The organism is Bacteroides hominis (assembly GCF_033042785.2).
GTDB classification, from domain to species: Bacteria; Bacteroidota; Bacteroidia; order Bacteroidales; family Bacteroidaceae; genus Bacteroides; species Bacteroides hominis.
This window is the reverse complement of sequence record NZ_CP178829.1, coordinates 4204755-4262425: the sequence shown is the minus strand read 5'-3', so window position 1 is coordinate 4262425 and position 57671 is coordinate 4204755. Positions and strand designations below refer to the sequence as shown.

The window sequence follows — 57671 nt, the reverse complement described above, 5'->3', positions numbered from 1 at the left end:
TGGCGAATGGAATCTCTTCACCGATCTTCGGATAGCGGTGTTCTACGATGGTACCATCAAAATCAACAGCAATCGTCATGTAATTAGTGTGTGTGAATGGTTATTATTATTTAGTTTCGGGAATGTATACAATCATGGCATTGCATCCCGTTTTGTTTTCATATCCCATTGCTTCCGGAGTCGATTCGGTGATTCGTTCGGGCGCGATATGATGTTTTTCTATCAATATCTTTCGGATGGCTTCCGAACGGCGGCTGCGCAATTCCCGGTCTGCTTTCTTATCTGTAAGATTATCGCTGAAAGCAATGATTTGGATGCTTGAGTTATTATCCTTCATCCATTCACCTATACCATCTATCTTCTGTCCCTGTTCTTCACTGACGAATGAACTGAATTCATCGAACATGATGTCGATGGAGAGTGCATCTTTTTGCGGAACAATCATTAAGTTCTGGCCATCCATTATCTTCCGGCGTTCCTTTAATTCCTGTTTCATTTGCATTACCTCTTCACAAAGTATCCCTACTTTCTGCTTTATTTCCAGTAGATCCGTTTCCGGCATATAGAGTGATTGGGTACTGTTATTTATACTCTTCCGATATTTATCTCTGAAAGTATATGCAAGTCCGATTGTCAGGTTGCTTTGCATATAAATTTTGTTGTTCAGTTCCTTGTTGTAGTATTTGGGTAAAATCTTCAATCCCGGTTCTATAAATACACTGAACTTTCTGTTTACATTGTACGAAGCCTGAATTGAGAAGTTCCCCGAAATAGTGTTTACTCTTGTGTATTTCGGGTCATTGTCTCCAAAGTCATAATAGTTGAAACCGGCACCTAAAATAGCCGTCAGGTTGAATCTTTTGAATCCATTATTTCCTATCAGAGTCAGCATATAATCCAGGTTTGCGCTGAGTTGTGTGGCCTCTGCATTATTTTCTATCCGGTTCTTACCAATCTCCGCAGTGGCCCTGAAGCCCGAGAAAGGTGTCAGATATACTCCTCCGGAGACTTTGCCGCCTGCATACACGTTACCGATAGTCTTGGTCATCCATTCTCCATTCAGAGCACCCGATACAAACCAATTACCTTTTTCAAACTTTTCCTTGACGTTTGGCTGTTCCTGTGCCTGTAAGTTACAAGTTGTCAGTAGCAGTGCTGCCCCAACGATCCATTTATTTTGTTTCAATCCCAATATACCTGTCATGGTTGTGCTATATTAATACGACATTTATTGATGCAATCTGTTTCTTTTTGTTTCCCGGACCGGTCACGACAATTGAAGTGATATAGAGTTTATCTCCTTTTTCCAACTGTCTGATCAATTCCATTTGCCTGGCCGAAAATTTGTTTCCGGTGTTGGTTATTGAAGTTACCGCTTTACTGTTTCCTTTAATCAATACCATTTCAAAACTGTTAATCTCGTAGTTGGCTTTCGGACCATCACTGATTGAAGCCCCCAATTGTGTCATGTTGGATACCAGCCGTTTGTTAATGGGTACATTTCCTCGGTATTGCACTGTATTTCCATTGTCATCCGTACAGAGGATATAGGGTGTCGGATCGGGCAATGCCTTTACGGTATATCGATACTCGGCCAGTTGTCTTGCCACTCCGTTTTTTATCTGTGTGGCGGTTATGGTTGCTGTCTGTGCTTTTTCATTGGGAACGGCGATGCATTGATTTCCTCTTTTAAGTATCTTTCCATTAGTCATATTGAATGTCACCTCGTTGAATGGGATTCCCGCAGTCAGTATATTTAACGGGTTTTCATAGTCGGTATACAAGATACTTGTTAAGGTGGGTGTAATCTGTACTACAGGCAAATCCACCGTTCCGTCTCTATTTACTATCATCTGGTCTTCATTGATAAATACAAAGGTCCCGTTTTTTCCGTCTTCCGCTTCTTCATATAGCAATGACCGATATACTTCGTTTACACACAGCAGCACCTCTTCCTGTATTTTGTTGATGAATGTCACTCCACCGATGGCAGGGAGGTAGGAGAACGTCTCTTTTTCCCAGGAAATGCCTGTGCCCGGTCCTTCCGTATCCAGATAAGTGCCGATCAGTTTCCGGTGTGATTCATTTTTAATCAGTGATAGCGTCTCCGCTTTGAATGCTTCCAGTGAGAGCCTGAGCATTTTGCCTTTGCCTCCGGTCACCGACAGGAATACTTCCGGCACAGCATTCAGGTCGTCTTTAGCCTTCAGCTTTCCCGTTTCATATTTTTCTTTGTCCGCTTTCCGGGCAATATCTTCTTTCAGTTCTTCCAGTGTGCCCATCAGCTTCCCTGCTGTTGCGTCTATGCTCTGTGCTGATAAGGTTGCCTGGTCATTCCGGCTGTTGTTGATTCGTTCCAGTAAAGTCCGGTTATATTCTTCCAACTGCTCTATTTGTGGAAGATAATCATTATTCATCAGTCCATATCCTTCCAAGACATCCGATGATATATTGATAGCCAGCATGGCAATCAGCACCACATACAGCAGGTTTATCATTTTTTGTCTTGGCGGTAATGTATATTTAGCCATGTGTTTCTGTTATTTCCCTGTTTTTACGTTCATGGCATTCAGCATCTGACTGTATTGTTTGTTAAGCAATTCGATGTATGCTGCCATTTTTTCCATTTCTTTTTTCAACTCTTCCAAATTCATATCGTTCAACGACCTGGCATGTTCGGTCATGCCTTTAATCTGTGCTTCGTATGTTTCATTGAGTTTTCCGATGTTGCTTTCCAATCTTTTCAGTTGCTGCAGGTACTTTTCCGTCACCAGCGTGTCTGCTACTCCCGTGTTCGGATTTATGTTTGCGTTTTTGTCATTCAATAACGGAAACACTCTTTCCCATTTGTACTCTCTTGCCGGTTCATCAAATCCGGAAATGAAGAAAATGAATACTTCCGTAAATAATCCGATCATCAATAACAGATTATCATAAGGCATGTGAGCTATTTTAAATACAGCTCCCAGAATTACAAGACAGGCTCCCCAACAATAACAGAGGTTATAGAAACGTTTTCCTGTTCTGCTCGATAAGAATTTACTTAATTTCATTAGTCAATCCGTTTTTGAATTCTCCACAGAGTGTACCGATTTTTACCTGGTTGATCATTTCTTTTATCGGTATAAAAATGACCGCTGCCAATCAGTGTATTCTGTGGAGAATCTCTGAGTTATTAGAATTTGTATATTACGCCTACGGTCATCATGCCGGCGGCAAACACATCATCCTTATTTTCCACATCATAGAACTTGGTGCTGATTTTAATTCCCGGTTCTGCAAAGACACTTAGTTTCGAGTTCAGTTTGAAGGCAGCCTGCAGAGAGAAATTACCGCTTATCGTATTCGTTTTTGATAAATTCGGAAAGTCGTTATCAAATGAATAGTAGTTGTATCCCAGTCCGAAAATCGCATTCAGCCGGAACTTGCTGTCTTCATTTGTATAGTTCTTCATCAAGCTCACCATGATGTCTGCTCCGGCACCTGCCGTTACAGCGTTGTATCGGCCTTTCAGCCACACATTACCGGCCTCTGCGTTGACACGCAGACCGATAATCTTGTTTAACCACACTCCACCGGATACTTTACCTCCCAGCATGTTGCTTGCCGAACCGTTTAAAGCCGATAGTCCATTTATACCTCCCGACACAAACCACTCCGGTTTGAACGGATTGTCCTGTGCTTTCATATTTCCGAATGCCATCAGCAATCCTACCAAGAGCAATACTGTTTTTATATTATTCAGCTTCATAATTTAGTTATTTAGTAAAAGAATAGTGTTTACAGGATCGATTTTAAACTTTACCTCCCGAGTGCTGGCTTGCTTCCACATTCGTGTAAGTTATCTTCATTCCCGTATAAAATTTCAGAGTAATCGTTACAGTTCTTCCGCCACTGATTTTGAACGTGTATTTCTTTTCGCAATATTTGGCCTGGTTCAGGTAATACAGAATATGGTTACCGCTGATACCGGCTACCAGTTCCTGATTCACTTTGTATATGCCTGTCGTGCCTTCTTGCGCTTCGATGGCACTGTTGATCATAGATGCCATTCCTTTTGCATCCGTAGCGTTTACACCGGCATTGGCTAATGCTGTTTCCGGAGTCACTGTATATTCCCATCCGGCTGTTGCCTCAAAGTTGATTTTATATTCAGGGATGGCTGTCATATTTCCTTCGTTACTCTTTTTCTCCTCTTTGTTTGTCTCGCCTATTTGTTCAGAACCGGTAGTCTTGCTACTTTTGATACGCATTGAATACTTGCCGGACAGTGTTGCTCCGGCGGGTAATGTAAATGTATAGCTGTTCGATGCCACGTCATAGGCAGCATCAGCCACTTTGTCCCAGCTTTCTCCGGCTCTTGTTGCCGCTTTCTGGTTGTACACTTCCACGTCCTCAAATGTGGCATTTTCCGAGGCTTTGTTCACCACTGCCAGCGTGACCGGTTTGGCAAGTGTCACGGCCTCTGTTGTTGCCACTTCGATATTGGCAATAGCCACCGGAGTTTCCACCGTTCCTGTTGTCACGGTAGTTGTGGCGGCTGCAGGCTCTTCATAAGGAGTGATGCTTACGTTGGTTGTTGTTTCAATCGCTCCAGGGGGGACAATTACGGCTGCTTCCGCCTTTGTCATGTCACTGTGCCCTTTGTCTGTTACAATTATTTCTTCTGTCGCTTCGGCATCTATTTCCTTGGCGGGACTCTGCTTGCTTAGTTTTACGCTTAAGCTCACCATGCTGCGGTTCTCCGCATTGTCTGCAATGGTGGCCTGTGCATTATCTATACTCAGGTATCCCTCCTTTGTAAAAGTAACGGTATATGCTTTCTTACTGTCTACCGTCAGTTTGTATGCTCCTTCTGCATCTGTGGTAGCTGTAGCCTCGCCTGCCTTTACTTCCACACCGGGCAGAGCAGTGCTTCCTTCCGTAACTTTACCTGCGATGTAGTACTCTATCGTTTTCTCGGCAGGGTCCACTACTATTTCCGGCTTCTTCTCGTCTTCGCCGAAAGAGCATCCGGTTGTTCCCAAGGTGGTTGCCACCAGCAACACACCTATCTTAAATAAGTCACTTTTTTTCATAATCATTTTTGTCATTAAGAAAATATTAAAATTACTTTTTATTTCTCTCTTTTTCGATACTTCTGATCAGGAAGTATCGCATATATTCCGGTTGGAAGTATCCGCTGCTCCGGTTCTCTGCCGGACGTGTCTGATAGGTATATCCCATTTTCTTATCGGCATACTCACCCCATGACACCATGCTGTATTCGGCTGCAAAGAATTCGGCCGGCTTGATTCTTATGGCATGGTTCCGGTTCCATTTCTTTCCGGGCAACGGGATGGCAAAATGAAAGCCCCCGTTGACCTCTCCTTCTACGTACATGGCGTATACTCCCACGGCATATTCTCCGAAGTGGCGTGTGCAGTCACCTCTTATTCCGTAGTCGCCGTATAGATACCTTCCGGCCTGTAAATCCAATTGAACATTGAATTGCGGACATAGAGCGAACCTTTCACAGCCGCATTGATGCGTTGCCTTGTCCCGATATACCATCCTTCGTCCGTGATGGCCGAATATCCGGTTGTTCCTATCTGTGCGCCCAGTTCCACTCGTCCGTTCCCGGTGCGGTATTTCACTTCCGCCTGTGCGCCGATCCGGTGATTGGTAAAGTTACCTATCACGATACGTCCCAGAAAGTTGTTACGGAACCTTATCTCCTGTGAGAGTGTCATCACACCCGGCCGTATCTTCCGGTATTCCCCTTTCATATTGGTTGCGATGGGGAAAACCACCTGTGCTGTTGCTTCTGCTCCTTTCCATAAAGCCATTTCCACGGCAGGAGACAGATTCACCGTATATGAATATAATTTCTCAAAAGTCGAGTTTTCTAAAGATACTTCCGGATACAGGACGATGTCCGCTTTCCATGCCGAGCGGTTGATCACTTCTGTGCTTTCCTTCAATAACCGCATGGGACGGTCGGTGCTGTAACTCAGGCTCATTCGTTCGTATACCTCTTTCAGCGTTATCTTACCGGCCTTGTAACCGGTTATCAATGTATCCGGCAGACAGATACTCAGTTGGGGAATCCCGTTTCCGTCCAGCGCCACCAGTTCCAGATTTCCGTTACTTATGCCTTCCATTCCGGCGACAATCGCTTTTCCTATTCCGCGATAAGTTCCCCGATATACATTGTCCTCAAAAGCAGCGATGGTTGTTCCCCCGGCTTCGGCTGTCCGGATATTCTCCAGACCCAGCTCCCTGAGTTTACGGGCCACTTGCGCATCAATCATGACAGGGCAGGAGAGGAGCAGGCCGATTATAATTATCAATTTCTTCTTCATACGGATTAATGGATTAAAACGCATTCATATCGTATTCCGGCAGAAATACATTTAAACTCCCGGGTAAATACATTCAGTGAGAGATGTTTCCATAATTTGGCTGCTGCTCCTACGTTAAATCCGTCGGAGTCATACTCGGCCATGACGGACAGTGGTTTGCAAAAGGAGGGAGTATAGCTGAGGCCGCCGAATATACCGTCCTGTAAGATATACTTGTCTTTACTCAATGGGTGATAGTAACCTGCGGTCGCTGCCAGTCGATGTTCGCCTATCCTAAAGTTCTTTGTAACCACTCCGTATACGGACGCGAAATAATTTGTACCCTTGTCTTTGAACGGGTCGTTACTTCCAATGACTACTGCCGGCCAATATTTACCTTCTTTCAGCGGACGTATCCTGACCGATAAAGACCTGTCCTGCTGATTAAATTTGGGCTTTGTAGCCATATAGTCACTTTTCAGCAAGATGCAACGGTAATTCAATTCTAAGAATGAAAAGAAAGTGATGTTCACGAAATAGTTTCCAGAATTATATTTAAACGGATTCAGTTCTTTGGGCAAGTAGTTGCCACCGATCATAAACGTTCCCGTCTGCTGCATCTCGGCGGTCGGAATGTTCATCATCCCCGTTGTCCCCATGGTGTACTGTGCCTTGATTCCCGATGCCATCACCATTACACAGACCGTTAATACTGCTTTTTTTAATCTCATTGATTTATGTTATATGGAGAATTTTTCTTTGGTGATGTTCCATAGGAACAAGGCATTTCCGATGATATACCGGCGCCACATCCGTTTAGGCTCTTTGATCAGGCGATACAGCCATTCCAACCCGTGCTCCTGCCACCAGACCGGAGCACGTTCCACCGTACCCGCAAAGAAGTCGAATACCGCTCCAATGGTCCCTATGTGTCCGTTCACCTCCAGTTCATCCAGATGCGCATACGCCCATTTCTCTTGTTTGGGAGCCGTCATGCCTATCCATAATAAGTCCGGCTTCGCCTCGTTTATGGCATCTATCATCATTCGGTTTTCTTCTTGTGTAAACTCCGGTTTGTAGGGAGGAGAGTAAGCTTTGATCTGAATATTCGGATATATGGTTTTAGCTTTTTCTTTAATCAGCTTAAGTGTATTTCCGTTGCTTCCCAGAAAGTAGCAGATGCCTCCTTTCCGGTTCAACCGTCCCATTTCATATTCAAAAAGATCCCATCCGGCGGTACGTTCTATGCTCTCTTTCCGGAGCCACCTGAAAGCCAGCACCATGCTTGCCCCGTCCGGAATCAGTGCTCCGCCTTTAAGCAAGGCTTCTGCAAATTCAGCATCTTTCAGCGCCGTATTATATGAATGGGCATTAATCGTGTTTATCAATAATTTACCCTCAGGCAATACCGATAAGTCACTCCTGTGCTTCAGGAGTGAAACTGTTTTAAGCTTCAACATGTTTTGTGAAAAAGGAATGGGTGATTATAAGTACGCTACGCTGTTACCTGTCACGAAGAACAGGCTTTCGAATATGTGGTAAGAATTTCTTTGCAAAGGTATGCTTTTTCGGATAAAGAGAAAAATTTTATTGAAAAAAGATATCTGTGCATATTGTTTTCATGTGGTGTGCCTTTCCTTCTGTTATTGTGACAATACTTTTTCATATAGACTAATCATCTGCTTGGCTTTATTATCCCACGATAGTTCCTCTTGACGGGCTTTGCAATTTTCAGACATTTGCTTAAGTACATCTCTATGGTTAAATAGATATGTTATCTTCTCCGCAAAATCGTTGATGGACTGTTGCGGAGTAGATAAGGGTATCCTATACCCAATAGAAGAGTCTATAAGAGGGCCAAATCCGCATCTATTGAAGCAAAGTATTGGTAGGCTATTTTCAATAGCTTCTAATATAACAGTGGAAGTCGCTTCAAATATACTGGTAAAGAAAAATAGATCAGCTCTTTTCATCATATCGAGGACTTTATCATGAGGTATAAGGCCATGCCAAGTACACATATGATCTATCCCTAATAGGGTTGCATGTTTTTTGTAGAATATACTTTCTTGAGAATTGAATGATTGCCCTATAATGTGAAATTCGATATTTCCCAAATGTTTGATTTTTGCAATTGTATCTAGTGCTAATTGTAATTGTTTTGTATAAATAAATCGTCCAACCCATAAAATCGTAAAATTCTTGTTTTTATTGGGTGCTTTTTCTAAGCATGGAGATATACATCCTGTCTCATTGATTTGGAATGTTTTTATTTTGTGATATTTATATATTGTTTCTTTAGCTTCAGGAGAAACTGTAAATATATAGTTGGCTTTTTTTAGAGCGGCTATGACTCTTTTAGAATATTGTAATTGTAGCTGTGTTATTCGGTTCTTTAACAGGAAAAATATTTTAAATTTCAATTTGGCATCTTTTAAAAATGAATATGGTATATTACCTATACCTGCAATGGGCCCCCATATAAATGGCTTTTCTATTTTCCATAAATATCCAGGCTCTCTAAAACCTACCATGTTTAGTTGGTGAATGATATCTATAGGATACTTTTCCACGATCTCTTTAGCTATTTCTAATGTCTTTTTTTGCCATTTTTTGTAGTAATAATAGAAACGCCAATCTCCTTGATTCCAACACATTTTTCTTACTTTTTCCGATACTGGATTGTAATAAAAATGCATATTCTTCCCTTGAGGTAGACTGGGGACTGTCGCTTCTATCTTGTCTTTGAATTCGCCTTCAGTGATGATGTGTAGTTCACAATATTTGGCAAGATTTGTACACCAATTCCAAGCCATTCCGGGCTCACTACCCATATTGGGTGAACAAGCGTAGGCATTAATTAATATAGATAACATTTTTTGTAACGAACTAAATTTAGTATGAATTTCTGTTTAGGAATTGAAGATGATATTCTTTTTCTGAGATATTAGAGAATCTATCTCTGATTTTTTTCGCTGGAACTCCTCCCCATATTTCGCATGGTGGAACGTTTTTATTGACGATCGATCCTGAAGCTATTATGGATCCTTTTCCAATGGTGATACCTGCTATTATGGTAGAGTTGTGTCCTATCCAAACGTCATCTTCAACTATTGTAAGTCCGTCTTTTCCTCTTTCACCATTCCAAATATATTCTCCTGGAGAAGTGAATATATGATCATTTCGTCCAATAAAACAGACTCTTCCTGCTATAAGTATATAATTCCCAAATTTAACATTAGAAGCCACATTACAATAATTTCCAAATTGTACATTGTTACCAATTGATATATCCATTTTGGCGAAAGATGTATGTGGCATTATTCTTACGAAACCATTATATTTTACCCATGGATATTTAAAGTGGAAAAGATACCAAGTGCGTATTATGTTCATTATATACCTTAGCAAGAAATTGAATTTACTTCTTCCTACTGGTATGTTGTGATAATTTATTTTCATGATTTGTGAAAAACTTTTATATATTCATTAAAAGTACAAGGCATTAGGTTCTCTGCCGGTCTTTTCCTTTTTGGGTATTTTTGAAAAGCTATATTGAGAGTCCTAATAAATTCATCTTTTTTAAGTGGGTTAAAGACTATGCCATTTGAAGAATTAATAAAGTCTAATGCTCCAATATATTGGCTGGCTATTACTGGGCATCCATAAATTAATGCTTCATTTACAACGGCACCGAAGGGTTCATAAAGACTAGGAAGAATTAAGAAATTTGCGACATCATACCAAGCATATAGTTCTATACCATTACTATATCCAGTAAATACAACTTTTTCTTCAATTTTAAGTATTTTGGCTTGTTCTTCTAAACCTTTTTTTTCTTTTCCGGTTCCAACAATAATAAGTTTGAAATTTTTGTTTTGAACTTTAGATAAAGCATTGAGCAACAGATCTAACCCTTTAATTTTTACTAATCTTCCTATATACAAAATTATTATTTCATCTTGTATGTTATATTTTTCTTTATTTTGCTTGATTATTATTTCAAATTGTGGTCGATAGGATAATAAAGATTGTGGATTTTGTATATTGGGACAAACTTCTACTTGTAATAAAGGAAATTTCTTTTGATACCATTGCTTTACGTTTTGACTATATACAATAATTCCATTTGAATTATTTAAAATAAATTTTCTTGCTATGGATTTGGCGCCATTTACCGCTTTTGCTATCTCTAAATTATCAGAAGTTGTTATATAGTATTTGTATGAACACATTTTCAACTTTTTGTATAATGCTACCAATACACTTGTTGGCGAATATTCATGAGAGAATACGATATCTGGTTTATGCTTTCTTATAAGTTTTAATATTCCCAGGCGTACAGGTCTATTTCCTATTTTAAAGCCATTATTTAAAAATACAGTATTTATATTCTGTAGTTTATTTAGTAAATCTTGTCTATTGTATGTGAACCCTTCGCATTCTGCATCTGTAAATACGATAGTTAAATCATAGAGTTTACCCATCTCATTGAATATATCTACTCTCCATGGGGGTAGATATTGATAGAAGACTAATGCTTTGCTTTTTTTCATCGTCCGATACAACTGTATTCAAATCCTAAATTCTTCATTTCTTGCGCATCATATATGTTACGTCCGTCAATGATTAGTGTTTTGTTCATTGATTTCTGCAATACACCCCAGCTTGGCAGACGGAACTGTTTCCATTCTGTTATTAGCAGCAATGCGTCTGCGTTTAGAATCGCATCATACATATCTGCGGCATACTCTACTGCCTCTCCTATACGGCGATGGCATTCATCCATTGCTATAGGATCGTATACACGTACCTTGCATCCTGCTTTGAGTAATTCGTCAATTGTGACCAAAGCCGTAGCTTCACGCATATCATCTGTTTCCGGTTTAAAAGCCAATCCCCAGATGGCAATGGTTTTTCCTTTTAAAGCTCCTCCATAATAGGCTGAAAGTTTTTTAAATAGAATGCTTTTCTGACTTTCGTTTACTTCTTCCACAGCTTTCAACACTTTCATTTCGTAGCCATTTTTTTCGGCCGTTTTTATCAATGCTTTTACATCCTTGGGGAAACAACTACCTCCATATCCACATCCCGGATAGAGAAATTTACTTCCGATACGGCTGTCTGCTCCGATGCCTTTACGCACCATGTTCACATCCGCACCCATCACTTCGCATAGGTTTGCGATATCATTCATGAAACTGATACGTGTGGCCAGCATTGAGTTTGCCGCGTATTTTATCATTTCTGCCGAAGGAATATCAGTAAAGATAATCCGATAATTGTTCATCATAAATGGCTTGTAGAGTTTACTCATAAGCTCTCTGGCCCTTTCTGATTCTACGCCCACCACTACCCGGTCGGGACTCATAAAGTCTTTGATAGCAGCACCTTCTTTCAGGAATTCCGGATTCGAAGCCACATCAAATTCTATTTCTACTCCTCTCTTATCCAGTTCTTCCTGAATGGCTGCCTTGACTTTCTTTGCAGTACCGACGGGTACGGTCGATTTGGTAACAAGTATCAGGTACTTCTTCATACTCCGGCCCACTGTACGGGCAACTTCAAGTACATAGGTCAGGTCAGCACTGCCATCTTCGTCCGGGGGAGTACCTACCGCACTAAAAACAACATCCACATTGTCCAGGCATGTTGTAATATCTGTGGTGAAATTCAATCTGCCCTCCCGATGATTACGGAGTACCATCTCCTCTAACCCCGGCTCATAAATAGGGATTTGTCCTTGTAATAATCTTGTTATTTTTTCTTCGTTCACGTCTACACAAGTCACGTTGACTCCCATTTCCGCAAAGCAAGTGCCGGATACTAATCCGACATAGCCTGTACCTACTACTGCTATATTCATATTGATAATGGTTTAATGTCTTTTTTGATATGCTTTATAAATCTGTGTTATGATTCCTAAGATTGTTTTCCGGATTCCTACCATCTTAATGGTAAAAAGAATAGGATGTTGAACATGATTCTGCATCTTTTTTAATCGCTCATCTTTTAAGTTTAAAACAACTGGTAGTGCGACTTTTAGGAATGGTATACCGTGATGCGCTGACTTAAATGGTAGTTGGTAAATCCCTTTTAGATCTGCTATATGTTGATGCTGTTCAATATCCCATTGTGAACAATTCGAATAGAAATAATAAATATCGGTATGCGGATTAAGAAATGGGATGATATCGAAATATTTGTTTTTGCCACTCTTTTCTAGTCTGAAAACAAGAGGATTAATCTTTTCAGAACTTCGGCTCAATAACGATTTCAATTCGTATTGCGGATTAAATGCGATCACCTTCTTTGTTTGAAGTATGGAGCCATATAAGATGGCGGCGTATGCTCCGGCAGAGCTTCCTAACATCACGGTATGATATCCTTCGGTTTCTTTTCTTAGAAATTCGATTAGCTTTTCCGGAGTGTTTATGTTTGAATTGATTCCTGCCAAATACCATTGTTTGAATACATCTCGTATGAAGATATGTTTGTACGCTCTTTTTATGCGTGAACCGTACCATTCGAAGAAGTTCTTCTCAATAATTCTTTTCTTGAAAATCTCTTCTGTATTCGGATAATAGATATCATTGCTGCAAAAATAGACAGCGCAATAATCCCTATCCCTATACAGTGTATTGTATTCTATTAAATAGTTTGGCTGGTTGCGGTATACGTCTTGTACGATCTTAGAATCTGTTTGAAAAACAAAACAAGATTGATTGGCTATTTCCATAGTTGTGGGAATAAAACTCGGATATGAATAGATATAAAATGCTTCAGTGCTGTAGATAAACCGAAATTTCTTTTCTCAAAATGGAAGAAAGGGATCGGTTCGGCATATCCCAATGGGGAATATAAATTTTTGATACGTTGTACCAATGGGACTTCTTTTCGTGCCCATGCCGGCAAGTGGGGATTCAGGTCACATATACCTAAATACTCGGTTGACACATATATTTTAAACCCTGCTTTTCGCGCTCTGTATCCGTAATCTAAGTCACCTATGGCATGGCGGAAGGTCCAATCCAGATTTCCTATCTTATTGAAAATCATTGCAGGAATAAGAACACAGTTTCCATTGAATGTTTCGCATTCCTGTAGGTTACCATTAGGAGTTATTTTCCCTTTTGAGGTGTGGCCGCTATAGGTCGTTTCATTCCTTTGTGAGGAGCATATTGAAGCTACAATTATTGCTTGTTGATTGGTTTGCTTACTATGGAGCAATAGCTTATTTAATGTGTTGTCGAATAAGAATGTATCATCATTAAGCCATAAATAATAGTCATACTTTTTTCTTTTAGCTGCTTCTTCCCAAGCTGTGTACATTCCCCGGTTCCAAAACAAATTTCCTTTCGAATGGATTATGTTTACTTCAGGGAATTCTTGTGCGACAGCTTCCGGTGTACCGTCTGTACATCCGTCATTGGTTAGATAGATGTCAACGCTATATCCTTGGATAGGGAGTTGTTTGTAAAGATTGCCAAGGCATTGGAGTGTTTTCTCTTTCCGGTTAAAGACGGTGAGTAGGACCGCTATTGATTTCATTTCCCTTTTGTGTAAAGTTTGAATATTTCTGTAGCGTTGGTTTGCATATCATATTTTCGGTGTACTAATTTTACTCCGTTATCCGTTATGTTTTGCCGCTTCGCTGGATCGTTAAACAGAGACAATACTGTTTGCGCCAATAAATGGTAATCTTCTTTTATTAATATGGAACATTCTTGCTCTTGGTTAAAGTCGTGTAATCCTGGCACATCATAGAGGATAGTCGGTATACGACATGCCATTGCTTCTATTGTAGTTAAAGAGATGCCTTCAAATTTACTGGTCATTAAATAGATATCAGATGCTATTAAATATTTCCTAATATCACTCTGGTTTCCACAAAAGCGAATATGGGATGAAACATCCAGTTGCTGTGCTAACTCTTTTTCTTCTTTCAGTGTTTTGCCATCTCCTAAATGTAAATAAACCGCATCAGGATACTTTTGGGTTATTTCGGGTAATGCCTTAATGATATCTGTATGTCGTTTTATGGTACTGCATCCACCTACGGATATCAAGACCAGAGCCTTTGAGGCAATATCCAATTGTTTTCTGAATTTTTCTTTTTCTCCTTCTCTGGCTGAAAAAAAGCGATTGCTACCGTACCAGTTATATATCTTGATAGTTTTATTATGATAATAGCTTTTCTCATTATTATATACGGAATCACTGATAGTTTGGAATGTACATTTAAAGATGTTTTTAGCACTCCATCTGAGCCACCAATGTAATGGGTAGGAATACCAGTGTGACTTGAAAACACTATGAAATGTATATATAGCTTTACACCCTGCCTTTTGAGCGCAATATGACATTGTCCATTTCATGTCTGATCTATGGATATGTACTATATCATAGTTCTCTTTTTTAAGGAAAGATACGAATTCTGCATAATACTTTATTTTTTGTATAACACCCTTAGGACATGGTTTATGAAATACTTTGTAACCTATATTTTTAAAATAGGAGGCATATTCTCCAAGACTTGCAGCGGTATTCACTACTGATAGTTCGCAGTCTAAATATTGAAAAACCGGGGCTGCATCTACATACATAATTTCAGCACCCGAGAATTTTAATTCGTTTAATATATGAATAACTTTCATAAGATCTATTTAATAAATTAATGTATTGTTTCTTTGTGAAGATTTGATGATTTTATCTGATTTTCTGAAAAGAAGTCTTGGGGTTTTGTTTACCCCAAAAGGTAAACTACTTAATATCCATAAACGAAATTGTTTATTACTCATTATCCGATAATTTTTAGAAAAACACATTGCGATCAACATCCAGAGTGTAGTGTAGTTTATGTCAAAGATATTGAAATCTTCAACCCAGCTATAACTCCATCTAAAAGCAATAAATATGCCTATCAATTTTATGAAAATGTTGTTAGATCTATAAATCGCTATAAAACTTGCATAGAAAAAAATAGAAAAATAAAGTATTATGCCAATCAAACCCGATTGATGATAAATGTTCAATATAGATACCTCACATCCATATCTTTCTATACTTCTAATTCCAATTTGTTTGAATTTAATATCATCTAAACTGAAGAGGTTTGATTCATAGCCTTTAGCAGGAGTTCTGCCTAATATAATATACTTGTTTTTTATGGAAGACTGTATAACCTCGTCGTATAGTCCAGTCCGAGTATCTGCTGTTAGGTTATTTCCCTTGCTTTCGATATTGCCGATGTAATCCGATATTTTAAAGATATTGAAAGTATTGGCCGCTGCTAAATAAAAAAGAATAATAGGTAATATCATTAAAGATGGCTGTAGTATTTTTAATATTATATTCCTTTTATATTTCCAAAAGATCATAAGTGAGATTCCGAGGCAAGCTATTACTCTAATGCCATTACTACGTGCATCTATATCATAAAATATTGAAAAAGTACTAATGACTATTATTATCAATTTCCATTTTTTAGGTAATGTAGAGATGCATATTATGTATAGATAAAAAAATGATAAATATCGTCCGGGAGTATCTGTGTTTAACGATAATATCAAAAAGACAGGGAATATATATAATGAATATTTCATCCATTTATTTAGTAATCTAGATAAAATTTTCGGGTTAGAAAATGTAAAGCAAAAAATAGGTATAAGCATTTGAAATCCATTATTCAATAACATTTTCCAATCCCAATAATTTTCAGCTATGAACATTCCTCTAGTAAATGTAAAGATATTCCATAAGAAATAAAAGTAAATCAGGATAAAAGCTTTGTCTGTTTGGGGAAATAATGACTTGGCTTTTATGTAAATAATGCAAATTAATAAATTGCATATCCATACTGTAGCTAGTGGGATTGGAATTGGCAATGAGAATGCTAATCCTGTTATTGTAATTATAATGAGACTATAGGGGAGAATCTTTCTTACTAAATAAATCATAGTTCTTATATTGTGATAAAACAACGATCCCAATTTACATTCTTTCTTATGCAGTGTGCGGGTATTCCCACATTTAATGTATTGGGGGCTATATCTTTAGTTACTAATGTATCCATTCCGATGATCGCATTATCTCCAATATTGACTCCTTTTAGTATTTTACAACCTTTTCCTCCCCATACATGATTACCTATTTTAATAGGTATTGATGGATTGATTATCTGATGTTCAGTATCGAATATCGGATGGGAATCAGAATTCCAAATTTCTATATTTTCGCCAAACATACAATGTTCTCCAATATCAATGGAATTCTGTTTTCCCATGCATATCATATATGAACTGCCAAAAGAACTTCCTTGACCTATTTTGACAATACAATTGTCTCCCCTTATTATAATTTTTGAGAAGTTTAATATCACATTGGGGGATATTTCTATACAATTGTTATTACCTGTAATCATTATGCAGCTTCTCCACAATTGTCCTTTTATATCGATAATATTATATTTACCAGTTATTGATATATTACTGTTTTTTATAGATGAGTTTTTTATTTTAATGTGGTTTTCTGAGGAACCTGCTATCTTTGTTAGAAATAAAATGCTTTTGTATGTCTGCATATATCTCTTAAAGAATCGAATGTAAAGACAAGTATAATAAGATATGATTTTTATTATTATATTTTTCATTTTTTAGAATCTCATATTACAATTTTATTGTCGGTATTACCAATAGCATGCTCCTTCAACTTGATCTGCATTGCGGGGCTTGTTTGCTTCTCCAGGACGTACCCAAAAATCATTTATTAATGAAGTGTAACTTCCATAAGGTATACCCCATGCTTTTACTCCGTAATTGGGGTCCTCCCATCTTTTACCCCGTATGCCGAATAGTAGCTGTAATGCCCCTCCTAAGTGTACTGCCTTTTTCCCCATACGTTTTACATGAGCAGCTAACGGGAAACCATAGGCTCCACAGCCAATCAGGCAAATATCATAATTCCGTTTATTTATTTCATCTTTCATCCACTCTAATGCTTCAAACCAGTTCTGGAATTTATTGTGTTCACCTCCCAAGCTTTGTACTGCAGGAATTGTCTGTAATTCGAATTCGGGGAGTATTTGGCTGTTGTCAAAAATGTAAGTTCTTTTATTTTTGTATTGTTCTTCTATTAATTTCGCGAAGGGATGGATTACTAGAACTTTCTTGTTTTTTAGAGTTTGTGTCCAAGGTGAAGAGGACCAAAAAGGTTCTAAGAAACGTAAATGGATGAACTGTGCGTTTGCTAATTTATTGTTTAAGATAGATTCTCCTTTTATCCAACAACCCAATAAATCAACATCTTGTGTGTCATTTATTATCATTTGACAGAATCGTTCTATATTCTGTTGTGTAGGAGGAAAGAAACCGCTCCATTTTTGCATTTGCTCCATTATATTAGGGTTCCACCACCATTCAGGTTCTATTCCTTGAATATATTTCAATATATTTTTTCTTTTATTGATCACTCCTATATAGTTTGTGATTGTCGCTAACTCCGTACTTCCGAAGCGGGCGATCATGCATGGCTTGTCATTCAATAAAAGTTCTGAAATCATCCTTGAGGCTTTTTCTGGATTCTTTTCATAAGTGAGGACTGGCTTTTCTGGAATCCGAAATGCTTTTCCGTATAATTTTCGAAGAGCTTTCAGGAGATAGATTGAAATTGTATTCATAATGCTTGTTTGAGTAATGCAGTATTAAATGTTCCGTCATTTTCAACCAGTATCCAATCCGATGAATCAGGATACCCATGCCAAAAATTGCGTGGACAGACTTTTATTCCTTGATTTAATAAAGCTGGTTTATAGGAGAATGAACTTTTGCTTGTTATTAATAAGTCGGCATATACCATGTGAAGAAATGAATCTTGTGCATTCATGTCCATGCACCAATGAAGATTGGGATAATGCGCAAATTCGGGATAGTCTTCAGGCTTTCCTTGTGAAAAGAAATAAATATCGACGGACTTGTTGACATTTAAATTCTCTGTTACTTGCTTCAGTACTTTTTCAAAATAATCATTGCTTAAGAAGCGCATGATTAAGTTGGGATTCTGAGGGTCATTCATTATATCCCCCCTACGAACGTGAATGGCTATATTAAAGGACTGTTTATCATAGATCAATTGTTCATGTTCTCTTGCAGGAGCATGATGAAATTTTTGTTTTAGATCTTCCATCACTTCATATTGTGCAGTATAAGAATGGTCTTGCGGAGGCCAAAATATAACTTTCTGTCCATTGTAAGATGCTATTATCTTTTTAATAAAAGATATGGACGCTTTATCGTTCTCAAAGAAATGGGGGAGGCGTCTGAGTTTAAAACCTCTTCTTTGAAGCTCTTTCACACTGATTTCGTTGTGCCCGAAGCCTAAGAAATCATCCCATTGCGAAGTGGAAAATGGCATGTGGGCAAAATTTAAGTTTAATTGTTTGCTCCACCAATAACCGGCTATCCAGTTGGCCATTTGATGTCCGATGCCTGCTCCCGGGTTGGGTCGTGCAGCAAAGTACATATCGTGAGTGGGAGCATAGCTTTGTTTGCTATGTAGCAAATAATGCCAATAAGAACGATGGATGAATGGATATATGGGGGTGCTATGGGTTAGCTTTACCAAGTCATTCCACAGGCGGTATTTTGCTTTGAATATGAATGTTTTAATGGTCATTTTACTTTAAGTCTCATTAAATCGATAGAACTTCTTAGTTCTATGGGGAGTCGTACGATTTTTTTGTATAGCTTTTCTTTCAATGATAAGGGCTTTCGTTCGAAAAAACCTCTATGGGTATAGTCCATTTCAATATTGTGCTTCTTAAATAGTTCGACGACCGGTTTATACCATTTCCCTCCGACTACTCCAGTGAAAATATATGGTATTATTTCAAACTTGTCTAGTATTACTTGATTGGGGTCGACTACATAATATTTATGCTGTAATATTCTGGCTCTTTTCGATCCCCACCATTCGAAGTTCCAAGCGCTTTCGTAATCACGTATTAATTCTAGTAATTTCGTTCTTTTCCATAGAGAAGCTTGGCAAGAGATTACACTCCAATGATGCATGTCTACGGAATACAGATGTTTGTATGGGGTAGATGAAACAGCTTTTACGGCTTGATCGGTTAATTGTATGCAATCAATGTCCTTTGCTTTTTCCATTAATGAGATATATTCTTCAATAATTTCATTTTTAACTGTATCTTTCAAGAAGTAGTCTTCCTGCATATAGAGTATAATGTCGGTATCCATTGTTTCCAATGCCCACTTTAGGCATTGACTCCAGGTTGCGCGTTTCTCTTTAGGTATATGATGTCTTTCGCAACCTTTTACAGCTGTTATATCTAGCTCGGGATAGGAGTAGTCTTTGTACTCTGTATTTAAGTAGATTCTTCCGGAACAGTCGGTCCAGTACAAAGACCATAATTTGAAGAATGGATCCCAGCAATCATCGAATTTATCGCAGGTATTTATGAGAATGGAGTAGTTTATGTTTTGCATAATTGAATCTTTTATATAATATTATACTCAGGTTTATTGTACGTTGAATAAGTTTTTGCTCTATCTTACCCAAAAAATAGAGGCGTATTTTATCTATGAATATACTTGCTGTAAAAGTTATAAAGACTTCCATCGCAAGATATACTATCATATAGTAACTGTTTGCATGATTCGCTAACTTGAAAACGTAATAGTCCCAAAGCAATCGAGTGCTATCAAGTAGGTAAACTGCTATAATGCTGGAAGATATGTAATTGATGATATTGGACTTGAAGGTAAATGATTTGAATAAATAAAATATGGATATGGCAGATATTAGAATAAAAGGGCTGCAATCCATAGAATAAATGGTACATCGTTTATGAAAAATGTATCCTATAATGAAGTTTAGTAGATTAATAAGAAGTGTCATTGATATGAAACATCCAACAGTTTGTTTTCGAGAGAAAATTTTGTCATGGTGAAGTTTTATATATCGTCCTATTAGATATATAAATAAAAAATAGATAAAACATTTACCTCCACTTGTTACAATTGTATAATATGGATTATTAAATATTGTGGGGATGATGGATAGGACTATAAAAGAGGTGAGTAATAGCTTTTTGAAGTTTGTATGTGAACATTTTATTGTATAATTATTAATATAGGGAGATAATAACATTAGTATTAGATAGCAAGTGATGAACCAGTTTTTATATAATGGAATTACTAAAATTGAGGTTAAGAGTCCTTGAATTCCGCTTTCATATCCTATATGCTCTCGTAATACATAGGATAAAGTTTCATAACCGGTAGTGAGTATAATTAATTGCAATAATTTATTCCATTTTAATTTAATTCCAAAATATCCTGAAATCAATATAAAGCAAGTTACTCCAATGTTTCCAATGCTTCCTATTATGCTTATTATATAAGCATTAAAGGGGATTACATCTCCTTTCCAGACAATGGATGCTGTATGCATTGTGAGGATTAATAATATGGATAAGATTCGCAAGGATTCGAAACCGGAGTCTCTTGAGTTTTTTGTAAGCGTCCCAAACATAGTTTTATTACACATTCTTGTCAGTGCTAGAAATTTTTTATTTTGAGGCCTGATTTGAAAGTATGCTGTATTATCAGTACTTTCGAGGGGTAATCTTCTTGATCATAGTTACTAGTTTCTCTTGTTCGTCTTTAGATAAAACTATAAAGTAGAAACATAATGTAAAAGTGCTGAAAGAACAAGCGGTAGAGCACACTAATGCGCTCCAGTCTGTTAATAGTATTGACGGTATGTATCCTGCCATGAATGCTATTAGGGCGCATATTACAGATGGAAATAACACAATATTCCAATATGTTTTGATTTTGAGATTACAATATTTTTTGCAGTAATAGAGCTTTGCTATGCTGGGTAATACAACCATTGAAAGAATAGCTACTATGTATAGCCAATAAGGTGGAAAACCTATACTAAAAAGAAACCATAAAATAATTAGAGGCAATAAATTTGTGAAAAACGAAATAATGTTCATTTCTTTGATATGTCCTTCTGCTGATAATGTGGTTCCTAAACTTATGGTTAATTGTTCTAAGAGTGTGCGTAGAAGTTGTAAACGAAAAAAAAGTATAGTCCATTCTGGTACATTTTTAAGCCAAATTTTAAGGATAAAAGGAGTCTCAATTACACATGGTATGGCGAAAAAAGCCAGTAACGCAAAAGATAGTTTACATCCAATGAAAGAGTATTGTAACATGCCTTGCCTATCTCTTGCACCTTCTTTTTTCACAATTATTGGGGTTAAAGCCTTTAGCATGTTGTTGGAGAATATTGATAGTTGTCCGTTTAATTGGTTGCCAATTCCCATAGCTGCATTTAATGCGACTCCAAAAAAGTGATTGATCAATATACCATTTCCGTAATTACCTATTAAACTTGCTATTGTTCCTGAAAAGTTCCACCCTGCAAAGCTTGTCATTTCTTTCATCATCGTCTTGTCCCAGTATTTCTTGGGTGCAATCGTGCATTCCGTATAATGTTTGTGGCAATATATTCGCATTATGGTCAGCGTGATCAGTGGTATGCATGCCATCAAAACGCCATAAACAATCAGTTTGTCTGAGAAAGTATAAACAACGATAAGTGCTACTGACAACTTCAGTAATGATTCGATGATTCCTACGATCGCATAGTATTTCATGTTTTCGTGGGCATTGAGCACTGCGTCATAAGGAACGGACATCACCGTAAACATGGTGCTGACTATTAGACAGCCATATACTACCTTTGCGGCAAAAATCCGGTCCGCTGGAATATTCAGAATGCCGTTGAAGAAAAAATATCCGGCGATCAGCAGCGCAATTCCCGCAGCCAATGCTATAAAAAAATGCAGTAGGATGCTGATGTTGAATATACTTTTCTGTTTTTTCTTGTTTCCTTCCCCTTCCGAATAGGACATAAACCTCTGCGTGGCTCCGGCCATCGCTGCGTTCAGGAATCCCAGCATGGCTATGGCTCCACCTACGATATTGAATATACCGAAATCGGCTGCTCCCAGTGAATTCAGAATCAGTCGGGTGGTATATAGTGAGATGAACATCGTGATGCCCATCTTGGCATAAAGGAATCCTGTGTTTTTTACGACACGGTTGGCGGTAGAACTCATAGATCGTTTTATAGCGTGGCTTATTGTATCTTATCGTTTTTTATTTATTGATATCCTTCATCTCACCGCCTCCATCTTTCCCACTCTCTCCACGAACCCCACCGGCATATCCACATGGGCGCAGCCCAGCATATCCAGCCTTACCGCCACCTTGCTTTTGCCGTCGATGGTCACCAGCTCGCCTTCCAGTCCGGCGAGCGGACCTTTGATCACTCGCACCTGTTCGCCGGGGGCGAGGGGGGAGGAGCACACTTCGATAGCTTCTTCGGAGTAGTCGAGCATGAAGCGGAAACGTTCCATCTGCTCGTCGGGGATGACGGCGGGAGTACTTTCGCCGCGCAGCACCATGTAGCGGCTGACGGACGAAAGGGTCAACACTTCGGCACGTTCTGCCGGATCGACGTGTACGAAGATCATCATCGGGATGACCACGCGCTCTATCTTTTTGCGGCGGTCGCTCCATTGATGGATTTCTTCCTGCACGGGCAGGAAACTTTCGATGCCCATTGCCGTCAGGCGGTCACGGGTTTTCTTTTCGTGATAGAGACGGACGTAGGCGGCAAGCCAGGATTTCATGTCGGTTGGGGAGTATGGTTTGAGAAAGTGGGAGGGGCGCTCCCGGATACGCTACGCGGTTACCTGTCACAGTTGTCTGCTTGGGTAAACCGAATCTTACGTTTGATTTTGCTGCAAAGATAGATATAAATTTACTAAATGCAATAAATTGTTCATTAAAATAGAAAAAATAATGAATTTTTAATCTTTGGATTGTACTTTTGTGAGTTTTAATAATTAACATATGTTTTAAATTTAATGATTATGGAAAAAAAACTACAAGTTAAAGAACTCGAATGGATTGCTTAGAGAACTGTCCGGACAGGTGTTTGCCTTGGTGCGTGAGCTTCCCAAACCGCTCTCGAGGGAGGAGATGCGGGAGATGAAACGGTTGTGTCGTTTCCTGAGTAACACGGTGAAGGATCAGGAGCGGAAGCGGGAGGTGAGAAAATAAATTCGGGCGTTAAAAAGAGCCGGGAGGCGGACGGTGAAAGTGGCGTGTGGGTAGGTGTGGAGGCTTTCCGAAGAGACTTTTACGGCGGTTTTAACATTCGGAAGTGTAAAAAGTTTGTTGTTCTTTTGCATCATGGTTCATTGCAGAGGATGCGGAGTGGAAAGGGTTTTGCTTTGTGCGCTTGGCGGCGGATCGGGATTAAAAACATTAAAATTTAATACTCAATGAAAAAGAGAGAGTTTACAATTTCCTTTTTCCTCCATGTGTGGGAAAAGAAGGCGGAAGAGATTTCGTTGGAAGAGTTTCATAATGACCTCAGGGGAGCACGCTGGAAGGTGCTTGCCGAGTCGTATCGGCGGTGGATGCAGACGGGGATGGCCGAGGAAGCCAAGAAGCTGAAGGGTGCCCTGAATGCAGTGGTGGTAGCCGGCAGGTGCCGGGGCGGACATGCGGCGAACCAGGTGAGCCGGCTGAGCGGACTGGCACTGTTCGACTTTGACCACTGTCCGGAGAAACTGTCCGGGATGAAGGAGAAGGCCAAGGCGCTGCCTTATGTGGTGGAGGCCTTTGTCAGTATCTCGGGTGAGGGGTTGAAGCTGATTGTGCGCATCGATGCGGAGAATGCCGGGCAATACGCGGCGGCTTATCCTGTCGTCGCCCGTGAGTTGGAGCGCGTGTTGGGGCATCCTTGCGATATGTCGTGCCGTGATTTAGGACGGGCATGTTACGCTTCGTATGATCCGGAGGCGTATTATAATCCCGCTGCAGAGGTGTTTCCGTGGAGGGAGCAGGCGGACGGACTGCCGCAGGCGGAAGGGGAGTATCCTGCGCAGGCGGTGGACGGAGCTCGTCCGGCAGGCGTCGCTCCCGAAGCGGGGAATGGCTTTATGCAGGCTTTCCTGAATGATTTTGATGTCCGGAATCCGTTTGCGACGGGAGGGCGTCATGCGTTTATGTTGAAGTTGGGACGTTATGCCCGGTATAAAGGTTTTTCGCCGGAGGAAATGCGGCTGTTGCAAAAAACAGTGGTTGAGAAATACGCGCAGGCTGATTTCGGAAGCGGAGAGATTGAGAAAACGTTATTCTCTGGTTATCAGTATGCTTCTGTCAGAAAGGCGGACGCTGTCGGGGAAGAAAAGGGCTCAAAGGCTCAAGGCTCACTTTATACCCCTCACGGGGAAGAGGAGGGGGATGATTTGGAAGATCTCTTGTTCGGAAAAAGTGAAGCTTACAGACGACAGGCGCCTTACTTTCCCGAAGAGGTGTTCGAGCATCTGCCCGAGGTGCTTGCGGAGGGAGTAAAGGTGGCGGGCAGCTATCGGGAGCGTGACATGTTGCTGACGGCGATGGTTGCCAACATCAGCGCTTGTCTGCCCGAGGTGCGTGTTTTGTATGATCAGGTGTACTACTCGCCGCACCTGTATTACATGGTGATTGCCCATGCCGGAGGCGGAAAGGGGGTGGTGTCGCTTGCCGGCATATTGCCCGGAGAGATTCACCGGTATTATGAGAAGCAGAACGAGGATATGCGTCTGGTGTATGATAAGGCTTTCTTCGAGTGGGAGCTGGAGCTGAAAAAGGCGCAGGCGGAGAAGCGTTCGCCGGACTTTTCGCTGCGTCCCAAAGAGCCTGCCCGTAAATTGCTGACACTTTCGCCCAATGTGTCGAAGAGTTTGCTGATCAGTGCATTGGAGGAGAGTGGCAAGTTAGGGTGCTGCATCAACGCTACGGAGCTGGACATGGTGTCGGGAGCTATCCGCAATGAGTACGGAAAGCATGATGACGTGTTTCGGGCGGCTTTTCAGCACGAGGTGGTTTCGGCCGATTTTAAGGTGAACGGGCGCCAGGTGGTAGCCCACCATCCACGCTTGGCATTGTGTTTCGCCGGTACTCCGAATCAGTTGGCGCGTTTCATACCTTCGTTGGAGAGTGGATTGTACAGCCGTTTTCTGATCTATACCGGACAGAGTGATTGGTGTTGGCGTTCGGCCGCTCCCCGGGCAGGGGGTGAAGATCATCAATCGGTGTTTGCCCGTCTGAGTCACAGGCTGTTGGAGTTACACCTGTTCTTGCTTCAGTCTCCCACGGAGGTCACGTTTACGGCTGTGCAATGGGAGGAGCATACGTCTCGTTTCTCCTCTCACCTGTCTGAGGTGGTGAACGAGCGGGATGATTCGCCCGGGGCGATCGTGCTGCGTCACGGATTGATGGCAAGTCGGATAGCGGGTGTGCTCACTGCTCTCCGCAAGGGGGAGTGTGCCTGGGCGATGCCGCAGTATGTGTGTTCGGACGAAGATTTCCATACTGCCATGCTGATGACGGATGTGCTCCTGGAGCATAGCTTGCTGCTGTCTACCAGTGTGCAGAAGAGTGAAACGAACTCCAAACCTCTGAAGCCTTATTTCAGGTTACGGCCGGTATTACAATCTTTTTCAGGAACTTTTACCTTCGCCGAGATGGTAGAAAAGGCGGTGAAAATGGGAATTCCCCAGTCCACTGCCAAGAGGCTTTTTAAGAAGACTGTAGACTTGGAACTCGTTGTGAAAGAGGATGGAAAATATCGTAAGACTCACCGCAAGTGGGCGTAATGATGCTTGTAGAGTGAGCCTTGAGCCTTTGAACCTTCTCAAAAAGGATAGGGGGGAGGCGAATGTATGAAAAAACTCTTAAGCCTTTTCTGAAAAGACTTAAGAGTTTCTACTAAAAGACTTGGATGTTTCGAGGGAAACGTCTAAGTCTTTTTCACGTTTTTCACCACAGAGGACACAGAGTTCATAGAGGAAAAATTTATTTTCCCCGGAACAGGTGTTTAAATTAAAACTCTGTGTCCTCTGCGTTCTCTGTGGTGAGTTCAAGGCTCTCCCAGGTAATGCACTATCAGCCCGACTTCGCGCTTGAGGAAGCTGTGGCGGTATTTGTTGTAATTGACTTCGGACAGTGCCCGGGTCAGGGCAGTGTTTTTACGCATCCAGCGGTAGAGTTTCTGCAGGGCGAGCACCGGATCGAGGCCCGGGCAGTAAAGTTGTGCAAGTTCGGCTTTGGTGTACGAGCGGATAATGAAATCGGCTTCGGTTGTGTCTTCTTCTTTTCTTTGGTTCATGGTTTTGATTATCTGATTGTTATCTACCGTAAATATACGAAAAAATACCCGGAATGCAGCGTGTTTTTATACTCTTTTTTCGTCAAACTTTGTCATCGGCGCTCTTTCCTTGTCATTGGCGCATCGAGGTTGTCGTATCTTTGAAATGTGATTGAAAAACAGATGTTTAACTCTAAAAAAAAGTACGATTATGAGTAAAGAAGTTACGTATTCGGTAGTAGCGCGCAAGAACATGCAGAAGAAGGATGATCCCGCCAAGTATTATGCCCAGGCGCAGGCGAGTGGCGATGTGGGTCTGGACGAGATCTCGACCCGGGTGGAAAAGGCCTGTACGGTGCACTCGGCGGATGTAGTGGCGGTGCTGAAGGCGCTGGAGGATGAAATGGTAGACGGGCTGTCGAGGGGAGAGATTGTACGGCTGGGCAATATCGGCACGTTTCAGGTGGGCCTGAGAAGCAAGGGAGCTGAAAAGCCGGAGGATTTCAAAGCGGCGAATATCAGCAAGGCGAGGGTGAACTTCCGTCCGGGGCCTGTGCTGGCGGATGCGATGAAGACGCTCAGCTTCAGCAAGGTGAGCACCCGGGCGGCGCAAAAGGGCGACGGCGACGGGGGGATTGTGGATGACCCGACGGCATGATTTTCACCACAGATTTCACAGATTATCACAGATGAAGAATTTATTTTTTCTGCAATTGATTTTCATATTTAAATCTGTGATAATCTGTGAAATCTGTGGTGAAAACGTAAAACAACTTAATATAGCAAAACAACGATGAAGAAGTTACAAAGAATCTTGGAATGGGTGATCGCGTTCCTGATGTTTCTCAGCGGGAGGAATGTCGAAAAGTGAAGGAGGGGGTATGAGGAAAATCGACTTAATCGTGATTCATTGCTCCGCAACGAGGGAAGACCGGTGCTTTACGGAGTTCGATCTGGATGTCTGCCATCGCAGGCGTGGCTTCAACGGGCCGGGGTATCACTTCTATATCCGCAAGGACGGGCGGATTGTGTCCACTCGTCCGGTAGAGAAAATAGGGGCGCATGCCAAAGGGCACAATGCGACGAGTATCGGTATCTGTTATGAAGGAGGGCTGGATGCGAGGGGACGTCCCAAGGATACCCGGACGGAGTGGCAGGTGCATTCGATGCGGGTGTTGGTGAAGACTCTGCTAAAACAGTACCCCGGCAGCCGTGTGTGTGGCCACCGGGATCTGAGTCCGGACTTGAACGCCAATGGGGAGATCGAGCCCGAGGAATGGATAAAGCAGTGTCCGTGTTTTAATGTGATTGATGATAAAAAATTACATTGATGTTTTAAAATGGAAATTGAACCGCTATAAAAGTTAATTTAATTAACTCTTATAGCGGTTTGGCTTTCATGGCATAAGTGTAACAAATAATTAATTCTTCATATTTTATAAAATCATAGAGATGTCTAAGTGTGTTTTTGGCCGTAACCATATCCATAGCCGTACTTTTTGCCGTACCCGTAGTAGCGTCCGTATTTTCCGTATCCATAGTAATAACCGTATTTCCGTTTTTTCATGTCGAGCCCGTTGATGACGGTACACAGGTTCGGAAGTTTGTTGCCCAGACGAAGATCCTCGAGCAGGGTATAGTCGGCTTTATGCGTATAGTCGGCACGGCATACATAAACGGAGAGGTCGGCTACCCGTGCGATGATCTGTGTGTCGGTGACCAGCCCGATGGGGGCGGTGTCGAGTATCACGTAGTCGAAGTGCCTTTTCAGAATATCGATGGCCTGCACCAAAGCCTGGCGTGCCAGCAGCTCGGTGGGGTTGGGCGGGACTGTTCCACCGGGGAGGATACTCAGGTTGGGTGATATCTCCGAGGGCTGCACCATAGACAGCAGGTCGGTATGCTGCGGATTGGCCAGGTATTGAGTGATTCCTTTCTCTTTGTGCGAAAGGGAGAATACTTTGTTCAGTCCCGGCTTGCGGATGTCGAGTCCCACGATGACTACTTTCTTGCCGAGCAGCGAGAGGCTGATGGCAAGGTTGGTGGCTACGAATGTTTTTCCTTCGCCGCTGATGGTGGAGGTGACCAGGACCACTTTGTTCTCTTCGCCCAGCATGAATTGCAGGTTGGTGCGGATGCCCCGGAAGGTTTCCGCCATCAGGTCGTTTTCGTTTTCGCGGACGGCGATGCTTCCCTGCTTCCCTTCTCCCTCTTCCGCCAGGGGGATGTCCCCGATGATAGGGACGGAAGTCAGTTTCTCCACGTCCGCCCGTCCTTCTATGCGGAACTGGAGCAGGCCCATGACGTAGATGACGGCTACGGGGATGCCTATCCCAATCAGGAGCGCGATCATGTAGACCGTCTTTGTCTTGGGTGAGACGGGACCGTTGTCGGCCATGGCTTCGTCTACGATTTTGGCATTATTGGCAGTGGCAGCCAGCGCGATGGAGTTTTCTTCCCGTTTCTGGAGCAGCATCAGGTAGAGTCCGGCTTTGATTTCCTGCTGGCGCGAGATACTGACAAGCTGGCGTTCCTGGGCGGGAGCATTGCTGATGCGGCGGTTGAACTTGTTGGCCTGCCGGTCGAGGTCGGCTTTGGTGATCAGCAAACCTTTCTGAACGCTGTGGATGGTGGTCAGGATGTTTTCGCGCATGGCACGGATGCTGGTATCCAGATTCACGATCACCGGGTTGGTTTCCGAAGAATTGAGCAGCAGGCGGTTGCGTTGGAGCACCATTTCGTTATACTGGCTGATAAGGGTGGACAGGGACTGGTCGGTCAGGCCGACGTTGACGGGCAACACGGTGTTGAGCTTGTCCGGAGCGGAGATATATTCGGCTAAGTAGCGTACCAGGTTGAGCTGGGTGCCGTTCTCCACCCGCTGTTTCTCGTAGGCGGAGTTTTCGCTGACGGCCAGTTGGGCATCGCTTGCCAGGTCGGTCAGTCCGGCATCCCGTTTGAAGTTTTCCAATTCCTTTTCGGTACTGAACAGCTCGTCGTTGATGATGCGGATGCGTCCGGCGATGAACTCTTCCGTTTTCTCCGCCACCTCGTTCTTGTCGTTGTTGGTGTTCCGGTTGTAGACTTCGATCAGCCGGTTGATGAAGTCCTCGCCACGGCGCTTGTTGGTGTTCTTTAAAGAGACGATGACGATAGAGGTGGTTTTGGACGTCGGTTCTACACTGAGTGCTCCCGCATAGCCTTTGGCTGTCCACAGGGGATTGCTTACGACGGCGGTGAGCGTCTGCGGTTCTTTGACGGTGACGGAGTCGTGGGCAAGCGTAAACGTGAACGTGCCTGCGGGAGTAGTGAGCAGGGCCGGCAGCTTGGAGAACTTTTTACTGTAGGAGCTCTCTCCGATGGTAGCTTTCACGTCGAGCCGGTTGCCGGGCGACAGGGTGAGTTCGAACACGGCCGGCGCTGCTAACTTGTCCGCTTCTTGCGGAGTGAGTCCCACCAGTACCGGCGAATTTTTATAAAGTTCCGTTTCGTTGAAACTGCCTTTGGCTGTATAGGTGGTGTAGAGGTTCAGTTCGCTGACCACATGCTTGACCAGCGTTTTGGAACGTAGTATTTCAATCTCGTTGTCGATGTTCGATACCGAGCTGACCAGACCCAGGCCTTCGAGCGCGGTGAGGTTTCCTCCACTGTTGCCCCCTTTCTTATCGTCCTTGATGACTACGGAGGCCGAGATGTTGTAGACCGGAGTGGTCTGCCGGAGGTATAACCATGCTCCCGCCAGGCAGAGGATGATCGAAGCCACGAACCAGGGCCACCGGATGATGTAGCGGAACAGCATGGCGTGGAAGTCTATTTTCTCTTCTTTTTCTTCGTATAGATCGTCGTATAAGTCTTCTTTCATTTTCGGGGTTTCTTTATTTGGCGATTGTAATGATTAAACTGGCAAGCGACACAAGCGTGCCTACCACGGAGAACCAGATGGTGGTGCTGGTGCTGATGTCGGCTGTTTTTGCCTTGGTCTTATTGGGTGTGACATACAGGATGTCGTTCTGTTGCAGGTAGTAGTAGGGCGATTGGACGATATCTGCCCGGTTCATGTCCAGCGTGATGATGTGCTGGTGTCCGTCGGCGTCCTCGCGGATCAGGCGGACGTTGTCGCGCAATCCGTACACGGTCATGTCGCCTGCCATGGCAAGGGCTTCGAAGAGGTTGACCTTTTCGTTGCTGATGGTGAAAGTTCCGGGAGCGTTTACTTCGCCGATGACAGAGATCTTATAATTGGCCATACGGACGGTGACGATGGGCGATTCTTTGATATAGTCGCTTAACTTCCCTTTGATCAGTGTTTCCGCCTCGCTTTTGGTCAGCCCGCCGATGTGCAGGGTGCCCAGTATCGGAAATTCGATATTGCCCCGGTTGTCTACCAGGTATTGCTGGAGTGCCGGCTGGCTGGTCAGGCTGCTCTGCGCGGCGCTGATGGGAGTCGCTACGGTGAGGTTGAACGGTTCAGCCAGTTCGGGGTCGGTGCAGGACACGACGATGGTGAGCAGGTCCTTCGGCATGATGCGTGCATCATAAAGCTTGGCTTCCGCAACGGCACGCTGCACCTCTCCCGAGTCTTGCAAATAAGGCACTTTCTTGTAGGACTGGCAGGAAGCCAGCAGGATACAGGTTAACGTAAAAAAAAGTAGTCTTTTTGTCATTTATCTTAATTTTAGAATATTACTATATGGGGTGGCTCACCACAGATTACGCGGATTAACACAGATTAACAGATTATCCCCTTGATATTTAAGGTTTAAGATTCTGTGTTAATCTGTGTAATCCGTGGTGAACTCTTTGTTTTAATAAGCTTCTTTTTCTCCTTCTAACGCATTTCTTACAGTTTTATATATTATATATAAATCGAGCATGAAGGTCCAGTGCTCTATATACCAGATGTCCCGTTGCACGCGGCCTTCCATTTGCCACAGCTCGTGGGTTTCTCCACGAAAGCCGGTGACTTGCGCCCAGCCGGTGACACCCGGCTTCACAAAATGGCGGACCATGTATTTGTTGATCAGTTGTGAGTATTGCTCCGTATGTTTCAGCATGTGAGGGCGGGGGCCCACTACCGACATGTCGCCCAACAGTACGTTGATGAACTGCGGCAGTTCGTCGATGCTGCTTTTACGCAGGAAGTTGCCGAATCGGGTTTTACGCGGATCGTGCAAGGTGGCTTGCAGGGTGTCGCTCTGTGCGTTTACTTTCATGGAGCGGAACTTGTAGCACCAGAACTCGCGTCCGTCTTCTCCGCTTCGCTTCTGCTTGAAGAAGATGGGGCCCGGTGAGGTGATTTTGATGGTCAGTCCGACGATGATATAGATAACGGGGAAGAGCGTGCACAGGAACAGCAGGGAGAAAACGATATCGAACGTACGCTTCCTGAAGCGGTTTTCGGTGAAACTGAGAGGCTCCTGACGGATGCAGAGTACGGGCACGTTGCCCAGAAGCTCGAAGTACATCCGGCGTTTAAGATAACTGCGTACGTTGGGGACGCTGAAGAAGCGTATCAGGTGATTCTCACAATAATCGATGATGGGGAGTATCTCTTCGCTGCGGGCGGATGGCAGGCAGCAATAGACTTGTTCGATTCCTCCCCGTTTCAGATAATCCACAATCTTGCCGGGTTGTCCCAGGTATTTCACTTTTTCGGGAAAGCGGCTGCCGGGCTGGTCGTCGAAGTATCCGATGACACGAAATCCGGAAGTGACATCGTCCATCATTTGATGATACAGTTCGATGATATTGCTGTTGCTGCCCACGAGAATGATGCTGCGGGAGTTTCCTCCATGCTTGCGGTAGCATTTCAGGAGTCTGCGAAACAGCAGACGGTAGCAGACTAACAGCGTGGTGAACGTGAGATAGAATATCAGGAAGAAACGTGCGGAGAGGATACCGAAGTTTCCAAAGGTGAGGGCGCAGGAGAAGAATAGGGCGTGTCCGGCGCTGTTGCGTATGGCGCGCCATACAATTTGTTCGGGACGTACTACGCGGCGATGCAGTATGACGCCCGATGACATGTTGCTAACCAGATAGCATAAGTTGAGTAATACTAAAACCTGTGGAAGTGAGTGGGTAAATGGATCTGCAAAGAATTTACTTCCTAAGAGTGCGTACAGAGATAGAAAGATACCATTCAAGAGAATTAAATCTCCGGCGAATACTATCCTTTTTATAACTTTATTAAACCGCAATACCTGTTTCATAATGTATCTATAGGAGTGTATGTAATAGTTGTCAGTGCTTGATCCACTATCATCTTGCTGTGTGCATTACAATTTGTTCCCTTACTTATTAGGTAATAGAACAAAGCGATCCCTTACTTATTAGGTAATAGAATGCAGAATAACGAAAAGATATAAAATATGGCTTGGAGAGGTTAACTAAACATAAAAGAGGGGGTAGCTTATATAACTACGATGTAAAATTATCGCAATTTGGTAACTCCTGTTTGAGTAATTACATCAAACAGGAATTATGACTAATCTTTCTATTAAATGAATAAATTATTTCAAACTGATATTTAAACTGATTATTATCCACTTTATTAGAAAAGAAATTATCATTTTGTTTGTGATATTTCAATTTTTATCTCTACTTTTGCAGCGATAAAACAAACAAATCTGTTCTATTACCTAATAAGTAAGAGAACCATTTATATCACTCTTCTTCTTCCTTCTTTAGTTTCACGGCAGCAATTACTTTTTTATTCGCATTACTCAGTGTTTTATTATCAAAAGAAGCCAGATAAATATATGTCACCTTTTCCGAAGCATGCCCCATGCCGGCACTGATTACTGAAACCGGAACCCCCTTTTGCAGGGCTGTGGTGGCCCAGCTATGGCGTGCTACATAAGAAGTGAGCGGAGTCTTCAGCTTAAGCATTTCAGATATCCGGTTGAGTCGCTTGTTATACACCCTCAGCGCACTCCGGTATTGCTTATGCCCTTCTTCACCGGCTGCGCTAATGACCGGCAGCAGATAGATGGAGTCTGCACAGAGTGCCGCATATTTCCTCAGAATCGCTTTGGCACAGCTTTCTATGATGACCGTAAGCTGCTGACCCGTTTTCTGACGGAAGTAAACCAGTGTTTTCCCTCTCACGTCCGTTTTGCGGAGGTGCACCAGGTCGACAAATGGGATGCCACGCAGATAGAAGCTCAGCAAGAAGAGGTCGCGGGCAAAATCGAGCTTACTGTTCTTACCCAGATCGGCCTCCAGCAGACGGGAGATGATGGAAGGCGAAATAGCCCGTTTGGCGGTAGGCTCGTTGCCGATGAAAACATTCTCGAATAACTCCCGCGTATTGAGTGAGGCCAGGTTTTGCTCGATGGCCTGATTGCAAATGGAGCGTAACATGCGCATATAGAGTGAGATCGTATTATGCCTTTTCCCACTCAAAAGCAAATACTGTTCGTACTCCTTGATGCTCTCGGGAGTGATCTCTTCAAAAGTAAGTGAATCTTTTCCTGCAAACTTCTGATAACTGTGCAGGGTGTAAATGTAAGTGTTGGCTGTACTGTAACGACCACCTAACTTAGCCTTCTTGGCTAAAGATTTAATGAACTTTTCAATTTCCATTTTCTTGTTTTTTTTAGTGTGTTCAACAACAATAATTCTAATAAAAAAGATTTTGAGCGGTAAGGCAGAAAATTTGCAGGAAATTAGTAAAAAATCAATAGCCATAAAGTATAGACGAATGAAAGTATCATAAATACCCAAATGGTCCGATGAAAAAGGAGAGTGAAAAAGTGTCCCGAATTTGGATGAATAGCCGTTCTTTCGTGGTGTATTAATCAATTAAAAACATGAAATTATGGTAATAGCTTATTTGAGAGTAAGTACGGAAAAACAGTTTTTAGCTAATCAGAAAGAAGAGATTTTGCGATTTGCAGAGAAAAATGGATTGTCGATCGACAAGTGGTACACAGAGACTATCAGTGGAAGCGTAAGCACAAAAGACAGGAAATTATCAGAGTTACTGAAAAGGATGCACCCGGGGGATACACTGATTGTAACGGAGATTTCGAGGCTGAGCCGTACATTGCTCGAGATTATGACTATCCTGAATTTCTGTATCAAGAAGCAGGTGGTGCTTTATAGCACCAAAGAAGGCTATGTGTTTCAGGACGACATCAACAGTAAGGTGCTGGGATTTGCATTCGGGCTGATGGCGGAAATCGAAAGGAACCTGATTTCGATGCGTACCAAAGAAGCACTTGCACGTAGAAAACAGGAAGGAATGACTTTAGGCAGAAGAAAGGGGGATACGCCTAAAATTAAATTGCTGAGTGCCAACAAGCGGGTACTAACCAGAGAACTTGACAAAGGAACTACTTACTCGGAACTGGCGGAAAAAATGGGGGTGTCCAGAACAACATTGTTCCGGTTCATGAAAACGATGTATTAGTGAATGATGAACGATTAGGGGAGCCATGATTCACCACAGATTACACGGATTCTCACAGATTAATAATTTATTTTACTGAGAGTTAAATTAAAATATCTGTGTTAATCTGTGTAATCTGTGGTGAATATGAGTTCATTCACTGTTTATCATTTATCGTTCATCGTCGATGATCGTTTATGAAGGCTTTTCAGTTCGAAGGAGAGCATGACCCGGAAGAAACCGATGATCAGGAAGGTGAATGCCAGCATGTATATAACGTAAAGTGCACCCACGGCCGGTTGCCAGAGTATGATCAGCGAACAAATGATGGCAAGGATACCGAAGCCCATATACCATCCCCACTCACGGGTTCCATAACGTTTCAGGTCCATGGAATAGCCTGTGGCAGAGAAACCGCGGAACATCATCCAGAAAGCGACAATGAACGGTATGACTTCCATGCTGAGCAATGGGTAGGCTACCAGGTAAATACCTAAGATCAGGTCGATAATACCTCCTGCGAGATACCATCCCCAGGACGAGATGCTTCGCCGGTTGCTGATGGAAAAGATGATTTCGATAATACCACTGATCAGCATGGAGATGCTGAAGATAACGCTGAGGGCAATGTAACTGCTTCCCGGTGCAAACAGCAGGCAGAGAGCCACGATGATGTACAGAATACCTAAGATAAGAGATAACCACCAGTTTTTTACTGCGTGTTCCATCTCGTCGAATAAAGTTTTCATATCAATTCTATTTTTAGATTATTGTCCCACGTGAACAAAGTAAGCGTACCGATTGTTTAGAATATAGTAAATAAAACTTAGAGATAACAATTATGGCAACAACAAATTTCAAAGGACAACCGGTAAAGCTGATTGGCGAATTTATACAGGTTGGAAAGGTGGCTCCCGATTTTGAGCTGGTGAAAAGTGATTTATCTTCTTTCTCACTAAAAGATTTGAAAGGTAAAAATATAGTTCTGAATATTTTCCCAAGTATGGATACCGGTGTCTGTGCTACTTCGGTGCGTAAATTCAATAAGATGGCAGCGGGATTAAAGGACACGGTGGTATTGGCCATTTCGAAAGACTTGCCGTTCGCTCAGGGACGTTTCTGCACGACGGAAGGCATTGAAAACGTGATTCCATTGTCCGATTTCCGTTTTTCGGACTTTGACGAAAGCTATGGAGTGAGAATGGCCGACGGACCGCTTGCCGGATTGCTGGCACGTGCGGTGGTGGTGATCGGAAAAGACGGGAAAGTGGCTTATACGGAACTTGTTCCGGAGATTACTCAGGAACCTGATTATGAAAAGGCACTGGCTGCCGTGAAGTAATCTGTGTAGGAGAAGATTTAGGAAAAAATAAAGTCCGTGTTCACTCCAAGGAGGTGGGAACACGGACTTTTTCATGTGGAATTGTTACTTCTTTTTAGTCATATCGAAGTCGAACTGTACTTTAGAAGTCGGCACAACCACATCTGCCAGTTTAATCTCGTCGGCATTGAGCTTCATCTTCAACTGATTGTTTTTGTAAGCGAAGCTGCCTTTTTCCGGAGAAGAAATGGTTACGGTTACGGTCTGACCCTTTTCACCTTCTGTAGCAGAGGGCAACTGGAGGATCAGCGGTTTCGGTTCGAATGCAAGGTAGATACTGTCTTTCTCTGTATTGAGAGCCGGCTTGTAACCTACTTTGTATTTCACGTCACCGAGAGCTTTGATAATGGCTTCTGCTTTGTCTTTGTCACCGATAATAGAGATGATAAGGTCGTCAACTGGCAATTTGTCGAAGAAAACGGTATCATTCTTTACTGTCGCATTGACATCCTGTCCCTTGGGAGTTTCACCTTCGCCGGCATTCTCTCTGCCTGCAAGAGGAGTAACTTGGGTGATCAGTACTTTTCCGTTATAGGTGCCTGCCACGTCACCGGTCGATGGAGGAGGGAGCGGAGAGTTGTCATCGTTGTCACAAGAAGACAAGGTTACCACTGAAAAAGCAATCGCAAAAGCATAAAAAAGCTTGGATAGATTAAATTCTTTTTTCATTTTCTTAAACATTAAATTTGTTACATAAATCAGTCGTTCATCAACCAACTGTAAGGCCTAGGATTTGTTTTTTGATGAATTGTTGATTAACTGGTTTGGTGTACGTACAATAAGTAAATGCAGGGAATATAAATATACTGCATGGAAGAGGAAAAAAAAGAAAGATTTTTTTGAGGGAGGGATGAAGGCGGAGTTTTACCACGGAGTACCACAGAGTCTCACGGAGTAATACGGAGTAATAGAGAGTAGAGAGTGATACAGAGTAATACAAAGTTCTTAGAGTTCACTGCCATTCGTTATCGATAGATTAAGTTCACTCTGTGTTGCTCTGTGTTACTCTGTGGTGAATGCTGATTCTTGCTGTGGAGGCACTATTTCTTTTTCTTCATTCCTTTGTAGATAAGGAAGCCGACGATGAAGACTCCGATGGCAATGAAGCAATAGCCCAGTTCGTGGCTGTATTCGGTAACTTTGGCAAGCAGTTGCTCTTCGCTTTCGATGCCGGGGACGGTGGACAGATAGTATCCGATGGCGGCAAGGATGGTGTTCCATAATCCTGCGCCTAAGGTGGTGTAGATAAGGAAGGTGTGCAATTTCATGCGGGCAAGTCCGGCAGGGATGGAAATCAGTTGGCGGACTGCAGGGATCAGACGGCCGATGAAAGTGGACAGCGCTCCGTGCTTGTCGAAATATTCTTCGGCATGTTGCACTTTGGCTTCATCGATCAGGCACATGTGCCCGAAACGGCTGTTGGCGAATTTATAGACGATGGGACGTCCCAGCCAGCGGGCCAGATAGTAGTTGATAATAGCGCCGATATTGGCTCCTATGGTGGCAAAAAGCACTACCAGGTAGATGTTCAATTCTTCGTTGACTGCTGCTTTGTAAGCTGCCGGAGGAACTACCACTTCGGATGGAAAAGGAATAAAAGAACTTTCAATGGCCATTAAGAGTGTAATGGTCCAGTAATTGAGGTGGTCTAAACACCACTGAATGAAGGCTACAGATTCCATTTGTTTATTTAATATAGTTTTGGTTTTTGATTTACCACAGAGGGCACAGAGTTTTTATTATCTTAGTTTATTAAGAAAAAAGATTTCTCTGTGTCCTCTGCGTCCTCTGTGGTGAATAATTATTTTTCGTCTTTTAAGAAATCATCCAGTTCACGGAGCATCTGTTCTCCATCCGCTCCCATTTCCAGGATCATGTTCCGAAGCGATTCGAGATTGATGGAGTTGCCACACATCTCGTTGTATTTCTTGAATCCTTCGTGGTCCTGAAGTACAAGGCATACAGAAGCCAGTTGTTCGCAGACTTTGGGATATTCGGGATCTTCCTCCAATACTTGCTCGAAGCAAAAACGAGCATTCTCGAGCATACGGTATTCGAGGCTGTAATTACCGATTTCCATCCATGTATCGGCTTCGGGGGCATAACGGAGAGCCAGTGCCCATTCTGCACGGGCCTGATCGAAGTTGCCCTCTTCCATGTAAATGCGTCCCTCAAGCAGATAGGGTTCTGCATCCTGTGGAGCCAGCTCTTTGGCCAGCCGGCAAAGGCGGTGGGCTTCTGCCGAGTCACCCAGATGGGAGGCACAGACCGCTTTGTTTGAATAGATATCGGACAGTAACGGAGAAGAGCCGTTGCCGCTTTCTTCAATTGCCTGAAGGGCCAGGCGGTAGCTCTCGGCGGCTTCTGCCCAGTTCTCCTGATGGGCATAAGCCAATCCGATGAACATGTAGGTGAATTCGGGAGAGAGCGTTTTATATTCCAGTGCTTTCTGATACTCTGCGATGGCCCCTTCGATATTTTCAAGGTGAAACAGGCTGTGTGCTTTGATGATATGGGCTTCGCCGAATTCTTCATCGGCTGCGATAGCGAAGTCGCAGGATTCTACGGCCTTATCAAAGTCTTTGGTGGCGAACTGACATTTGGCCAGCCCCACCCAGTAAGCCGGGTTGTATGGGTTCTTGTCGATCAGCTTGTTGTAGAAGAAGGTGGCTTTTTCTATATGTGCCGCTCCGGCTGCTCCATAACAATCGGCGGTGGCTGCCAGAAAATCTTCGTCGTCCTTATACAGTTCTATCCCCCGCGTAAGCCACTGTATGCCTTTTTCCGGATAGCCTAAATCGGTATACAGGTAGACAACATCGACCAGGATGCCGAGTTCGTTTTTCTCTTCCTCTTCTATGCTGTCGAGTATTTGGTCGGCATCGTCCAGCTTGCCTTCGTTCAGCAACAGTTCGGCTAAGAGTAGTTTGACGTTGGCGGAGTAGGTGTCGGTGATAAGGTCGGCCACTTCCCGGGCTTTCCGGGGTTGGTTGAGATCCAGAAACAGGTAAGCTTGTTCTACCATGAGGTCGGTATGCCCCGGATGAAGTCCGAGTCCGTATGAAATGACTTCCTGGGCTTCCTTGAACCTGCGTTCGGAGGCGTATTGATCGGCAATATCGGCCAATTGGTCACCATCCATATAGGGAGACTGGTTGTTGGCTTTTAATGTTTCGTATTGCACGATCATATTATGTAATTCCCGCTCTCTTTCGGACGGGGAGTTCTTTCTACCCAATTTAATTAGTAATTATACAGTTAATAATGATTTGATTCGGAGGGAGAAGGTGTGTCGAAACTCACCACGGAGGACACGGAGGACACAGAGTTTTAATTTAAAAACCGGTTCCGGGGAAAATAAATTTTTCCTCTGTGAACTCTGTGTCCTCTGTGGTGAGTTTCGACACACACTCTCTTGCCAAAAAGCTATTTATTGATTTTTCCCCAGGTATCTTTCAGTCCCACGGTGCGGTTGAATACCAGATGACCGGGCGTAGAATCTTTGTCTACATTGAAATAGCCGATACGTTGGAATTGCAGATAGGAAAGTACGGGCAGGTCGGCCACGTATTTTTCTATGTAGCAACGGGTCAGAGTGGTCAGTGAGTCCGGGTTGATCATTTCCTTCATGGCTTCGAGAGCATCACAACCTTTCGCCTCACGGATGGCAGCCATCTCGTCACGCGGGTTTTCTACTTTCCAAAGGCGGTCGTACAAGCGTACTTCTGCCGGCAGGCAGTGTGCGCAGCTGACCCAATGGAGCGTACCTTTCACTTTGCGGTTGGCATCCGGCATACCGCTTTTGGTATTCGGGTCATATTCGCAGTAGACTTCGGTCACCGTACCGTTTTCATCTTTCTTGCAGCCTGTACATTTCACGATGTAAGCGTTCTTCAGGCGCACTTCCTGTCCCGGAGTCATGCGGAAATATTTTTTCGGCGCGTCTTCCATGAAGTCTTCGCGCTCCATCCACAGCTCGCGGCTGAACTCGATGGTATGACTTCCGGCAGTGGGATCTTCGGGGTTGTTAATGGCATCCAGTTCCTCAACTTGTCCTTCGGGATAGTTGGTAATGATCAGTTTCACCGGATTGAGCACGGCAGATACACGCGTGGCACGGGCATTCAGGTCTTCGCGTACAGCGCTTTCGAGCAGGGCGAAATCATTGAGGGCGTCGTAAGTGGTGTAGCCGATTTTGTCGATGAACTTACGGATGGATTCGGGAGAGTAGCCGCGACGGCGGAATCCGCAGAGGGTCGGCATACGGGGATCGTCCCAATCGTTGACCAGGCCTTCTTTGACGAGGATAAGCAGGTTACGCTTACTCATCAGGGTATAATTGAGGTTCAGTTTGTTGAACTCTGTCTGGCGGGGGCGGTTGTCATCCAGATCCTTGCCTTCTTTCAACCAGTCGATGAACAGATCGTAAAGAGGGCGGTGAGGTACGAACTCGAGCGTACAGAGTGAGTGGGTGACTCCTTCGAAATAGTCGCTCTGACCGTGTGCGAAGTCGTACATCGGATAGGCTTTCCATTGGGTTCCGGTGCGATGGTGTGCCACATGCAGAATGCGGTACATGATCGGGTCACGGAAGTGCATATTGGGGCTGGCCATGTCGATTTTGGCACGAAGCACCATGGAGCCTTCCTTGGCTTCGTCGCTATTCATCTTTTCGAACAGGGCAAGGCTCTCTTCGATCGGACGGTTGCGGTACGGACTCTCGACACCGGGTTGGGTGGGAGTTCCTTTTTGTTGGGCAATCTGTTCTGAGGTCTGTTCGTCTACGTAGGCTTTGCCTTCTTTAATCAGAGTGACGGCAAAGTCCCATAACTGCTGGAAATAATCCGAGGCATAATATACGTTGCCCCACTGGAAGCCTAACCATTGGATGTCTTCCTGTATGGCTTCTACATATTCCATATCCTCTTTCGTCGGGTTAGTGTCGTCGAAACGAAGGTTGCACACACCACCATGTGCAGCAGCGATGCCGAAGTCGAGGCAAATAGCTTTGGCGTGCCCGATGTGCAGGTAACCGTTGGGTTCCGGCGGGAAACGTGTTTGTACTCTTCCTCCGTTCTTTCCTGCTTTCAAATCATTTTCTACTGCCTGTTCAATGAAATTAAGGCTTTTCTTTTCGCCTGCCTCTTCGTTTTTTATATCTGTCATATCTGTCATTATTATAAAAGCTCGTAGCTAATAAGTTGCTGCAAAAGTAGGATATTTTTTTTGTATAACCTTATTTCACGGGTATATATCCACTCTTTTTTATAATATCCTGTCCCTCGGGAGAAAGAATAAACTCGAGCAGGGGAGCGATTTGTGCTTTGTTCTTTACGTCATAATAATAATAGAGGGGGCGGACAATGGGATATGTCTTGTTGGTGGCGTTCTCTACGGTGGGGCCGGCATAGTGTTCTCCGTCATATGAAACGGACAGGGTTTTGATGCGTGGAGACACATAGGCGAGTCCTACGTAACCAATGGCACCTTTGGTCTGGCTGACCGACTGGATAATGGCTCCGGTGGCAGGCATGGAAAGGCTGCTGCTCATATAGTTTTTGTTTTTGAGGACGCTCTCCTTAAAGAATTCGTAGGTACCGGAAGAGGTTTCGCGGGAGTAAACCACTATTTTGCGGTCATCGCCTCCCACCTGTTTCCAGTTGGTTATCTTGCCGCGGAAGATGTCTTCAAGTTGCCGGCGGGTGAGTTGCTTCACCGGATTGGACGGGTGGACAACAACGGCAAGCGCGTCATAGGCAACGATCACTTCGTCTATGTCCCGTTTGGCAGCTTTGGCTTTCATCTTTTCGCTGAACTTAATGGGGCGTGAAGCCATGGCGATGTCAGTGGTATTATCCAACAGGGCGGAGATACCCACTCCTGTACCACCTCCGGTGACGGTGACACGGGCATCGGGTTCCCGGTTCATGAAGCGTTCGGCTGTTTGCTGGGCTACGGGCAATACGGTGTCACTGCCTTTAATGCGTTGGGCATTGGCATTCAGTGCTGCGAGGGAGAGGGCGGCGAATAAGATAGTTCTAACTTTCATATGATTGAGTTTTTATTTCTTTCACCACAGATTACACAGATTTTCACAGAACTTTTAATCTTATCATACCAACGGGATTAATTATTGATCTGTGAAAATCTGTGTAATCTGTGGTGGATTCTATTTTATGTGCAAATAAAGCAATAGTGTATTACATTCTTGTTTCAAAACGTTCGATATTCCGCCTTGTAACATAAATGTAACACCTTTGAAACACTTCCTTCAAACGGTATTCACACATCCTTAATACTTACTCTGTTTCTTTGCATCATGAAAATCAGATGGTATGAAAAAGGTTTTTGAAAGGATTATAGAAGGAATTTTGACCTGTAGCGGATTTGTAACGAGTATTACGATCCTGCTGATTGTGCTTTTCCTTTTTACAGAGGCATTCGGGCTGTTCAGCAGTAAGGTTATCGAAGAAGGGTATGTGCTGGCACTGAACAAAGATAACAAGGTCAGTGAACTGACACCGATGCAGATTAAAGATGTTTTTGACGAAGAGATCACCAACTGGAAAGAACTGGGTGGTGAAGATCTGCCGATCCGGGTGTTCCGTCTGGAAGACATCACGCATTACTACTCGGAAGAAGAACTGGGAGAGGCATACGAAAATGCCGGGGCAAAGATTATGGAGTTGATTCAGAAGACGCCCGGGATCGTAGCTTTTATTCCTCAGAAGTTTGTAACTCAGCCGGATGCGGTGCATTTTATAAAGGATAATACCATTTCCGTGAAAGATGTGTTTGCCGGAGCGGAATGGTTTCCCACGGCAACACCGGCACCCCTGTTCGGCTTTCTGCCGCTGATTACCGGTACGCTTTGGGTGAGCCTTTTTGCCATATTGATTGCTTTGCCGTTCGGGCTGTCGGTGTCGATCTATATGTCCGAGGTCGCCAACCCGAAAGTGCGCGGTTGGCTGAAGCCGGTCATCGAGTTGTTGAGTGGTATTCCTTCGGTTGTATATGGTTTTTTCGGGTTGATCGTGATTGTGCCTCTGATTCAGAAGGTATTCGATTTGCCGGTAGGTGAGAGTGGACTCGCCGGAAGCATAGTGCTTGCCATCATGGCATTGCCCACGATTATAACGGTGACTGAAGACGCGATGCGTAATTGTCCCCGTGCGATGCGTGAAGCGAGTCTGGCACTCGGGGCTTCACAGTGGCAGACCATTTATAAAGTGGTGATCCCTTATTCTATTTCAGGCATTACTTCGGGGGTGGTGCTCGGCATCGGACGTGCCATCGGCGAGACGATGGCTGTTCTGATGGTAACCGGAAATGCGGCCGTGATTCCGACTACGATTCTCGAACCTTTGCGTACGATCCCCGCCACCATTGCGGCCGAACTTGGAGAGGCACCGGCAGGGGGACCACACTATCAGGCTCTTTTCCTTTTAGGAGTCGTGCTGTTCTTCATTACATTAATCATCAACTTTAGCGTGGAGTATATTTCATCTAAGGGCGTAAAACGTAGTAAGTAATATGGAAATACTGAATAATACAAAAGCTAAAAGGCGTTCGCAGGGCATCGCTTTCGGCATATTCCGGTTGCTGAGTTTATGCATTGTGCTGATTCTGTTTGCGATTTTAGGGTTCATCATTTACAAGGGTATCGGTGTCATCAGTTGGGATTTCCTTACATCGGCACCTACCGACGGGATGACGGGAGGAGGTATCTGGCCGGCTATCGTGGGCACATTCTATCTGATGACAGGCAGTGCGCTCTTTGCATTTCCGGTGGGAGTGATGAGTGGAATTTACATGAACGAGTATGCGCCGAAAGGAAAACTGGTGAGGTTTATCCGTGTGATGACCAATAACCTGAGCGGCATTCCGTCAATTGTTTTCGGTCTCTTTGGTATGGCTTTGTTCGTTAATTATATGGACTTCGGAGATAGTATTCTGGCCGGTTCATTGACATTGGGCCTGCTTTGTGTACCTTTGGTGATCCGTACCACGGAAGAGGCGCTGAAGGCGATACCGGACAGCATGCGTGAGGGAAGCCGTGCATTGGGAGCTACCAAGTTACAGACCATCTGGCACGTGATTCTGCCTATGGGGATGCCGAATATCATAACCGGACTGATCCTTGCCTTGGGACGTGTGTCGGGAGAAACGGCCCCGATCCTGTTCACGTGTGCGGCATATTTTCTTCCGCAGTTGCCGACAAGCATTTTAGACCAGTGTATGGCGCTGCCCTATCATTTGTATGTGATATCGACCAGTGGCACGGATATGGAGGCACAGTTGCCTTTGGCTTACGGGACGGCTTTGGTATTGATTGCGATCATACTCCTGGTGAACCTGCTGGCCAATGCTTTACGGAAGTATTTTGAAAAGAAAGTAAAAATGAATTAGTGACGGAGTACAACAAAAAATATGGATACAACAGTGAAAATTGATGCGCGTGACGTGAATTTCTGGTATGGTGACTTCCATGCACTGAAGGGAATCAGTATGCAGATTGAAGAAAAATCTGTAGTCGCGTTTATAGGTCCTTCCGGATGTGGAAAATCTACTTTTCTGCGTCTTTTCAATCGTATGAACGATTTGATCCCTGCCATTCGCCTGACGGGGGAAATCCGTATAGATGGTGAAAATATCTATGACAAAGGAGTGCAGGTAGACGAACTTCGTAAAAACGTAGGCATGGTGTTCCAGCGTCCTAACCCTTTTCCGAAAAGCATTTTCGAGAATGTAGCTTACGGATTGAGGGTGAACGGAGTGAAAGATAATGCTTTTATCCGGCAGCGGGTGGAGGAGACCCTGAAGGGTGCCGCCCTTTGGGATGAAGTGAAGGACAAACTGAAGGAATCGGCTTATGCTTTATCCGGCGGACAACAGCAACGCCTTTGTATCGCCCGTGCGATGGCTGTATCTCCTTCGGTGCTGCTGATGGACGAGCCGGCTTCGGCACTCGACCCTATTTCGACGGCAAAGGTGGAAGAATTGATTCATGAACTGAAAGAACGGTATACCATTGTGATTGTGACGCACAACATGCAGCAGGCCGCCCGTGTCAGTGATAAGACGGCATTTTTCTATATGGGACAGATGGTGGAGTTTGGCGATACAAAGAAGATCTTTACGAATCCGGAGAAAGAAGCCACCCAGAATTATATTACCGGACGATTCGGGTAACCTGTGATTTTTCGGCGCAGATCGTCGAAACATGGTTTTATATTGTATATTTGCTTAATAATTAATTTAATACATAGAGTATGGTGAAGTTTATAGAATCAGAACTTGTTCTGCTGAAAAAGGAAATAGACGAGATGTGGACATTGGTTTACAATCAGCTGGATAGAGCAGGAGAGGCTGTACTGACACTGGATAAGGAACTGGCCCAGCAGGTGATTGTCCGTGAGCGCAGAGTGAATGCTTTTGAGTTGAAGATAGACAGTGACGTGGAGGATGTGATTGCCTTGTATAATCCGGTCGCTATCGATCTTCGCTTTGTGTTGGCTATGTTGAAAATCAATACGAATCTGGAACGTTTGGGCGACTTTGCCGAGGGAATCGCACGTTTTGTGCTGAAAAGTGAGGAGCCTATTCTGGATGGAGACTTACTGAAACGCCTTCGTCTGGAAGAGATGCAGAGACAGGTGCTTTCTATGCTCGAGGTGGCCAAACGTGCGCTGAACGAAGAAAGTCTCGAACTGGCAACTTCCGTATTCGCTAAAGATAATTTATTGGACGAGATCAATGCCGAAGCTACAGCGATATTGGCTGATTATATCAGAGAGCATCCCGAAAGCACGCTGTCTTGCCTGAATCTGGTAGGGGTATTCCGTAAGCTGGAGCGTTCTGGCGACCATATAACGAATATTGCCGAGGAAATTGTCTTTTTCATAGACGCTAAAGTCTTGAAGCATAGTGGCAAGGTAGAAGAGCATTATCCCGATAAATAATAAATCGCAAATTTTTAAACAAAAATTAGTGCTACTTAAAAAAATGTCATATATTTGTCTCCTGTAACGGTTCGGTTACAGGAGTTTTTTTTGAAATGATAATAAATCCAAAGAAAAATCAAAAAGATGTTATATGACATGTTTTTATATTTGGTTCATAACGAGAAAAGCACCTATATTTGCACCGTTATCCTGAAAACAATCTTTTTACCTTAAAAAAAAACTAATACCTATTGAAAACTGAAAAGCGGGGCTTTGTGAAAAGCCCCGCTTTTTTATGTTTATTCACTCACTCTCTCCCATTTTCTTTGTATCTTTGACCCCCGTTGATGCGCGTATGCATCTTTTTGAATGGTAAATCCTAATATTAAAAATAGAACTATGTTTTCCGGAATCGTAGAAGAGTACGCTACCGTTGTAGCACTGGTGAAAGACCAGGAGAATATACATTTCACACTGAAGTGTTCGTTTGTAAACGAGTTGAAGATAGATCAGAGTATCTCGCACAATGGAGTCTGTCTGACTGTGGTCAGCATGACGGAAGATACCTATACAGTGACTGCCATGAAAGAGACACTGGACCGCTCGAACCTCCGGTTGCTGAAGGTGGGGGACAAGGTGAACGTGGAACGCAGTATGATGATGAACGGACGTCTGGACGGACACATTGTGCAGGGACATGTGGATCAGACTGCCGAATGTATCGGTATAAAAGATGCGGACGGAAGTTGGTATTTCACGTTTAAATATGCTTTCGACAAGGAAATGGCTAAACGTGGCTACATCACCGTAGATAAGGGATCGGTAACGGTGAACGGTGTCAGTCTGACGGTATGCAATCCGACGGACGACACTTTCCAGGTAGCGATTATTCCATATACTTACGAGCATACCAATTTCCACACTTTTGAGGTAGGCAGTATTGTGAACCTTGAATTTGACATCATCGGCAAGTACATCAGCCGGATGATTCAATATAAATAGCAGGACCAGGTATGAACGACTTTCTGCAATTGGTAAATGCCCGGCAGAGTGACAGGGCCTATGATAAATCACGTCCTGTGGAACCGGATAAGCTGGAACGTATCCTCGAGGCAGGACGTTTGGCACCTTCCGCATGCAATGCGCAACCCTGGAAGTTTGTGGTAGTAACCGATCCGTTATTGGCGGAGAAGGTTGGCAAAGCTGCTGCGGGGTTGGGAATGAATAAATTTGCTAAAGATGCTCCTGTGCACATACTGATTGTAGAAGAGTCGGCTAACATAACGTCCAGGCTGGGCGGCAAACTGAAAGGGAAGCATTTTCCGCAGATCGATATAGGCATTGCGGTTGCGCACATTGTGCTGGCTGCCGAAAGCGAAGGGTTGGGATCGTGCATACTCGGTTGGTTTGACGAGAAAGAGGTGAAGAGCCTGACCGGTATTCCGTCTTCGAAACGTGTGTTGCTGGATGTGCTGATTGGCTATCCGGTGAAGGAGAAACGGAAAAAGATCCGAAAAGAAAAGGAGAAAGTTGTTTCTTATAACAGCTATTAATGAACTGAATAATCTCTGATTCACCGACCCGAACACCCCCGTCCAGAACCGCATTTCAACCGGGACGGACCGTCGAGAACCCGCTGCAACCGGGACTACGGTTGCCGGAACCGTCACCGTGGGGAGCGGTGGAAGTCACCGTGAAACGTGCTGCCAATGGGCGTTTCACCGTAACACGGTGCTAAGAAAAGAATATATTAAAAGAGAAAGAAGAAGAAGGAGAAGAAGAGAAAGCAGAGCTACTCCCGATCCTCCTTTCACCTCAAGCACGGAACGTCGTGTGTAGCACCCCGTTTGGGAGAAGTGAACGGAATGACGGCATCATCGGAGGTAAATGGCGGCAGGGTGAACGGCCTCTGCCGGCAGGAGACATTCACCACAGAGGACACAGAGGACACAGAGTTTTTTTAGACATAAGGACAAAAGGGCAGATGATTCTTTATGTATTCGTGTGTTCTTTTGTCTGAAAACAGATTGAGCGCAGCTAATTAAACTCTGTGTCCTCTGTGTCCTCTGTGGTGAATGTGTTACTCTGTGGTGAACTACAAGTCTTTCAGCAGCACTTTGCTTGCCTTTTTATAATATTCCTCCCTTGAGTCGAGTAATACTTTCCACTGTTCGCTGAATTCCTCGTCTTTATCTACTTTGAAGTCTTCTGAGCCGTATGTATCCAGCCGGTCGAGCAGTAAAGCGACGTTCAGTTGATTGATGTCGATGGAAGGCTGATATGCGATGTCTTCACTTTTCTGATCGGTCACAACTTCGTGGATCAGATGAATCTCTTGCAGCTGATAGAGTATCTGGTTGGTCAGCCGGATAGGGATGCGATGCTCTTCGGATATTTCTTCGGCGGTGTAAGGCGTTTCATTGTTTTCAAAACGTTTGGCTATAAGAGACATTATCAGGATAGAGATGAAGTCCCGGTAACGGCGGCTGATATTCTGCGTGTCTCTGTCGAAACTGAAGTTACGGATATTCTGTCCGGCGTAGGTCAGTTCGGCACCGAACAGGCAGATGGTCCATGATATTTGCAGCCATAACAGGAACATCGGCAGGGCGGCAAAACTACCGTAAATGGCATTGTACTTGGACACCCACAACTGGCTGCTGATGTACAGGAACTGAAATGCCTGGTAAGCGGAACCGGCAAGGATACCGGAGATCAGTGCATGCTTGAATTTTACCTTCGTATTGGGCATGAAGATGTAGAGTCCCGTAAACATCAGCCAGGTCAGCACGAACGGAATCAGACGGATCAGGAATTTCAGGATAGGAGCAAGCAAAACAAAATCCGCCATACTCTTCAGCATAGTGCCCACAAAGATGGAAAGACCTCCCGATACTACGATCAGGATCGGCATCAGCAGGAACATTGAAAAATAATCGGTGATTTTGCGGTACATGCTGCGTCCTTTTTTCACTTGCCAGATGCGGTTGAAGGTGATTTCAATGTTACTGACCAGGTTGAGCACGGTCCACAACAACATGACCAGGCCGACTCCGATAAAAATACCGTTTTTGGTTTGTGACAGATACGAGTCTACGAATTGCAGGATAACATCCGTCGCTTCGGTGGAACCTCCGAAACCATCACGAAACTGGCTTTCCATCAAAGTGGAAACACCGAATCCGCGTGCAATGGCAAAGACGATGGCCAGGATGGGCACAATGGCGAGCAGTGTGCTGTAGGTCAGTGCTGAGGCTTTGTTTACGATGCGGTCTTTGTTGAAGCGGTTGACGCAGAGATAGACCGTTTTGATGATATTGTATATCGAGAACTTGGTGCGGGTGACTTCGCTTTCCGTAATCCGCCAGATATCATAGGTAATGAATTTCCATATATCGGAGAGACGCTGATTCATAGGTCTGTTATTTGAAATTAAAAAAAAGAAAAGCAGTCAGCCTGTAAGCCGAGTTCTGTACCCTGAATAAATCAAGGTGCCTGTCATTTATCTGAGTGGGGTGTCACCACACCACTTTAGCGGTCTACCCTCCGACATGGAGCGAGCAACTCTCATAACGCCGGTTTACATGACCTTACAACTCCTAAGACGTACAGCCCGATATGTCACCATACGGCTGGTGGGCTCTTACTCCACCTTCTCACCCTTACCTCTCCCCGGAGGGAGGGGCGGTTCTTTTCTTCTACGTTACTCTACCCTCACGGACAGCTTTCTGTTAGGAAGTAGGATGCTCTGTGTTGCCCGGACTTTCCTCCTGTACCGAAATACACGCGACAGACCGGCCAACTGCTTTGGTCAGCAAAAGTACAAGAATTATTTTGTTTGAGCAAACGGAAGGGAGGATTAGTTCGGTTCACCACAGAGGACACAGAGGGCACAGAGTTTCACGAATGACATAAATTCACCACAGATTACGCAGATTATCACAGATTAATAATTTATTTTACTGAGAGTTAAATTAAAATATCTGTGTTAATCCGTGTAATCTGTGGTGAACACCGTGTGAATCAATTTCAGTTCTTATTCTTAATATTTTTGAAAATATATATCTAAAACGGAAATAGTTTCTATCTTTGCTAAAAATGTAACCCCCAAATCTTTCTTTCATGAAGAATATGACGCCCTTTGTATCGCTGCTTCTGGCAGTGTCCGCCTGTACAGGTATTCCTGAGAACAAGAAAAACGCACTTCCCCAAGATGTAGAACTGTTGTCCGGTGAAGTTCGCAACCGGTTCATTCCCGATAAGCGTGTCATCCTTTGGGATGTGGATTACGATGTATCCGGAAAGACGATTACCGTAAAGGGGGCGACTACCTCAGCGGAAGCTAAGTCGGCTTTGTTATCGGGACTGGAAGAGAAGGCTTATGAAGTGAGGGACAGCCTGCAACTGGTTCCGGACAGCGTGGCCCTGGAAGGAAAGATGTACGGCATTGTCAATCTCTCTGTATGCAATATGCGTGTAGAGGATGATTTCTCTTCGGAGATGACTACCCAGGCATTGATGGGAATGCCCGTTAAAGTGTTGCAACATCGCAACTGGTATCGCATCCAGACACCTGATAATTATATCGCATGGGTACACCGGGTAGGAATCCATCCGGTCACCAAAGCCGGGCTGGATGCCTGGAACAAGGCAGATAAAATTGTAGTGACGTCGCATTATGGGTTCACTTATCAGCAGCCGGATGAAAAGTCTCAATCCGTGTCGGACGTGGTAGCCGGAAACCGCCTGAAGTACGAAGGTACGCAAGGCGGATTTTATAAAGTCTCTTATCCGGACGGTCGGCAGGCTTATATCTCACAATCGATATCGATGCCCGAAAAGGAGTGGCGTGCTTCTTTGAAGCAAGACGCTTCAAGCATCATCCGCACCGCTTATACAATGATGGGGATTCCTTATCTATGGGCGGGCACTTCTTCGAAGGGAGTCGATTGCAGCGGCTTTGTACGTACCGCCTTATTTATGCACGATATCATCATTCCCCGTGATGCCTCTCAACAGGCTTATGTGGGCGAGCATATCGACATTGCTCCTGACTTCGGTAATGTTCAGCCGGGAGATTTGATTTTCTTCGGGCGGAAGGCCACTGCCGGGAAGAAAGAGCGTGTGGTTCATGTGGCCATTTATCTGGGTGATAAAAAGTTCATTCACTCACAAGGCGATGTCCATGTCAGCAGTTTCGATCCGTCGGATGCCGATTTTGATGAGTATAACCTGAATCGCCTGCTGTATGCAGTCCGTGTATTGCCATCTATAAATAAGGAGGCAGCCTTAAACACCACCGTTACGAATCCGTATTATAACTAAACTCAAAATAGATATGCAAAACCGAAGAGATTTCCTCAAGACCGCTGCTTTTGCCGCCATAGGTTCGGGGCTGTCATTGCAAGGTGTTTTTGCCGGCGAGAAGAGCCCCGCTTCATTTGCGATCAACAAACTCGGCCTGGGAGCAAAGCTGAAATTGCGCTTTTTCCCTTACGAGCTGAAACTGAAACATGTGTTTACGGTGGCTACTTATTCGCGAACCACCACTCCCGATGTGCAGGTAGAGATAGAATATGACGGAGTCATCGGTTATGGCGAGGCTTCGATGCCTCCTTATTTGGGACAGACGGTAGACTCGGTGATGGCTTTTTTGAAGAAGGTCGATCTGGAACAGTTTGACGATCCGTTCCGACTGGAAGATATACTGGCTTATGTAGACGGTATCACTCCGGGAGATACGGCTGCCAAAGCTGCCATAGACATCGCCTTGCACGACTTGGTGGGTAAACTTCTGGGAGCACCCTGGTACAGGATCTGGGGGTTGGATAAGGCTAAAGCACCTTCGACCACTTTCACGATAGGCATCGATACCCCCGAGGTGGTACGTGAAAAGACCCTTGAGGTGGCCGGGCAGTTCAATATCCTCAAAGTGAAGTTAGGGCGTGAGAATGACAAACAGATGATTGAAACGATCCGTTCGGTGAGCGATCTGCCTATTGCGGTCGATGCCAATCAGGGGTGGACGGATAAGAAATATGCATTGGACATGATTCAGTGGCTGAAAGAAAAAGGAATTGTAATGATTGAACAGCCTATGCCCAAAGCACAGTTGGACGATATTGCATGGGTGACCCAGCATAGTCCGTTACCTGTTTTTGCCGACGAATCTTTGCAACGGCTGACTGATGTGGCAGGATTGAAGGGGGCCTTTACGGGGATAAACATCAAACTGATGAAGTGTACCGGTATGCGGGAAGCCTGGAAGATGGTTACGTTGGCGCGTGCATTGGGAATGAAAGTGATGGTAGGCTGTATGACGGAAACTTCGTGCGCGGTTTCTGCCGCCGCACAATTCTCTCCGGCCGTCGATTTTGCCGATCTGGACGGAAACTTGCTGATAGCGAACGACCGCTTCAGAGGGATGGAGGTTGTAAAAGGCAAGATCATGCTCAACGACCTTCCGGGAATTGGTGTGGTTAAATTATGAACGCGGATAAACCTTTGAAACTGTTTTGATAATGAAAAAACTACTTTATATAATTGCCGTATTTATCAGCCTTTCAGCCTGTACTTCGCGGCAGGCTCCCAAGCCTTACAACTGGGACGATGACTTGCACCAACGGTTGCTGGCGGACTTCTGTCTGACCGAATCTCAGGTGAAAGACTATATCCGCAAATACATTCCCGACGTGACGGACGAACAGATGCGCCAATGGGAAGAGAGCAAAGCGCTTGAATGCCGGATGATCGACGGGGAGAAACGTTATTTCCGCAATGCCGGTCCCAACCTGTTCCGGATAGACTCTGCCTGCTGTGCCGTCAAAATGGAGAAAGAAGGCACCTCACTGAGCACGAGCGAACAAGTCAATAAAGAACATCTGCCCGAAGTGATGGCTGCTGTCAGGAAAGAGAGAACGCCTGTCGTGCAGCCCAAGCGGATGCGGGTCACCTACACGCTGACGGTGGACAGCAACGCGGTTCCTGCCGGAAAAACGATCCGCTGCTGGCTGCCCTATCCCCGTACGGATCAGGCCCGTCAGCAAAACGTGAAACTGATACGTACCAGCGAGCTCCGCTATACATTGGCTCCGCCTTCATGCCGGCACAGCACCCTCTATATGGAGAAGCAGGCCATTCCCGGTGAGCCGACGGTCTTTTCGGAAACCTTTGAATATACCTCGTGTGCCGAATGGCATCCGTTGAAGCCCGAAAATATACTGCCTTATGATACTGTCGGTGCTCTTTATAAAGAATATACTGCCGAACGGGACACACATATCCGTTTTTCACCCCGTATCAAAGAGCTGGCTGCCAATCTGACAGCCGGTGAAACCAATCCTTTGTTGAAGGCCCAACGCATTTTTCGTTGGATAAACGATCATTTCCCCTGGGCCTCGGCCCGCGAATATTCCACTATTGAGAATATTCCGGAATATGTGCTCGACAATCGTCACGGCGATTGTGGCCAGGTGAGCCTGTTGTTTATCACCCTCTGCCGTTGCAGTGGCATTCCTGCCCGTTTCCAGAGCGGCTTTATGATGCATCCCCGTGCATGGAACCTGCACGACTGGGCGGAAGTCTATTTCGAAGGCGCGGGCTGGGTGCCGGTAGATCAATCATTCGGCATTCCCGCATTTGCCGGCAATCCCGAAGAAAAGATGTTCTTTCTGGGAGGTATCGATTCCTGGCGTATGATAGTCAACAGTGACTATTCCATGCCGTTGGTTCCCGAGAAGAAATATCCGCGTAGTGAAACGGTTGATTTCCAGCGTGGGGAGGTAGAGTGGGAAGGGGGAAACCTGTACTTCCCGCAATGGAGTTATCATATGGATATAGACTACTTGAATTATTAAGTTCATTCTCCATAAAAGGCTTAAGCGTTTTCCGAAAAGACTTAAGTGTTTCTCAAAAAGACTTTAGTCTTTCGAGGGAAACGCTTAAGTCTTTTTTCTGCCTTCTAAATACTTGTGTGTCATGCAACGAATGCTAATTTGTCAGTCTCTGCCGTTAACCGCTGTTAAGCTCTGCAGATTCACTGTTAAAAGAGAACAAAAAAGAGTGACAAGGAGAATAACAGAATGATTTTTGTCGTTATTTTAACGTCGTAAATGTTAAATGAAAGTAGAATATTAACAATTAAATGAATAAAAAGAATAGTATGAAACAGACAACAAAAAACATTCTTGGGGTAGGAGCGGTTGTTCTTCTCAGCGCAGGAGTTGCCGGAGTGACAACGTATACGATGTTGAAACCGGAAAACAGAGACAGCCTGTCGTTCAGCGAACAGTTCCGCCAGAATCCCAATGCCCGCTTGGCTGCTTATGACGCCATTAATGCACAGCCTGTGGATCTGACGCAGGCAGCAGAAAATTCGCTTCATGCTGTGGTACATATAAAATCGACTCAACAAGCTAAAGAACAAACAGTCACCGTGCGAGATCCGTTTGCCGAGATCTTCGGAGATATTTTCGGTAATGGAGGCAGACAGCAGCGCCGTGTACAAACCCAGCCGCGTGTCGGTTTCGGTTCGGGAGTCATCATTTCGAAGGATGGCTATATCGTAACCAACAACCATGTGATTGACGGGGCGGACGAGATTGTTGTGAAGTTGAATGACAACCGTGAGTTTAAAGGCCGTGTGATCGGTACCGACCCGAATTCGGATCTGGCTTTGGTCAAAATCGAAGGAGATGATTTTCCGACCGTTCCTATCGGCGATTCGGATGCCCTGAAAGTGGGAGAGTGGGTCTTGGCGGTAGGTAACCCCTTCAACCTGACTTCGACTGTAACCGCAGGTATTGTCAGTGCCAAGGCACGTACTTTGGGCGTATACGGTATTGGCGGTGTGGAGTCGTTTATCCAGACAGACGCCGCTATCAATCAGGGAAACAGTGGTGGAGCTTTGGTCAATGCAAAAGGTGAGTTGGTAGGTATCAATGCCGTTCTTTCTTCACCCACGGGTGCTTATGCCGGATATGGTTTTGCCATTCCGACGAGCGTGATGACCAAAGTGGTCAGTGACCTGAAACAATACGGAACCGTACAGCGTGCATTGCTGGGAATCAAGGGTACTTCTCTCGCGGGTGACGGCGACATGATGTCCGACCAGCCGATTGACAAGTCGGGAGCTACTTTGGCCGATAAACGCAAAGAGTTTGGCGTTGTAGACGGCGTGTGGGTTCGTGAGATTGTGGATGGCGGTTCTGCTGCCGGTTCCGATATCAAGGTGGACGACATCATCATCGGCATCGATGGTAAGAAAGTACAGAACTTCGCCGATTTGCAGGAAGCCATTGCACAGCATCGTCCGGGTGATAAAGTTACCGTGAAGGTGATGCGTGACAAGAAAGAAAAGAATATCGACGTAACGTTGAAGAATGAACAAGGTACAACAAAGATTGTGAAGGATGCAGGTATGGAGATTTTGGGTGCTGCCTTTAAGGAGTTGCCGGACGACTTGAAGAGACAACTCAATCTCGGATACGGCTTGCAGGTGACCGGAGTGACTTCGGGCAAGATGGCGGATGCCGGTGTACGAAAGGGCTTCATCATCCTGAAAGCCAACGATCAGCCGATGCGTAAAGTCAGCGATCTTGAAGAAGTGATGAAAGCTGCTGTGAAATCACCGAACCAGGTGCTCTTCCTCACAGGAGTATTCCCTTCAGGAAAACGCGGATATTACGCTGTAGACTTGACTCAGGAGTAAATTAGCTGAAAGCTGCTGTGTGGTGAGTATGGTCACACCAGCGAATCGTCTGCCGAAAAAAGTAATTGGTAGCTTAATAATAGCTAAGGAAATCGAAAAGAGAGTGCCGGCAATCAACCAGTCGACACTCTTTTTGTTTGTAGTAGTAGATAATTAATGGTGAAAAAGTTGTGGAAATTTATACGTTAACAAATAAATTGTCGTAACTTTGCACTCCAAATCTGTTTTATAAGAATGAGACAACTAAAGATTACCAAAAGTATCACTAACAGAGAGAGCGCTTCTCTTGACAAGTATTTGCAGGAAATCGGTCGCGAGGACCTTATTACTGTGGAAGAAGAGGTAGAACTCGCTCAACGCATTCGTAAGGGTGACCGTGTAGCATTAGAGAAACTGACACGTGCCAATCTTCGTTTCGTCGTATCCGTAGCCAAGCAGTACCAGAACCAAGGTTTGAGTTTGCCCGACTTGATTAATGAAGGCAATTTAGGACTGATCAAAGCTGCCGAGAAGTTTGATGAAACACGTGGTTTTAAGTTTATCAGTTATGCTGTATGGTGGATTCGCCAGTCTATTTTGCAGGCATTGGCAGAGCAATCCCGTATCGTTCGTCTTCCGTTGAACCAGGTTGGTTCGCTGAACAAAATCAGCAAGGCCTTCTCTAAGTTCGAACAGGAGAACGAGCGTCGTCCGTCTCCCGAAGAGCTGGCAGGTGAACTGGACATTCCGGTTGACAAGATCTCCGATACGCTGAAAGTATCCGGCCGTCATATTTCGGTGGATGCTCCTTTTGTTGAAGGAGAAGACAACAGCCTGCTCGATGTGTTGGTGAACGATGATTCGCCCATGGCAGACCGTTCTCTGGTTAATGAGTCTCTTGCGAGGGAAATTGATAGAGCTCTTTCTACGTTAACCGATAGGGAAAAAGAAATCATTCAGATGTTTTTCGGTATCGGACAACAGGAAATGACATTAGAGGAAATCGGCGACAAATTTGGTCTCACACGTGAGCGTGTTCGTCAGATTAAGGAAAAAGCAATCAGAAGATTAAGACAAAGTAATCGTAGTAAATTGCTCAAATCTTACTTGGGATAAGCAAGATATATCAGTTTCCGAAAAAGTATTTAAAAAACGCTTCATCTTTTGATGGGCGTTTTTTTTTGTTATCTTTGCGAAGTTAAAATAATAACAGAATATGAAATACGTAAAAATACTGTTTGCCGTAGCGTTAGTGTTTACATTGTGCTCGGCGTTTTCGTTGAAAAAAGGAGAACATAAGCCCGTTTATGCTTTTGGAGTATCGGCGTCATTTACCGATACAGTGGTATACTACACCGAGATTCAGGTACTCGATAGCGTGGCGCTGGATAAAAACGGATTTCTGCCGCATAGAGAGATATACAGCTATCAACTGAAAAACTATCTGGAGATTGATAAAGGGCAGTCCAACCGTACTTGCATGATCTACTTCTCGGAGAATCAGAAGAAACTTGAAAAGGAAGCTGCAAAGGTATTGGGCAAATATAAAAAGAATAAATCGGTGGCTCTTGAGAAAATAGATACCCAAAGTTTTAAATTCACTAAACCGGAAGAATAACTTAAACGTTATATAAGAAGGGGATGCTTAGAAGCTCCTGATGGAGGAGCTTTTAAGCATCCTTTTTTTTAGGTTTTAAATTCA

53 protein-coding genes, 1 other RNA gene and 1 pseudogene (1 of these 55 only partly in view) are annotated in these 57671 nt (G+C 44.0%); 18 read left to right on the top strand and 37 right to left on the bottom strand.

The genetic code is table 11. The features are described 5' to 3' along the window. The 24 genes and pseudogenes from R3O62_RS18030 to R3O62_RS17915 all read right to left on the bottom strand — a co-directional run. Positions 1-79 carry the 5' end (the start) of a BT0820 family HAD-type phosphatase gene (locus R3O62_RS18030; protein WP_022012593.1) on the bottom strand. It extends 350 nt beyond the left edge of the window, so only the first 79 of its 429 coding nucleotides appear in the window; its start codon is at positions 77-79; its stop codon lies off the left edge, out of view. Positions 80-106: 27 nt separating this feature from the next. Next, a complete protein-coding gene (locus R3O62_RS18025; RefSeq protein ID WP_022012592.1) occupies positions 107-1204 on the bottom strand; it encodes an OmpA family protein in 1098 nt (365 codons plus the stop codon). Positions 1205-1211: 7 nt separating this feature from the next. Then, positions 1212-2531, bottom strand: a complete 1320-nt coding sequence (locus R3O62_RS18020) for a GldM family protein (RefSeq protein WP_186992729.1) — start codon at positions 2529-2531, stop codon at positions 1212-1214. 9 nt (positions 2532-2540) lie between these two features. After that, on the bottom strand, positions 2541-3053 hold the full coding sequence (gldL, locus tag R3O62_RS18015) for a gliding motility protein GldL (protein ID WP_032530462.1): 513 nt from the start codon (positions 3051-3053) through the stop codon (positions 2541-2543). Positions 3054-3175: 122 nt separating this feature from the next. Beyond that, positions 3176-3751: a histidine kinase gene (locus R3O62_RS18010; RefSeq protein ID WP_032530463.1), complete on the bottom strand. Its 576-nt coding sequence runs from the start codon at positions 3749-3751 to the stop codon at positions 3176-3178. Between the two features lie 43 nt (positions 3752-3794). Next, positions 3795-5078, bottom strand: a complete 1284-nt coding sequence (locus R3O62_RS18005) for a carboxypeptidase-like regulatory domain-containing protein (protein WP_032530495.1) — start codon at positions 5076-5078, stop codon at positions 3795-3797. A 31-nt stretch (positions 5079-5109) separates the two neighbouring features. Then, positions 5110-6344 (bottom strand): annotated as a pseudogene (locus R3O62_RS18000) (hypothetical protein). Between the two features lie 5 nt (positions 6345-6349). Continuing rightward, on the bottom strand, positions 6350-7054 hold the full coding sequence (locus R3O62_RS17995) for a YjbH domain-containing protein (protein WP_032530464.1): 705 nt from the start codon (positions 7052-7054) through the stop codon (positions 6350-6352). Positions 7055-7063: 9 nt separating this feature from the next. Then, on the bottom strand, positions 7064-7783 hold the full coding sequence (locus tag R3O62_RS17990) for a WecB/TagA/CpsF family glycosyltransferase (RefSeq protein WP_193683976.1): 720 nt from the start codon (positions 7781-7783) through the stop codon (positions 7064-7066). 183 nt (positions 7784-7966) lie between these two features. Then, positions 7967-9199: a glycosyltransferase family 4 protein gene (locus R3O62_RS17985; protein ID WP_269110435.1), complete on the bottom strand. Its 1233-nt coding sequence runs from the start codon at positions 9197-9199 to the stop codon at positions 7967-7969. A gap of 19 nt (positions 9200-9218) precedes the next feature. Further along, on the bottom strand, positions 9219-9785 hold the full coding sequence (locus R3O62_RS17980; protein WP_269110436.1) for an acyltransferase: 567 nt from the start codon (positions 9783-9785) through the stop codon (positions 9219-9221). Continuing rightward, positions 9782-10879: a glycosyltransferase gene (locus R3O62_RS17975; protein ID WP_269110437.1), complete on the bottom strand. Its 1098-nt coding sequence runs from the start codon at positions 10877-10879 to the stop codon at positions 9782-9784. Before R3O62_RS17975 ends, R3O62_RS17980 begins: the two co-directional genes overlap by 4 nt. Next, a complete protein-coding gene (locus R3O62_RS17970; protein ID WP_269110438.1) occupies positions 10876-12189 on the bottom strand; it encodes a UDP-glucose dehydrogenase family protein in 1314 nt (437 codons plus the stop codon). Before R3O62_RS17970 ends, R3O62_RS17975 begins: the two co-directional genes overlap by 4 nt. A gap of 12 nt (positions 12190-12201) precedes the next feature. After that, the gene (locus R3O62_RS17965; protein ID WP_005806844.1) at positions 12202-13062 is read right to left on the bottom strand and encodes a hypothetical protein; all 861 of its coding nucleotides are present in this window, start codon (positions 13060-13062) and stop codon (positions 12202-12204) included. Beyond that, positions 13053-13874, bottom strand: coding sequence for a glycosyltransferase family 2 protein (locus R3O62_RS17960; RefSeq protein ID WP_005806842.1), 822 nt, complete (start codon positions 13872-13874; stop codon positions 13053-13055). Before R3O62_RS17960 ends, R3O62_RS17965 begins: the two co-directional genes overlap by 10 nt. Continuing rightward, positions 13871-14980, bottom strand: a complete 1110-nt coding sequence (locus R3O62_RS17955) for a glycosyltransferase (protein ID WP_269110439.1) — start codon at positions 14978-14980, stop codon at positions 13871-13873. Before R3O62_RS17955 ends, R3O62_RS17960 begins: the two co-directional genes overlap by 4 nt. A 9-nt stretch (positions 14981-14989) precedes the next feature. Further along, positions 14990-16282: a hypothetical protein gene (locus R3O62_RS17950; RefSeq protein WP_005806838.1), complete on the bottom strand. Its 1293-nt coding sequence runs from the start codon at positions 16280-16282 to the stop codon at positions 14990-14992. Positions 16283-16287: 5 nt separating this feature from the next. Continuing rightward, complete coding sequence (locus R3O62_RS17945) at positions 16288-16905, bottom strand: acyltransferase (RefSeq protein ID WP_269110440.1); 618 nt, start codon at positions 16903-16905, stop codon at positions 16288-16290. A gap of 105 nt (positions 16906-17010) precedes the next feature. Then, complete coding sequence (locus tag R3O62_RS17940) at positions 17011-18000, bottom strand: hypothetical protein (protein WP_269110441.1); 990 nt, start codon at positions 17998-18000, stop codon at positions 17011-17013. After that, a complete protein-coding gene (locus R3O62_RS17935) occupies positions 17997-18995 on the bottom strand; it encodes a hypothetical protein (protein ID WP_269110442.1) in 999 nt (332 codons plus the stop codon). Before R3O62_RS17935 ends, R3O62_RS17940 begins: the two co-directional genes overlap by 4 nt. Then, complete coding sequence (locus R3O62_RS17930) at positions 18992-19825, bottom strand: hypothetical protein (RefSeq protein WP_269110443.1); 834 nt, start codon at positions 19823-19825, stop codon at positions 18992-18994. Before R3O62_RS17930 ends, R3O62_RS17935 begins: the two co-directional genes overlap by 4 nt. After that, entirely contained in the window at positions 19782-20873 is a 1092-nt protein-coding gene (locus R3O62_RS17925; RefSeq protein ID WP_005806827.1) for an acyltransferase family protein, read from the bottom strand. Before R3O62_RS17925 ends, R3O62_RS17930 begins: the two co-directional genes overlap by 44 nt. 73 nt (positions 20874-20946) lie before the next feature. Continuing rightward, the gene (locus R3O62_RS17920) at positions 20947-22476 is read right to left on the bottom strand and encodes an oligosaccharide flippase family protein (RefSeq protein ID WP_269110444.1); all 1530 of its coding nucleotides are present in this window, start codon (positions 22474-22476) and stop codon (positions 20947-20949) included. Between the two features lie 57 nt (positions 22477-22533). Continuing rightward, positions 22534-23052: a UpxY family transcription antiterminator gene (locus R3O62_RS17915; RefSeq protein WP_269098467.1), complete on the bottom strand. Its 519-nt coding sequence runs from the start codon at positions 23050-23052 to the stop codon at positions 22534-22536. A gap of 280 nt (positions 23053-23332) precedes the next feature. Between R3O62_RS17915 and R3O62_RS17910 the strand changes: the two genes are divergently transcribed. Beyond that, the gene (locus R3O62_RS17910; RefSeq protein WP_164932435.1) at positions 23333-23485 is read left to right on the top strand and encodes a hypothetical protein; all 153 of its coding nucleotides are present in this window, start codon (positions 23333-23335) and stop codon (positions 23483-23485) included. Positions 23486-23709: 224 nt separating this feature from the next. Then, positions 23710-26073 carry a DUF3987 domain-containing protein gene (locus tag R3O62_RS17905; protein ID WP_269110446.1) on the top strand — a complete coding sequence of 788 codons (2364 nt, stop codon included), beginning with the start codon at positions 23710-23712 and terminating at the stop codon, positions 26071-26073. A gap of 263 nt (positions 26074-26336) precedes the next feature. On the opposite strand, the gene R3O62_RS17900 is transcribed toward R3O62_RS17905, so the two are convergent. Further along, positions 26337-26585 (bottom strand): DUF4248 domain-containing protein, encoded by a 249-nt coding sequence (locus R3O62_RS17900; RefSeq protein WP_005779872.1) that lies wholly within the window; start codon positions 26583-26585, stop codon positions 26337-26339. A gap of 190 nt (positions 26586-26775) precedes the next feature. Here R3O62_RS17900 and R3O62_RS17895 point away from each other — a divergent pair, with 190 nt between their 5' ends. Together R3O62_RS17895 and R3O62_RS17890 are read left to right on the top strand one after the other, a co-directional pair. Then, a complete protein-coding gene (locus tag R3O62_RS17895; protein ID WP_005779870.1) occupies positions 26776-27222 on the top strand; it encodes an HU family DNA-binding protein in 447 nt (148 codons plus the stop codon). A gap of 223 nt (positions 27223-27445) precedes the next feature. Continuing rightward, on the top strand, positions 27446-27895 hold the full coding sequence (locus R3O62_RS17890; RefSeq protein WP_005806817.1) for an N-acetylmuramoyl-L-alanine amidase: 450 nt from the start codon (positions 27446-27448) through the stop codon (positions 27893-27895). A gap of 125 nt (positions 27896-28020) precedes the next feature. On the opposite strand, the gene R3O62_RS17885 is transcribed toward R3O62_RS17890, so the two are convergent. The 4 genes from R3O62_RS17885 to R3O62_RS17870 form a co-directional block, all read right to left on the bottom strand. Then, entirely contained in the window at positions 28021-30426 is a 2406-nt protein-coding gene (locus tag R3O62_RS17885; protein WP_269110447.1) for a GumC family protein, read from the bottom strand. Between the two features lie 13 nt (positions 30427-30439). Continuing rightward, the gene (locus R3O62_RS17880; protein ID WP_044301522.1) at positions 30440-31228 is read right to left on the bottom strand and encodes a polysaccharide biosynthesis/export family protein; all 789 of its coding nucleotides are present in this window, start codon (positions 31226-31228) and stop codon (positions 30440-30442) included. A gap of 141 nt (positions 31229-31369) precedes the next feature. Next, on the bottom strand, positions 31370-32773 hold the full coding sequence (locus tag R3O62_RS17875) for an undecaprenyl-phosphate glucose phosphotransferase (RefSeq protein WP_317472603.1): 1404 nt from the start codon (positions 32771-32773) through the stop codon (positions 31370-31372). Between the two features lie 454 nt (positions 32774-33227). After that, positions 33228-34148: a Tsr19 family tyrosine-type DNA invertase gene (locus R3O62_RS17870; RefSeq protein WP_317472604.1), complete on the bottom strand. Its 921-nt coding sequence runs from the start codon at positions 34146-34148 to the stop codon at positions 33228-33230. Between the two features lie 235 nt (positions 34149-34383). Here R3O62_RS17870 and mpi point away from each other — a divergent pair, with 235 nt between their 5' ends. Continuing rightward, positions 34384-34977: a serine-type multi-promoter DNA invertase Mpi gene (gene mpi, locus R3O62_RS17865; RefSeq protein WP_005779856.1), complete on the top strand. Its 594-nt coding sequence runs from the start codon at positions 34384-34386 to the stop codon at positions 34975-34977. Positions 34978-35123: 146 nt separating this feature from the next. On the opposite strand, the gene R3O62_RS17860 is transcribed toward mpi, so the two are convergent. Continuing rightward, the gene (locus tag R3O62_RS17860; RefSeq protein WP_005779854.1) at positions 35124-35705 is read right to left on the bottom strand and encodes an HdeD family acid-resistance protein; all 582 of its coding nucleotides are present in this window, start codon (positions 35703-35705) and stop codon (positions 35124-35126) included. A gap of 92 nt (positions 35706-35797) precedes the next feature. On the opposite strand from R3O62_RS17860, the gene tpx reads away from it, so the two are divergent. After that, positions 35798-36298: a thiol peroxidase gene (gene tpx, locus R3O62_RS17855; RefSeq protein ID WP_005779853.1), complete on the top strand. Its 501-nt coding sequence runs from the start codon at positions 35798-35800 to the stop codon at positions 36296-36298. A gap of 84 nt (positions 36299-36382) precedes the next feature. Here the strand turns inward: tpx and R3O62_RS17850 are convergent, their stop codons facing one another. The 5 genes from R3O62_RS17850 to R3O62_RS17830 form a co-directional block, all read right to left on the bottom strand. Continuing rightward, positions 36383-37006 carry a DUF4840 domain-containing protein gene (locus R3O62_RS17850; protein WP_296187721.1) on the bottom strand — a complete coding sequence of 208 codons (624 nt, stop codon included), beginning with the start codon at positions 37004-37006 and terminating at the stop codon, positions 36383-36385. A 371-nt stretch (positions 37007-37377) separates the two neighbouring features. After that, positions 37378-38019, bottom strand: coding sequence for a DedA family protein (locus tag R3O62_RS17845; RefSeq protein ID WP_005779849.1), 642 nt, complete (start codon positions 38017-38019; stop codon positions 37378-37380). A 119-nt stretch (positions 38020-38138) separates the two neighbouring features. Continuing rightward, on the bottom strand, positions 38139-39575 hold the full coding sequence (locus tag R3O62_RS17840) for a tetratricopeptide repeat protein (RefSeq protein WP_181996261.1): 1437 nt from the start codon (positions 39573-39575) through the stop codon (positions 38139-38141). Between the two features lie 188 nt (positions 39576-39763). Further along, on the bottom strand, positions 39764-41503 hold the full coding sequence (locus R3O62_RS17835; RefSeq protein WP_032542792.1) for a glutamine--tRNA ligase/YqeY domain fusion protein: 1740 nt from the start codon (positions 41501-41503) through the stop codon (positions 39764-39766). A 70-nt stretch (positions 41504-41573) separates the two neighbouring features. Further along, a complete protein-coding gene (locus R3O62_RS17830) occupies positions 41574-42386 on the bottom strand; it encodes a PstS family phosphate ABC transporter substrate-binding protein (RefSeq protein ID WP_005779844.1) in 813 nt (270 codons plus the stop codon). A gap of 286 nt (positions 42387-42672) precedes the next feature. On the opposite strand from R3O62_RS17830, the gene pstC reads away from it, so the two are divergent. The 6 genes from pstC (at position 42673) to R3O62_RS17800 (ending at position 47834) form a co-directional block, all read left to right on the top strand. Then, positions 42673-43869 (top strand): phosphate ABC transporter permease subunit PstC, encoded by a 1197-nt coding sequence (pstC, locus tag R3O62_RS17825; RefSeq protein WP_005779841.1) that lies wholly within the window; start codon positions 42673-42675, stop codon positions 43867-43869. A 1-nt stretch (position 43870) separates the two neighbouring features. After that, positions 43871-44746, top strand: coding sequence for a phosphate ABC transporter permease PstA (pstA, locus tag R3O62_RS17820; RefSeq protein ID WP_005779838.1), 876 nt, complete (start codon positions 43871-43873; stop codon positions 44744-44746). A gap of 21 nt (positions 44747-44767) precedes the next feature. Continuing rightward, positions 44768-45529: a phosphate ABC transporter ATP-binding protein PstB gene (gene pstB / locus R3O62_RS17815; RefSeq protein ID WP_005779836.1), complete on the top strand. Its 762-nt coding sequence runs from the start codon at positions 44768-44770 to the stop codon at positions 45527-45529. An 80-nt stretch (positions 45530-45609) separates the two neighbouring features. Further along, positions 45610-46299 carry a phosphate signaling complex protein PhoU gene (gene phoU, locus R3O62_RS17810; protein WP_005779833.1) on the top strand — a complete coding sequence of 230 codons (690 nt, stop codon included), beginning with the start codon at positions 45610-45612 and terminating at the stop codon, positions 46297-46299. Between the two features lie 381 nt (positions 46300-46680). Continuing rightward, positions 46681-47283: a riboflavin synthase gene (locus R3O62_RS17805; RefSeq protein ID WP_005820684.1), complete on the top strand. Its 603-nt coding sequence runs from the start codon at positions 46681-46683 to the stop codon at positions 47281-47283. 11 nt (positions 47284-47294) lie between these two features. Then, on the top strand, positions 47295-47834 hold the full coding sequence (locus tag R3O62_RS17800; protein ID WP_005779827.1) for a nitroreductase family protein: 540 nt from the start codon (positions 47295-47297) through the stop codon (positions 47832-47834). Positions 47835-48376: 542 nt separating this feature from the next. On the opposite strand, the gene R3O62_RS17795 is transcribed toward R3O62_RS17800, so the two are convergent. Together R3O62_RS17795 and rnpB are read right to left on the bottom strand one after the other, a co-directional pair. Next, positions 48377-49696 (bottom strand): YihY/virulence factor BrkB family protein, encoded by a 1320-nt coding sequence (locus tag R3O62_RS17795; protein ID WP_032530481.1) that lies wholly within the window; start codon positions 49694-49696, stop codon positions 48377-48379. Between the two features lie 28 nt (positions 49697-49724). Then, an RNA gene (rnpB, locus tag R3O62_RS17790) (RNase P RNA component class A) lies at positions 49725-50087 on the bottom strand. 316 nt (positions 50088-50403) lie between these two features. On the opposite strand from rnpB, the gene R3O62_RS17785 reads away from it, so the two are divergent. From R3O62_RS17785 to R3O62_RS17760, 6 genes are all read left to right on the top strand, one after another. Further along, positions 50404-51606, top strand: coding sequence for an NlpC/P60 family protein (locus R3O62_RS17785; RefSeq protein ID WP_032539877.1), 1203 nt, complete (start codon positions 50404-50406; stop codon positions 51604-51606). A 13-nt stretch (positions 51607-51619) separates the two neighbouring features. Then, on the top strand, positions 51620-52771 hold the full coding sequence (locus R3O62_RS17780) for a dipeptide epimerase (protein ID WP_217737663.1): 1152 nt from the start codon (positions 51620-51622) through the stop codon (positions 52769-52771). Between the two features lie 31 nt (positions 52772-52802). Beyond that, the gene (locus tag R3O62_RS17775) at positions 52803-54137 is read left to right on the top strand and encodes a transglutaminase-like domain-containing protein (protein ID WP_181996260.1); all 1335 of its coding nucleotides are present in this window, start codon (positions 52803-52805) and stop codon (positions 54135-54137) included. A gap of 305 nt (positions 54138-54442) precedes the next feature. Then, positions 54443-55990: a trypsin-like peptidase domain-containing protein gene (locus tag R3O62_RS17770; RefSeq protein ID WP_022012489.1), complete on the top strand. Its 1548-nt coding sequence runs from the start codon at positions 54443-54445 to the stop codon at positions 55988-55990. A gap of 234 nt (positions 55991-56224) precedes the next feature. Next, positions 56225-57085 (top strand): sigma-70 family RNA polymerase sigma factor, encoded by an 861-nt coding sequence (locus tag R3O62_RS17765; protein WP_005779810.1) that lies wholly within the window; start codon positions 56225-56227, stop codon positions 57083-57085. A gap of 100 nt (positions 57086-57185) precedes the next feature. Further along, positions 57186-57587, top strand: a complete 402-nt coding sequence (locus R3O62_RS17760) for a hypothetical protein (RefSeq protein WP_101603242.1) — start codon at positions 57186-57188, stop codon at positions 57585-57587. Positions 57588-57671: the final 84 nt, after the last annotated feature.

Bases quoted from the DNA above. Each gene is read 5' to 3' on its own strand.
- R3O62_RS17850 (WP_296187721.1), bottom strand. From the start codon at position 37,006: ATGAAAAAAGAATTTAATCTATCCAAGCTTTTTTATGCTTTTGCGATT.
- R3O62_RS17780 (WP_217737663.1), top strand. From the start codon at position 51,620: ATGCAAAACCGAAGAGATTTCCTCAAGACCGCTGCTTTTGCCGCCATA.
- R3O62_RS17880 (WP_044301522.1), bottom strand. From the start codon at position 31,228: ATGACAAAAAGACTACTTTTTTTTACGTTAACCTGTATCCTGCTGGCT.
- R3O62_RS17795 (WP_032530481.1), bottom strand. From the start codon at position 49,696: ATGAATCAGCGTCTCTCCGATATATGGAAATTCATTACCTATGATATC.
- R3O62_RS18010 (WP_032530463.1), bottom strand. From the start codon at position 3,751: ATGAAGCTGAATAATATAAAAACAGTATTGCTCTTGGTAGGATTGCTG.
- pstA (WP_005779838.1), top strand. From the start codon at position 43,871: ATGGAAATACTGAATAATACAAAAGCTAAAAGGCGTTCGCAGGGCATC.
- phoU (WP_005779833.1), top strand. From the start codon at position 45,610: ATGGTGAAGTTTATAGAATCAGAACTTGTTCTGCTGAAAAAGGAAATA.
- R3O62_RS17770 (WP_022012489.1), top strand. From the start codon at position 54,443: ATGAAACAGACAACAAAAAACATTCTTGGGGTAGGAGCGGTTGTTCTT.
- pstC (WP_005779841.1), top strand. From the start codon at position 42,673: ATGAAAAAGGTTTTTGAAAGGATTATAGAAGGAATTTTGACCTGTAGC.
- R3O62_RS17900 (WP_005779872.1), bottom strand. From the start codon at position 26,585: ATGAACCAAAGAAAAGAAGAAGACACAACCGAAGCCGATTTCATTATC.
- R3O62_RS17765 (WP_005779810.1), top strand. From the start codon at position 56,225: ATGAGACAACTAAAGATTACCAAAAGTATCACTAACAGAGAGAGCGCT.
- R3O62_RS17875 (WP_317472603.1), bottom strand. From the start codon at position 32,773: ATGAAACAGGTATTGCGGTTTAATAAAGTTATAAAAAGGATAGTATTC.
- R3O62_RS17925 (WP_005806827.1), bottom strand. From the start codon at position 20,873: ATGTTTGGGACGCTTACAAAAAACTCAAGAGACTCCGGTTTCGAATCC.
- R3O62_RS17870 (WP_317472604.1), bottom strand. From the start codon at position 34,148: ATGGAAATTGAAAAGTTCATTAAATCTTTAGCCAAGAAGGCTAAGTTA.
- R3O62_RS17885 (WP_269110447.1), bottom strand. From the start codon at position 30,426: ATGAAAGAAGACTTATACGACGATCTATACGAAGAAAAAGAAGAGAAA.
- R3O62_RS17995 (WP_032530464.1), bottom strand. From the start codon at position 7,054: ATGAGATTAAAAAAAGCAGTATTAACGGTCTGTGTAATGGTGATGGCA.
- R3O62_RS17960 (WP_005806842.1), bottom strand. From the start codon at position 13,874: ATGAAATCAATAGCGGTCCTACTCACCGTCTTTAACCGGAAAGAGAAA.
- R3O62_RS17805 (WP_005820684.1), top strand. From the start codon at position 46,681: ATGTTTTCCGGAATCGTAGAAGAGTACGCTACCGTTGTAGCACTGGTG.
- R3O62_RS17775 (WP_181996260.1), top strand. From the start codon at position 52,803: ATGAAAAAACTACTTTATATAATTGCCGTATTTATCAGCCTTTCAGCC.
- R3O62_RS17955 (WP_269110439.1), bottom strand. From the start codon at position 14,980: ATGAAAGTTATTCATATATTAAACGAATTAAAATTCTCGGGTGCTGAA.
- R3O62_RS17935 (WP_269110442.1), bottom strand. From the start codon at position 18,995: ATGACCATTAAAACATTCATATTCAAAGCAAAATACCGCCTGTGGAAT.
- R3O62_RS18025 (WP_022012592.1), bottom strand. From the start codon at position 1,204: ATGACAGGTATATTGGGATTGAAACAAAATAAATGGATCGTTGGGGCA.
- R3O62_RS17905 (WP_269110446.1), top strand. From the start codon at position 23,710: ATGAAAAAGAGAGAGTTTACAATTTCCTTTTTCCTCCATGTGTGGGAA.
- R3O62_RS17785 (WP_032539877.1), top strand. From the start codon at position 50,404: ATGAAGAATATGACGCCCTTTGTATCGCTGCTTCTGGCAGTGTCCGCC.
- R3O62_RS17895 (WP_005779870.1), top strand. From the start codon at position 26,776: ATGAGTAAAGAAGTTACGTATTCGGTAGTAGCGCGCAAGAACATGCAG.
- R3O62_RS17890 (WP_005806817.1), top strand. From the start codon at position 27,446: ATGAGGAAAATCGACTTAATCGTGATTCATTGCTCCGCAACGAGGGAA.
- R3O62_RS17830 (WP_005779844.1), bottom strand. From the start codon at position 42,386: ATGAAAGTTAGAACTATCTTATTCGCCGCCCTCTCCCTCGCAGCACTG.
- R3O62_RS17915 (WP_269098467.1), bottom strand. From the start codon at position 23,052: ATGAAATCCTGGCTTGCCGCCTACGTCCGTCTCTATCACGAAAAGAAA.
- R3O62_RS18005 (WP_032530495.1), bottom strand. From the start codon at position 5,078: ATGAAAAAAAGTGACTTATTTAAGATAGGTGTGTTGCTGGTGGCAACC.
- R3O62_RS17760 (WP_101603242.1), top strand. From the start codon at position 57,186: ATGAAATACGTAAAAATACTGTTTGCCGTAGCGTTAGTGTTTACATTG.
- R3O62_RS17945 (WP_269110440.1), bottom strand. From the start codon at position 16,905: ATGCAGACATACAAAAGCATTTTATTTCTAACAAAGATAGCAGGTTCC.
- R3O62_RS17800 (WP_005779827.1), top strand. From the start codon at position 47,295: ATGAACGACTTTCTGCAATTGGTAAATGCCCGGCAGAGTGACAGGGCC.
- tpx (WP_005779853.1), top strand. From the start codon at position 35,798: ATGGCAACAACAAATTTCAAAGGACAACCGGTAAAGCTGATTGGCGAA.
- R3O62_RS17920 (WP_269110444.1), bottom strand. From the start codon at position 22,476: ATGAGTTCTACCGCCAACCGTGTCGTAAAAAACACAGGATTCCTTTAT.
- R3O62_RS17950 (WP_005806838.1), bottom strand. From the start codon at position 16,282: ATGATTTATTTAGTAAGAAAGATTCTCCCCTATAGTCTCATTATAATT.
- R3O62_RS17970 (WP_269110438.1), bottom strand. From the start codon at position 12,189: ATGAATATAGCAGTAGTAGGTACAGGCTATGTCGGATTAGTATCCGGC.
- R3O62_RS17980 (WP_269110436.1), bottom strand. From the start codon at position 9,785: ATGAAAATAAATTATCACAACATACCAGTAGGAAGAAGTAAATTCAAT.
- R3O62_RS17940 (WP_269110441.1), bottom strand. From the start codon at position 18,000: ATGAATACAATTTCAATCTATCTCCTGAAAGCTCTTCGAAAATTATAC.
- pstB (WP_005779836.1), top strand. From the start codon at position 44,768: ATGGATACAACAGTGAAAATTGATGCGCGTGACGTGAATTTCTGGTAT.
- mpi (WP_005779856.1), top strand. From the start codon at position 34,384: ATGGTAATAGCTTATTTGAGAGTAAGTACGGAAAAACAGTTTTTAGCT.
- R3O62_RS17975 (WP_269110437.1), bottom strand. From the start codon at position 10,879: ATGAAAAAAAGCAAAGCATTAGTCTTCTATCAATATCTACCCCCATGG.
- R3O62_RS18020 (WP_186992729.1), bottom strand. From the start codon at position 2,531: ATGGCTAAATATACATTACCGCCAAGACAAAAAATGATAAACCTGCTG.
- R3O62_RS17990 (WP_193683976.1), bottom strand. From the start codon at position 7,783: ATGTTGAAGCTTAAAACAGTTTCACTCCTGAAGCACAGGAGTGACTTA.
- R3O62_RS17835 (WP_032542792.1), bottom strand. From the start codon at position 41,503: ATGACAGATATAAAAAACGAAGAGGCAGGCGAAAAGAAAAGCCTTAAT.
- R3O62_RS17860 (WP_005779854.1), bottom strand. From the start codon at position 35,705: ATGAAAACTTTATTCGACGAGATGGAACACGCAGTAAAAAACTGGTGG.
- R3O62_RS17845 (WP_005779849.1), bottom strand. From the start codon at position 38,019: ATGGAATCTGTAGCCTTCATTCAGTGGTGTTTAGACCACCTCAATTAC.
- R3O62_RS17930 (WP_269110443.1), bottom strand. From the start codon at position 19,825: ATGCAAAACATAAACTACTCCATTCTCATAAATACCTGCGATAAATTC.
- R3O62_RS17985 (WP_269110435.1), bottom strand. From the start codon at position 9,199: ATGTTATCTATATTAATTAATGCCTACGCTTGTTCACCCAATATGGGT.
- R3O62_RS17965 (WP_005806844.1), bottom strand. From the start codon at position 13,062: ATGGAAATAGCCAATCAATCTTGTTTTGTTTTTCAAACAGATTCTAAG.
- gldL (WP_032530462.1), bottom strand. From the start codon at position 3,053: ATGAAATTAAGTAAATTCTTATCGAGCAGAACAGGAAAACGTTTCTAT.